The following is a 55,883-nucleotide window of genomic DNA, read 5'->3' as shown; positions in this document are numbered from 1 at the left end:
ATTGAAGACCAAGCCGACGCAGCACAGCGTCAAGGAACTGCAATCCATCGGCCTTGCCCCCGATGTTCTGGTCTGCCGCAGCGAACACCTGATCCCCGAAAAGGAACGCGCCAAGATTGCGCTGTTCTGTAACGTCCGCCCCGATCACGTCATCCCCGCCTATGATCTGAAATCGATCTACGAAGCGCCGCTGGCCTATCACCGTGCGGGTCTGGATCAGGCGGTTCTGGACGTTTTTGGCATCAGCCCTGCCCCGCGCCCCGATCTGTCCCGTTGGGAAGATGTGATGGACCGTCTGGAAAATGCCGAAGGCGAGGTGAAGGTCGCCATCGTCGGCAAATACACCCAGCTTGAAGATGCTTATAAATCCATAGCCGAGGCGCTGACCCATGGCGGCATGGCCAACCGCGTCCGCGTCAAGGCCGAATGGGTCGACAGCGAAAAGCTGGAAGGGGACGGTGCGCATACGCTGGACGGCTATCACGGCATCATCGTTCCGGGTGGCTTTGGTGAACGTGGCACCGAAGGCATGATCGCCGCCGCGAAATATGCCCGCGAAAAAGAGGTTCCCTATCTGGGCATCTGTCTGGGCATGCAGATGGCCGTGATCGAAGGCGCACGCAATCTGGCCGATCTGCCCGATGCAGGCAGCGAGGAATTCGACCACGAGGCCGGAAAATCGCGTTTCACCCCTGTCGTCTATCACCTGAAGGAATGGGTGCAGGGTAATTATACCGTCCAGCGCAAACTGTCGGATGACAAGGGCGGCACCATGCGTCTGGGCGCCTATACCGCCATCCTGAAACCCGATTCCAAGATTTCCGAAGTCTATGGCGGCGCGACCGAGATCGAGGACCGCCACCGCCACCGCTACGAAGTGGATGCCACCTATCGCGATCAGCTGGAAGCCGCAGGCATGTCATTTTCCGGCATGTCGCCGGACGGCAAACTGCCCGAGGCTGTCGAATACCCCAAACACCCGTGGTTCATCGGCGTGCAGTCGCATCCCGAACTGAAGTCAAAGCCGTTTGAGCCTGCACCCCTGTTTGCAGGCTTTGTGCGGGCCGCTATGGAAGAGGGGCGGTTGGTCTAACCCCCCCTTAAAAATCGCATGGCGCGTAAGTTTCTGCGGCCCTTCGTCAGTCGTCAAAAAAAGCGGCGAGCCGTGCAGATGAAGAAACCAGGCCTTCCTTGTGCCTCTGGCTCGTCCATTCGACGTTCGTTTTTTGAAATTTCATCGCAAGCGCTGACGATCCGCTGCAAGTATTCCAGTTGATCTTCGCGTGTCGGCGCAGCTTCGTCTTCAATGAGGTCTGCGGGCAGGCATGCCCGGATCAATTCCTTCTGACGTTCCGTTAACGGATCCGGTTCATCCCAAGCGCATTTCAACGCTGCCGGCAAAGCGGATATCCCGCTTACCGTGGAAATGATGGGCAGGTTGCGCGAAGATGAATTGGCCACATCCAAGCGCCCGCGCAAAGGCAGATCGCGCGGGCGTTACACGTTACTCGTCGCCCTGGGGTTCGCGCGGCGGGCGGCCGATGATGTCGCGCAGCGCGTCCAGTTCGATGAAGTTGTCGGCCTGGCGGCGCAGGTCGTCGGCGATCATCGGGGGTTGCGAGCGGATCGTCGAGACGACAGAGACGCGGACGCCCTGACGTTGCAACGCCTCGATCAGCGGGCGAAAGTCGCCATCGCCGGAAAACAGGACGGCATGGTCCAGGCGCGGGGCCAGCTGCATCGCGTCGATGGTCAGCTCGATATCCATGTTGCCTTTGACCTTACGCCGACCCATCGTATCGGTGTATTCCTTCGCGGGCTTGGTTACGACACAATAGCCGTTGTAGTGCAGCCAATCGACCAGCGGACGGATCGGGGAATATTCTTCGCCTTCCATCAGCGCGGTATAGTAATAGGCACGCATCAATTTGCCGCGGCGGTCGAACTCTTGTCGTAACAGCTTGTAATCTATATCAAAGCCCAGCGATTTTGCAGCGGCGTACAGGTTCGCGCCATCTATGAAAATCGCTAATCGGTCATCCTTGTAAAACATTCTTATTGCCTTCAATGGGACTTGAGCGTTCAGTTGCGGGTCGACCGAGGTGAGGGTCTCGGAATAAGTGGCCCGATAACAGCGTTTTAGGACGGGAGGAGCAGCGTGACGAACCTGTCTTTATCTTTAGGACTGATCGCCTTGGGTGCCAATTTACCGTCCACTACAGGCAGTGCGAGTGTAACACTGCATGCAGCGATCAGCACTCTGCACAATGAGAAAAATATTACAATAACTGCATTAAGCTGTTTCTGGAAAACCCCTGCCGTGCCCCATGGCTCTGGCCCCGATTTCGTTAACGCAACGGCAGCAATTGCGACGAATTTGCGCTCTGACGAAGTGCTGGAGAGACTGCACAAAATTGAGGCAGATTTCGGCAGGGATCGCAGCACAGGTCGCTGGTCGGCACGCGTGCTGGACCTGGATCTGATTGCTTTTGATGATCAGATCGCGCCGAATCACGCAACTTTAGAACACTGGATGGCGCTTTCGCAAAACGATCAACAAATTCACACACCATCCGAACTCATTCTTCCACATCCCCGAATGCAGGATCGCGGCTTTGTCCTGGCCCCTTTGGCCCAGATCGCACCGTTGTGGCGTCATCCTCTGACCGGACTGAGTGTGATTGAGATGCTTGGAAATCTGGCCCCGGAAGCGACATCGGGAATGCAGCCCTTGGCCGATGGCTTTCGGGCCAGTGTTCCTTGACATTTTCGCTTGCAACCTTCAAATACTCGGTTCGCCCCCGGAATATCCGATTCGAAACAGCACAGGTGACATATGGCCCGCGTAACGGTCGAAGATTGCGTCGACAAAGTTCCAAACCGGTTTGATCTGGTGATGCTGGCATCGCATCGTGCGCGTGAAATCGCGACCGGCAGCGCGCCGACGGTAGAACGCGACAATGACAAGAACCCTGTTGTCGCGCTGCGCGAAATCGCCGACGAAACCCAGCCTGTCGATGATCTGCGCGAACGGATGATCGAATCGACCCAGACCCAGATCGAAGTCGATGAACCGGAAGAAGACGCGATGGCGCTGCTTCTGGGCGCGGAAATTGATCGCCCCAAACCCGCCGACGAAGAATCGGAAGAGCGGATGTTGCGCATGATGCTGGAAGCAAACCAGCGGTAAACGAATTACGGATGAGGTCTTCGTCAGGATCATGATCGACGTCGAAGACCTCATTGCGCTTGTTCGCAACTACAACCCGAAAAGCAATTCTGACCTTATCCGCGAAGCCTATGAATATGGCATGCGGATGCACGAAGGTCAGTTTCGCCATTCAGGCGAACCCTATTTCACCCATCCTATCGCTGTCGCCGCCATCCTGACCGAAATGCGTCTGGACGATGCGACCATCGTGACCGCATTGCTGCATGATACGGTAGAAGACACCCGATCGACCAAGGATGAGATCGCCACGATCTTTGGCGAAGAAATCGCCGAACTGGTCGATGGCGTAACCAAGCTGACCAATCTTCAGCTCAGTTCGACCGCCTCGAAGCAGGCCGAGAACTTTCGCAAGCTGTTCATGGCCATGTCGCGCGATTTGCGGGTCATTCTGGTCAAGCTGGCCGACCGTCTGCACAACATGCGCACGATCCGGTCGATGCGGCCCGAAAAGCAGGTGCAGAAAGCACGCGAGACAATGGATATCTTTGCGCCTCTGGCCGGTCGCATGGGTATGCAATGGATGCGCGAAGAGCTTGAGGATCTGGCCTTCAAGGTCATCAATCCCGAGGCGCGCAAGTCGATCATCCGCCGCTTTGTCAGCCTGCAACGTGAATCCGGCGACATCATCGGCCAGATCACCGCAGATATCCGGGTCGAGCTGGAAAAGGCCGGGATCGAAGCCACGGTCTTCGGCCGCGCCAAGCGTCCCTTCTCGGTCTGGCGCAAAATGCAGGAAAAGCAGCTGGCCTTTTCCCGGCTGTCCGACATTTACGGCTTTCGCATCATCACCAAATCGGAAATGGACAGCTATCGGGCGCTTGGCGTGATCCATCACCGCTGGCGCGCGGTACCGGGCCGGTTCAAGGATTACATCAGCCAGCCGAAATCGAACGGCTATCGCAGTATCCACACCACGGTGTCAGGCCGCGACGGCAAGCGGGTCGAGGTGCAGATCCGCACCCGCCAGATGCACGAAGTGGCCGAGGCTGGCGTTGCCGCACACTGGGCTTACCGCGATGGCGTGCCCACCAAGAACCCCTTCGCCGTGAACCCGACCGAATGGGTTCAAAGCATGACCAACCGGTTCGAGGGCGAGGATCACGACGAGTTTTTGGAGCACGTCAAGCTTGAGATGTATCAAGATCAGGTGTTCTGTTTCACGCCCAAAGGTGATGTGATTCAGTTGCCCAAGGGCGCGACACCGATTGATTTCGCCTATGCGATCCACACGAAGCTGGGCAATTCCTGCGTGGGTGCCAAGGTCGATGGTATCCGTGTGCCGCTGTGGACGCGGCTGCGGAATGGGCAGTCGGTGGATATCATCGCCGCGTCGGGTCAGCGTCCGCAGGCAACCTGGCTGGATATCGTCGTCACAGGCCGCGCCAAGGCCGCGATTCGCCGCAGTCTTCGCGAAGAAGACCGCGACCGCTTTATCCGCCTTGGCCGCGAATTGGTCCGCGTCAGTTTTGAGCATGTCGGCCGCAAGGTGACGGATAAGGCATTGCGCACCGCGGCCAAGCAGATGGGCATGGGCAGCGCGGACGATCTGCTGGCACAGATCGGCAGCGCCGAACATTCGGCCAAGGAAGTTTTGCAGATCCTGTATCCCGATCTGGTCGATGAACATGATGAAGTCGATATCTCCCGCCCCTTTGCCGGGTTGGAAGCGGATGCCGAAATTCAGCGTGCGCCCTGCTGTAACCCGTTGCCGGGGGAACGGATCGTGGGCATCACCTATCGCGGCAAGGGCGTCGTCATTCACGCTATCGACTGTCCCGTGCTGGCAGAATACGAAAACCAGCCCGACCGCTGGATTGATGTGCAATGGCGCGAAGGCCGTCACCCCGCCGCCTATTCGACCATGCTGGAACTGACCATTCGACACGACGCAGGTGTTCTAGGTCGTATCTGCAGCCTGATCGGCGCTCAGGGGGCGAACATCTCGGATCTTGAGTTCATTGATCGCAAGCCCGATTTCTATCGGATCGACGTTGCAGTCGAATTGCGTGACCATGAGCATCTTCATAACCTGATGACTGCCCTTGAAGCCGAAAGCGACGTTGCGCAGGTCGCACGAATTAGGGACACCTCGCAGAAACCGTAAGGCGCAAACGGCGTTCTGTTGACGAAACGAAGGATTAGGGCAACCGTGTTCAAGCGCCGCAAACCCCGAAGCTATGGGCAGATCGCAACGGAGATGATTTATCCGCGCGGCGGCTGGCGGCGTGCGGGAACTTATGTCGTGTATCGCCTGCGCCGGCTGCCAGACCAGCCACACCGGATTGGCCGTGGCGTTGCGGCAGGTGTGGCGGTGTCATTCACTCCATTCTTCGGTTTCCACTTTATTGGTGCCGCAATCGTCGCATGGGTGCTGCGCGGAAACATTCTCGCCGCACTGTTGGCAACCTTTGTCGGCAATCCGGCAACGTTTCCCTTTATCGGCGTGCTGGCCGTCACCCTGGGACGGCAGATTCTGGGCATGCCGGACGATCTGCCACCGCATCTTATCTTTGTCGAGTTTGGCCGCGCCAGCGCCGAGGTTTGGCACAATATTCAGGCCATCTTTGGCCCAGGCACCGCCAAATGGGATCACCTGTCAGAGTTCTTCCATGATGTTTACCTGCCCTATCTGGTCGGCGGCCTGATCCCCGGCATCCTGTGCGGCGTCGTGGCGCATTACCTGACCGTTCCGGTCGTGCAGGCCTATCACCGCAGACGGTCCAAGAAGATGGCCGAGCGGATCGAGCGTGTGAGGAAAGCGGCAGAAGAGCGGGACCAGCAGACCGGCGCTGCGCCGCCGCGAAACCCGCGTTAGCGACTAGTAACCCTTTTCCCGGTCCACCAGGTGCAGCACTGGCTGTCCTGATAGGGCGCGGCGGATGTTTTCGACGGCAACAGGGGCTGCGGTGTCGGCGCGGGTTTCGGCCGCGATATGCGGGGTGACGGTGACGCCTGGATGCGACCAGAAGGGATGGTCGGCTGGCAATGGTTCGTTTTTGAAGACATCCAGAACGGCATGCGCCACCTGTCCGCCATCCAGCGCCGCCAACAGGGCATCGTCGTCCAGAACCGTTCCCCGGCCCGGATTGATCAGCCATGCTCCCCGGGGCAGCTTGCCCAGCGTATCTGCATTTAGCAAACCGTGCGTTTCGGGCGTATCCGGCAGCAGATTGATCAGAATTTCGCCGCGCGACAGGGCCCTGTCCAGATGCGCGGCGCCCATCACCTCGACCCCGTCAACCGGGCGGCCAGAGGCGCTGTAGCCGGTGATCTGAAACCCGATGCCGCGCAGCATCGCAGCCACCGAGCGGCCAAGTTCGCCCATCCCCAGAATGGTGACGTTCCGGTTCTTTGCCAGCGGTGGCGCAGTCTCGTTCCGCCATTCACCATCCTGACGATAGCGGTCCATCCCCAGATGCGCCCGCATCACCCAGCCGGTGCAATATTCGGCCATCCCCATGGCCAGCCCCGGATCGACCATGCGGGCCAAAGGCTGCGTCAGCGTGGGATTGGTGACGATGCGTTCGACCCCGGCCCACAGGCTTTGCACAAGGCGCGCGTTCACATAGGGCGACAGGTCGTCAATCTCGCCCCCCGGTGCGTAGATGATGGCGTCGATGCTGGCCGGTTCGGCTTGCTGAACCAATTCCATCTCGGGCGCGGCTTTTTGCAGCGCGGGTGCCCAGCGGTTCCAGTCAGGGGCGGCGAACAGGACACGCATCGGGCCTCTCTATCTGGGGCGGTGGACATGGGCGGATTGCACCAGCCCAAAGCCCAGCATCAGGATCATCAGGGACGTGCCGCCATAGCTGACCAGCGGCAGCGGTGATCCCTTGGCGGGCAGCAGTCCCATCACCGTCGCCATGTTGATGGCGAAATACAAGAAGAACGTGCCGCTGATCCCGATGGTAATCAGGCTGGCAAAGCGGTCGCGGTTGCTAAGGGCGGAATAAAGGCAAAAGCCGATGATCAGTGTGTAAAGCACCAACAAGGACATGGCGCCGATAAAGCCGAATTCCTCGGCCAGTACGGTGAAGATGAAATCTGTGTGCTTTTCGGGCAGAAAGTTCAGCCGCGACTGCGTGCCTTGCATGAAGCCCCGCCCCGACCAGCCGCCCGAACCAAGCGCGATCTGGCTTTGGATGATGTTATAGCCTGCGCCCAGGGGATCGGCCGTTGGGTCCAGAAAGGTGTCGATCCGCTTGAACTGGTAATCCTTCAGCAATTGCCACGGCGTCCCGCGGCTCTCCATGACCGTCATCACCAACCCGATAGCCATGGCGATCACTGCCCCGAAATACCACAGCGATACGCCTGCCACGAACATCACGATGCCGCCGCCCGCGATCAACATGATCGACGTGCCAAGGTCAGGCTGGACAATGACCAGCGCTGTCGGGGCAAGGATCAGCACCACCGGGATCAGCACCCATAGGGGGCGCGAGACTTTCTTTAGGGGCAGCCAGTCGTAATAGGCCGCCAACAGCAAAACCAACGCGATCTTCATCAACTCGGAAGGTTGCAGACGGATCGGGCCGATATCGATCCAGCGCTGTGCGCCCATGCCGATTTCGCCCGCGACTTCTACCCCGACCAGTAGCAGAAAGCAGCAGACATAGGCCGTGACCGAGATGCCGCGCCAGAACCACATCGGCACAAAGGCCAGCCCGATCATGATGACCATACCGACCGCGAAACGATACATCTGCGGCGCGGCCCATTCATCGACATCGCCGCCCGCGACCGAAACCAGCATCAGAAAGCCAATCCCCGCCACGGCCGAAATCAGAAAGACCAGCGGCCAGTTCAGATACAGGATCTTGCGAATGCCGACCGGGGTATGGGTGACAGTGTAGTTCAGATAGGACATGATCAGGCCCGCGTCATTCGGGGTGTTTCGGGCGTAAACAGGTGCATCGCCTCGTGTCGGGCCTTCATGTCGGCCTGTTGATCTGATGGCACGGCATCCAATGGCGGCAGGCCACCTTCCAGCGCGAACAGCAGGATGTCGCGTGCGATCGGGGCGGCCACGGCACTGCCGCCGCCGCCATGTTCAACGACGACCGAGACGGCATAGCGCGGGGCAGCGGTTGGCGCGAAACAGACGAACAGTGCATGATCGCGGCGGTTCCACGGCAGTTGATCGTTGCGGATCACGCCGCGCGCGCGCTCCGCCGCGGTAATGTTGCGCACCTGACTGGTCCCGGTTTTGCCCGCCATCCGCCAATCTTCGCGGATGATCCGTGACCGCCGCGCAGTCCCGGTCGAGGAGTTCATAACTTCGTCCATGCCCAGACGGGCAACCCGCAGGAATGCCGGATGAACGTCCAGATCGGCAAATTCCGGTTCAGGTTGTTGCACGCCATCAATCGCATGGATCAGACGCGGCACCACCATCTTTCCCGAGGCAATCCGTGCCGTCATCACGGCCAGTTGCAGCGGCGAGGCCAGAACATAGCCCTGCCCGATCGAGGCGTTCAGACTGTCTCCAATCTGCCAGGCCTGATCGTAACGGGCCTTTTTCCACGCACGGTCGGGCGCAATTCCCTCGGCCACGGCTGACATCGGCAGGTCATGCTTGACGCCAACACCCAGTTTCCGCGCCATTTCGGCGATGCGGTCAATGCCCACCCGCTGGGCCAATTCGTAATAATAAACGTCGCAGCTATGCGACAGGCTGGTGACGGCATCAACAGACCCATGGCCGCCCCTGCTCCAACAATGGAAACGGCGGCCGCCAACCTCGGTATAGCCGGGGCAATAGAAGCGGCTGCCGGCATTGATAACGCCTGCTTCCAGCCCCGCCAACAGGGTCACCATCTTGAAGGTCGAACCGGGCGGATAGACGCCCTGCACCGTTTTGTCAGCCAGTGGACGGTGATCGTGGTTCATCAATGCGCGATAATCAGGACCGGAAATCCCGCGCACGAATTTGTTCGGATCGAAACTGGGCGAGGATGAGATGGCGACGATATCACCGGTCTGAATGTCGATGACGACCGCCGCGGCACTTTCTTCGCCCAGACGCTGCGCCGTATAATTCTGCAATTGCGCGTCCAGCGTCATCTGGATCGTTGCGCCCTGTTCGCCCTCTTTCCGGGACAGTTCGCGCATCTCGCGGCCGGCACTGTTCACTTCGACCCGGCGGGCGCCGGCTTTGCCGCGCAAATGATCCTCAAGCCGGGCTTCAAAGCCAACCTTGCCCAACTGGAACTCTGGCAGCATCAACACGGGGTCCGGGTCTTCGATCTTGGACAGGTCATAGTCGGACACCGGCCCGACATAGCCCAGCACATGTGCCAGATCGCCGGCGCGTGGATACACGCGCGACAGCGCGGTTTCAGGCTGCACACCCGCCAGTGAAGGTGCATTCACAGCGATCGAGCTGAACTGTTCCCATGTCAGTCGGTCCGCCAACACAATCGGCGTAATCGCCGTGCGCTTGGCGAATTCGTCCATCAACTGAGTCATCCGCTCTTCGCTGATCGGGATCAGATGCGACAGACGGCGCAAAACGGGTTCAACATCGCCGCCCGCATCCTCGCGCGTCAGGGTGATCTGATAATTTTGTTCGTTGCCTGCAATCACGATGCCATTGCGATCCAGCAACAGCCCACGGGCAGGCGCCAGAAGCCGCACCTTGATCGAATTGCCATCGGCCAGCGTGCGATATTCCTCGGCATGTTCGACCTGCATCGACCGCAGTTTCAGGGCCAGGGTGGTGACGACGCCAAGCTGAATCCCCGCCAGCAATAGCCCGCGGCGACCGATCTTGCGGGAACTGTCAACGATCTCCTTCGGGGCCTTGCTCATCGTGCATATCTCATCATCTCAGCCTCGACCGGGCTGATGCGGCGCAGTCCGATCAATGCGCGCGCGCCAATCGCCACGACCGGATAGGCCATCGCGGTCGCAATATATTGCAGCAGCACCTGCCCCAATGACGGAACAGGTAAAAGAAACAGAAATTGCACGAATCGGAAGCCCAGAACCATCGCGCCCATCACAATCGAGACGCGCAGCCATTCAAGCACGAAAGGCTGGTCACGCCAACGCCCCTCACGAGAGCGTGCAGCCTCGGTTCCCAAGAGCATCATCGCAGCCCACAGCCCCAAGGGGCGTAAAAGCATGACGTCCTCAATCAGGAACACCAGAACGATCAGAACGGCAGGCACCTGATCGGGACGGCGCAAGACCCAGACAAAGGTCAGGCACAACGCAACATTCGGTCCGGGCAACGGGCTGAACCCCGCAATCGGCAACAACCGGATGAACAGCAAAAGCGCCATGCACAGGCAAAACAAGATGCCGCCAAAAATCATGCTGCGTTTGGGCGTCTCAATCATTCCCGGTGCCCGTCGACAGCGGGTCCGAAGCTGTCGCGGCCTCGACCGGAGAGGCTGGCAATTGCGGCCCGATAACCCCCTGATCGCCGGGCACGATGATGGCAGCTGCATCGACGACCATTTCGGCAGGATGCGTGCGCAACACCCGCAGAAACTCAAGGCGCCCATAATCTGCCGCCAGCCGCAGGCGCAAGCGACCGTCCGCCGTCTGCGCCACCTGCCCAACCAACAAACCGGGGGGGAACACGCCACCATCGCCAGATGTCACGACCCGGTCACCGGGACGGACGTTATCGGGGGCCTCGATGAAATCCAGAACCGGCAGCGGGGAATTGTCCCCCGTCAGCAAGGCGCGGTCGCCCGACGGCTGGATTGTGACCGGAATACGCGACGAAGGATCGGTCAGCAAAACCACGCGGCTGGTTCGCTGTCCCACGCCCGCGATGCGACCGACGAGTCCTAACCCATCCATCGTCGCCCAGCCTTCGATGATGCCATCGCGTGAGCCGACGTTCAACAAAATCGACTGCCGAAAAGCCGACCCGGAATCGACCATGACCACGCCGGTCACACTGGTCAGCGCGGGATCGATGCGGACATTGTTCTGCGCCAGCAGTTTGGAATTTTGCTGCTCTAGCTGAACGGCGGCTTCCTTCCATGCCTGCATCTTTTGCAGCTCACGGCGAAGCTCCTGATTTTGCTCATAGATGCGGGCATAGGATTGGAATCCCGCGACCATCTGGCTGAACCGCGTGACAGGCACCAAAGCCCAGTCGAAGCTGGGCACCACGCGGTCAATAATGGCGGTGCGCATCTGCTCTGCGCGCGGACTGTCAATGCGCCAGAACAGGAACAGCGTGATCAGCATAATCACCATCAGCGCGATCAGGACGCGCCGGATAGGTGTTGCGAAATCTGGTCCCTTGCGTTCCATTCAGGCGGCCCTTGCCTCAGCGGCCCCGATACGGACCATCTTAGCTGTCGTAATCGATGACGTGGCGCAGTTGCTTTTCGTATTCCAACGCCTTGCCGGTGCCCAAAGCGACACAGTTCATCGGCTGATCGGCAAGGCTGATCGACAGGCCGGTCTGCTCGCGCAGCGCCAGATCCAGTTCGCCCAGCATTGCGCCGCCGCCGGTCAGCATCACGCCACGGTCCACGATGTCTGCCGCCAGATCGGGGGGCGTTGCTTCCAACGCCACCATCACGGCCTCGACGATCGCCTGCATCGGTTCGGTCAGGGCTTCGGCCACCATGGCCTGACTGATCTCGATTTCCTTCGGAATGCCGTTCAGCAGATCGCGACCACGCACCATGATCGTTGCACCGCGCCCGTCATCGGGCATGCGAGCGGTCCCGATCGAGGTCTTCACACGCTCGGCCGTGGAATCGCCGATCAGCATGTTCTGGTTGCGGCGCAGATAGTTGATGATCGCTTCGTCCATCCGGTCACCACCGATCCGGACCGAGCGTGCATAGACCACATCGCCCAGCGACAGGACGGCAACCTCGGTGGTGCCGCCGCCGATATCGACGACCATGCTGCCGGTCGGCTCGGTAATCGGCATGCCCGCGCCGATCGCCGCCGCGATCGGCTCCGCGATCAGGCCGGCCTTGCGAGCCCCTGCAGACAGGACAGACTGGCGGATCGCGCGCTTTTCAACCGGGGTCGCGCCATGCGGGACGCAAACGATAACCTTGGGCTTGGAAAAGCTGGTGCGTTTGAACACTTTCTTCAGAAAATGTTTGATCATCTGTTCGGCGCTGTCGAAATCGGCGATGACACCTTCGCGCATCGGGCGGATGGCCTCGATGCTGCCGGGGGTGCGGCCCAGCATCAGCTTGGCGTCTTCTCCGACAGCCAGAACCTGACGCTTGCCGTCTTTGACGTGATAGGCAACGACCGACGGCTCGTTCAGAATAATTCCCTTACCCTTCACATAGATCAGCGTATTCGCCGTCCCAAGGTCAATTGCGATATCGGTCGAAAACAAACCGCCGAATGCCATGCCTGTATCCTTTCACGCCGGTTGGTCCGGTCTTTGTCCATCAGAATCGCGCAAGAGCCGGGAATCAGGCCCGGCTCTGGATTGAATTCATATAAAAGGCCGAAGTCCTAGGTGAAAGCCCCGTTTCGGTCTGCGCAGCCAACCGATGCGGGTTTCTGACCGCATGATCCGGCACTGACATTGGCAAAGACGCGATCAGAAAGCGGCCCGCCCGGCTGCTTGCGTCAGCATGCGGGCGCAGCGAAGGATTGCCATGCCCGCAGCGACCGTGCTGATCAGGACGCCCAGCAACAGCGGCAATCCCAAATCTCCGCCCACAGCCCGCGCTCCGAAGGCCACGACGAATACGCCCAGCGAGAATGCAAAGCCCGACAGCAACGCGGGCAGCGCCCAATCTTCACGTGGGATCAGCGCCGCGACGATCAACAGAAACACCGCAATTGCATCCGCAATCAGAAACTCTGGCGGATAGGATCCAACGACCATCAGGAAGGCCGTCCCAAGAACAATCGCCCAGGCGAATACGCGTAGCAGCGTCATGGCCGCCCCTTTCAAATGGGAAGCGCCGCCCGGTCAGACAGCGCTTCACTTTGCTTACATGCCACTCTGCTTAGTGCGAATACATGCTGATATGTTTCGCGTCGCTGTCCTTGCCCACCTGCTCACGGCGGACGATCAGGCGGTTCAACGCCCCGACATACGCCTTGACCGAAGCCAGGATCGTATCGGTATCGGCAGACTGGCCAGCGACGATTCGTCCGTCCTCTTCCATGCGCACGGTCACAGTCGCTTGCGCATCCGTGCCCTCGGTCACGGCATGAACCTGATACAGCTGCAACCGCGCCTGATGCGGAAAGATCGCCTTGACCGCGTTGAAGCAGGCATCGACCGGGCCATCGCCTGTGGCGTGAACAGTCTTTTCCTCTCCATCGACGATCATGGTCAGATCGGCCGACTGGCCGTCGCTGCCACAGACCACGCGCAGATGCTTGACCTGCAAATGGTCGCTTTCGGTATTGGCGGCAGTATCCTGCATCAGCGCGACGATATCTTCGTCATAAACCTCTTTCTTGCGGTCGGCCAAAGCCTTGAAGCGCACGAAGACGTCTTTCAACTGGTTGTCGCCAACCTCGAACCCCAGATCGGTCAGCTTCGAGCGAAGGGCCGCGCGACCGGAATGCTTGCCCAGAACGATGTTGTTTTCGTTCAGACCAATATCGGCAGGGCGCATGATCTCGAATGTCTCGACGTTCTTCAGCACACCATCCTGATGGATGCCGGATTCGTGCAGAAAGGCGTTCTTGCCAACGATGGCCTTGTTCGGCTGCACCACAAAGCCCGACACCTGCGCGACACGGCGCGACAGGTTCATGATCTTCGTGGTGTCGATGCCGGTGTTGAAGGGCATGATGTCATTGCGCACCTTCATCGCCATGACCACCTCTTCCAGCGCGGTGTTGCCGGCACGTTCGCCAAGACCGTTGATCGTGCATTCAATCTGGCGGGCGCCTGCCTCGACCGCCGCAAGGCTGTTTGCCGTCGCCATGCCAAGATCGTTGTGGCAATGGGTGGCGAAGATAATGTCATCCGCGCCCGGAACCCGTTCCAGCAACATGCGGATCAGGTCGGCGCTTTCGCGCGGCGCGGTATAGCCGACGGTATCGGGAATGTTGATCGTGGTCGCGCCCGCCTTGATCGCGATTTCGACCACGCGGCACAGATAATCATGTTCCGTCCGCGTCGCGTCCATCGGCGACCATTGCACGTTGTCGCACAGGTTGCGGGCATGGGTGACGGTCTGTTCGATCCGTTCCGCCATCTGATCCATGTCCAGATTGGGAATCGCCCGGTGCAACGGCGAGGTGCCGATAAAGGTGTGAATACGCGGGCGTTTCGCGTGTTTGATCGCTTCCCACGCGCGATCAATATCGGGGAACTGCGCACGGGCAAGGCCGCAGATCACGCTGTTCTGGGTGCGTTTCGCGATCTCGCTGACTGCGGCAAAATCGCCTTCCGAGGCGATCGGGAATCCGGCCTCGATGATATCGACGCCCATTTCATCCAGAAGCTGTGCAATCTCCAGCTTTTCGACATGGCTCATCGTCGCACCGGGCGACTGTTCGCCATCGCGCAGCGTTGTATCAAAGATCAATACGCGGTTCTTATCGGTCATCTGTCTGTCTTTCTTACGCTTTTTTGGATCTGTGTCAGCTGTATGTCAGCCGATTTGGCCGGGCTCGGACCAGACTGAGCGGCGGCCCGGAGACCCGCTCAGCGCAGCGTAAGAAGCAGTAGACCACGCAGATGCACAGCAATACGCGCACCGAAAGGCGCGGTCGAAGCTGTCGAGATTTGGTGCATCCGAGTCATGTCGTGACTATGGCGATGTAATTCCGGGTTGAAAAGGGGGAAATCACCTGTTCCGTGCCTGCATACGGTCCTGACGAAATTCAGGGCGAAGTGTCGCCACCATGCGGCCAACACAGATCGACCATGGGTCAGCTATTCCGTCCAAACTCCCATCACCGGACGCCCCGCGTGCGGTTCAAACAGCCGAGTTACTGGCCGTCATGACACCCTATGCCGGCTTTGCCCTTGTTCTGCTGGCAATCTGATCGCATTTTTTCTGACCAGAATGTCAGCCGAGCGCGAGGCCGCGACCGAGGGCCCGCGTGATACCCGTTTTCTTGCCAGTCTGGGCGGTCGTGATGATTTCGGCCACGCTGTCGCTGATGTTTCCGACCATTTACGGTGTCGCGCTGGCAGGATTGGGCGAGGATACCAAATTCGGCGCGGCCGGGCTGGTCATGGCGATCCCTGGCGGCGCTTTGATGCCGCTGGTTCATGGCACGGTCATGGACCTGCGCGGGGCTGACCAGTCCTGGGGCGCTTGTCTTTCTGCGCCGCAGCATCAATTCTATCCTGCAATTCCAACTTTACAGGGGGCAGACGATGCGTGGTTATTTTGCACTCTATAACAGTCGGTTTTCTGACCAGCTGACCCCCCCTGGAAACGAACCCACCCATTCATGGCTGGGCTGGTTGCCGCACCAGATTTCGCAGTTGAACGCCCGCTCACGCGCCTTGGACGGCGAAACGTCGGGCTGAAACCTCAGGCAGGGCAATCGCCCTGCCTTTTGCTTTGGGCGGCAATTATTCGACCCAATGCACTTTGGTCAGATCATTCGCCTGTGTCGGGGCATTTTCCCACAGCCCTTCGATCTTGGCATTTGCGACCCCGGTTTTGGCAAGCTGAAACAGGAACGCGTTGACGTAATCATCTGCGATCATTTCCTGCGCCTGTTGATACAGCGCACCACGCTGCTCCGGGCTGGTGGCCTTTTGCAATTCCCCCATCAGGGCGACAAATTCCGGCTTGGCGTAGTGAAAGTAATAGTCCGGGCGGGCATAGATATCTATGTCCAGCGGCTCGGTGTGGCTGATGATGGTCATGTCGAAGTCACCGCCCTTGAAGACGGTTTCCAGCCACTGTGCCCATTCCATATTGGTAATCTGCGTCTGAATCCCGACAGCGGCCAGTTGCGCCTGAACGATCTCGCCTCCGCGACGTGCATAGGGTGTCGGAGGCAGCGCGAGACGCAGAGCCACCGGGCCAACGCCCGCTTCCTCGAGCAGCGTTTTGGATTGTTCGGGATCAAAGCCCGATTTGCCGGTCAGATCGACATAATCCGGGCTGTGCGGGGCAAAATGGCTGCCGATCGGTGTGCCATAGCCGAACATCGCGCCGTCGATGATGTCCTGACGGTTGATCGCATGGGCAATGGCTTGCCGGACCTTGATGTTGTCCAGCGGAGCCTTGGCGTTATTCATGGCCAGAATCGTCTCGCCCTCGCTGGTGCCGACGATCACCTTGAAGCGGGGATCGGCTTCCAACTGCGCTAAAGTTTCGGGCGCTGGATAATTTGGAAAGGCATCCACATCGCCCGCCATCATCGCGGCAAAGGCTGCCGTAGGGTCAGCAATGAAGCGGAAGGTCGCGGTTTTCAGCGCCGGTTTGTCGCCCCAATAGTCGTCGAATGCCGACAGGATGATCCGGTCGCCCTGCACCCAATTGTCGAATTTGAACGGACCGGTGCCGACGGGCTTCGTTGCGATATCGGCCACGCTGGCCTGATCCAGCATGACGGCATCGCCCCATGCCATCTTGAAGGGAAAGTTCCCGTCCGGCGCGGTCAGGGTGACACGCGCGGTCAACGGGTCCACGGCCTCGACGCTTTCGATGCCTTCGAACAGAACCTTTTGCGCATTGGTCGAATCCTCCGCCCGTGCGCGATCCAGGCTGAAAACCACGTCTTCTGCGGTAAAGTCGCTTCCATCGTGGAATTTCACGCCCTTATGCAGATGAAAGACATAAACCCGCCCCTCTTCCTGCACCTCCCAACTTTCGGCTAGGGCGGGCTGAATGGTGCCGTCCGGGCCGAAACGGGTCAGCCCCTCGAATAGGTTGGCATAGACGACCTCATCGATGGCGGCGGCGGCACCGCCAGTGGGGTCCAGATTTGGCGGCTCTAACACCATGCCAAGGGTGATTGCATCTTGTGCCAGGGCGGGCGCAGCCATGAGGGCCAGCGCAGCCACCGAAATTTTCAACCTGTTGAACATATGCCCTCGCAAGGATTGCCATTTGCGGCGATCATCCGACGGATGCCGCAAAGTGGCAAGCGAAAGGCTATTTCCGTTCCGGGATCAGCTGCTGCAACGCACCGGCCGAGATCAACCAAAGCGAGGTCAGAACCAAGCCCCAATTTGCCCAGCTTGCCGGGTGGAAATCGACCAAGGCGGCCCATGCGGCAAAGAAGGTCCACAGGATCGTTGCGGGCAAGGTGATTTCCCGCCAGCGCTTGGTGCGAACCGGATGGACAAATTTGATGTTCTGAAACATCGCGACCGTCAGCAGGACGACGATGATCAGAATGATCGTCCAATGTGGCTTGGTCGCGAACAGGACAAGGATCACCATGTTCCAACAGCCAGGGAAACCCGCAAAGGAATTGTCCTTGGTTTTCATCCGGGTGTCGGCAAAATAAAGCACGCTGCCATAGACGATCACGATGATCGCGAACCAGCCGGTCCAGCCCGACAGCAAGTCGGATTTGAACAGCGCAAAGGCGGGGATGAACACATAGGTCAGGTAGTCGATGATCAAGTCCATCAACACGCCGTCATAGTTGGGCGAGTTGTCGCGCACCGAATAGCGCCGCGCCAAAGGACCGTCGATGCCGTCGACCACAAAGGCCACGACCAACCAGCCAAACATCAGGGACCATTTTTCATCGACCGCTGCAAGCATGGCCAGCATGGCCAGAACAGCGCCGGTGGCGGTCAGAAGGTGAACAGACAGGGCTTTATGTCGTAATTGCATCGGCACGTTCTGACAGTTTGGTGAACAGTGTGCAACAAGTCTGGCGATGTTAGCGCAGAATGGGCGGACCCTTGGGGCTTTTCGGCTGCACCGGCTCTTCGGGCGGTGTCAGGTCGAACAGCAAGGCACCGGGCGCAACGGCATTGTCGGTGAAACTGATATCCACGCCACCCGGTTGCGGTGGCAGAAATGCCAAAGCCTCGGCCAGCGCCTTGGCTATTTGCGGCTGACGCGCCGCCTCTGCCCCTGCGATCAGCAGCAGATGTGACGCCGTGCCGTCCTGCCCGGCAACGCCCACCAGCGCCGCGCCCGTTATCAGCCCGCGCATATCGGCCAGCCGCGCCGCCAGCGGTTGCGCCAAAGCGTCGCTGGTGTCCTTGGCTGGTGCGATCAGTTGCAGATGTGCCTCGTCGGCTTCGGGTGCCCCGGCCAACGCCCCCGTCAGCCAGTCAAGCATATCCGCATCCAGGAACATTTCGGACGGATGCCCCGGATTGACCAGCAAACCGGCCCCTTCCGCCTTCAGAAGCTCGGCCAGAACACGCCCCGGAAGTCCGATGTAATCCACCACCTGACCGAAAAAATCGGCAAGACGATCCTCGGAATCACAGGCCAGAGCCACCTGCCCCCCTTCAAAGGGGAACATCCGCAATTCCACATCATTGCCCATAGGCTCTGCCATCAGGGCGACGGCCAACTCTGTATCCGCCAGCCGCGACAGCATCCGCGCGCGCTGTGGCGCATCGGCATCGTGGAAGGGAATCGGGGCAAGCTCATCAAGCGAGGTCATGGTGGGCCTTTGGAAAAATTCTGTCCGCCCTGCCCTAATGACCCATTCTGGTCACGGCAAGTGCGGGCAAAAGGCGAATCGCCCACCTGCCGGAAATGAAAAGGGGCGCCAGTTGCGCCCCGTCCACTTGTTAGTCGATGATATCCGCGGCCTGGAAATTGCCCAAGTTGCCCAGCAACTGACCGATCAGCGAAATCTCGGTCACGCTGCCTTCGGTCACACGGCGCGACAGAACGACAACACGTCCACGCTCCAACCCGAAGCGTTCGACATTCGAGACGACGCCATTTGGCGCGAATGAGACGGCAACAACCTCGCGGCTGACCTCACGCGGTTCGGTCGCACCGTAATGCCGCCAGCGGGACCCGACGTAATACCAGCCAGCGCCAGTCAGCAGACCTTGCGCCGAAGGCCGGCCGATCAGCCCCTGCAATTCATCAATGCTTGTCTGTCCGACCACCACCTGCGCCAGATCCATTTCCGGCGGGACATAGCCGTGGTTACGATAAATCGGCGTGCAGGCAGCCAGCCCCGTGACAACCACAAATGCCAGGATCAACAGGTTCCTGATTGTTGCCATGAGGGACTTCCTTTGTTTGGTACGGTTGACGCGGCTTGCATGGCTTAGCAAACTCGGGCTCTGCGCTCAAGAATATCAATTCAGGACCGGGGCTTGCATTGCATTAATGGTCTGCAGGCCACAAATCACGAAACGATCACCTGTCTGGAAAGCAAAGCATGACCGCACAACCTTTATCGCCAACCCGCCTGCGCGTGGCCCATCTGAACCCGCGGGCACCCACGCAATTCGACCTGCGTCCAGATAGCCAAACAAGAATCGCGATTGCCCAAGAACTGGGTCTGCTCGATCTGCCAAAGCTTCAGTTCAAGGGTGCGATTCGGGCAGAGGGTGGCCATGGCTGGGAAGTCACCGGCCAGTTGACGGCACGCGTCGTGCAGCCCTGCGTGATCACCCTGAAACCGGTGAAAACCAGCTTGGATGAACAGGTCGAGCGGCACTTCTCTCCGCATGTCGCGGTGCCGGATGGCGATGAAATCGAGATGCTGGACGAAACGGTCGAACCGTTGGGTCAGTTCATCGACCTCTCGGCCGTCATGATCGAAGAACTGACCCTGGCATTGCCAGAATATCCGCGTGCGGATGGCGCGGAATTGGCCGAGGATGCCGTCGAGGATGATACCCCCGACACCCGCCGTCCATTTCAGGGGCTGGATCAGTTGTTACAGGGCAAAAAGGACGACTGATCCGGCTCGGCAGGCTGGCCGGGTGGCAATCCGAGCGCAGATTTGGGCGCGATTCGCACCTGTCCAGCCGGAATGGAGTGTCATAAACCCGTGTTAAGCTGCATTTAAGTTGGGCCCGCAGCAGCAAGGGCTTGCGAATGCAGCTTTCATGGCGTATCTGCGCGGTTCATTTTGAATTCCAATCCTGTGGTAGAGGGTGCCGTTGCGCCTCGCCCGACAAACCGAGGTTGAGACATGGCAGTCCCTCAGAATCGCGTTACCCGCTCACGCCGTAACATGCGCCGTTCGCATGATGCACTGGTCGCCGGTAACCCCAATGAATGCTCGAACTGCGGCGAATTGAAGCGTCCGCACCACGTTTGCCCGTCCTGCGGCCACTACGCTGATCGCGAAGTTGTTGCCCAGGCGAAAGAGATCGACCTGGACGACGACGCGGCATAATCGGGTTCGGTTAGCCGGCAGATGACGGAAGACACGTCGAAATCACCGACACCGCGCGTCCCGGCGAATCGGGATGGCGTGGTGATTTCGGTTGACGCGATGGGCGGGGATAATGGTCCCTCGGCCGTCGTTGCCGGTATGGCGGAAAGCGCCGACAAAAACCCCGAGATACGTTTCATCGTGCATGGCGACGAAGTCCAGCTTCGCCGCCTGATCGGGCGTCGCAAGGTGCTGGCTGATCGCTGCGACATCCGCCATGCCCCCGGCGTGGTGACGATGGAAGATAAGCCCAGTCAGATCGCGCGCAAGGGCGCCGATACCTCGATGTGGGCCGCTATCGAATCGGTGAAACAGGGGGAAGCCGAGGTTGCAGTCTCGTGCGGCAATACCGGCGCGCTGATGGCGTTATCGATGCTGCGTCTGCGCAAATTGCCGGGCGTCAACCGCCCCGCCATTGCTTGTCTATGGCCGTCGCGCAATGCCCAGGGCTTCAACATCATGCTGGATGTCGGCGCCGACATCAAAGCAGATGCCCCGGATTTGCTGCAATATGCACTGATGGGTGCTTCCTATGCCCGCAACGGGCTGGATATCGCACGCCCCCGCGTCGGCCTGCTGAATGTCGGCACGGAAGAACACAAGGGCCGCGCCGAAATGAAGCAGGCAAACGACCTGTTGATCGCTGCCGCAAGCGATTCGAATTTCGACTATGTCGGCTTCGTCGAAGGTGGCGATCTGCCGGGATCGCGCGCTGATGTGATCGTCACCGATGGATTTACTGGCAACATTGCCTTGAAGACCGGCGAAGGCACGGCCAAGCTGGTAGGCGAGTTCATGAGAGACGCCTTCAGAAATTCTATCATGTCGAAATTCGCCGCCCTTCTTGCGATGTCCTCGTTGAAACGCCTGCAAAAGCGAATCGACCCGCGCCGTGTTAACGGGGGCGTTTTCCTTGGGCTGAACGGCACCGTGGTGAAATCGCACGGCTCGGCTGATGCAACAGGCATTTCCGCAGCGATCAAACTGGCCTTTCAACTGGCCAAGTCCGGCTTTCAGGATCGCTTGGCCGCCCGTGTGGCCAAAAGCGCCGGCATTTCCGTCAGCGCAACCGATGCGGAGACAAGCTCTTGACCCGTCGTTCCGTCATCCGTGGCACCGGCCATTACCTGCCAGAACGTGTTGTCGACAACAGCTGGTTTGAAAGCCGGCTTGATACGACCGACGAATGGATTCGCAGCCGCACCGGAATCGAACAGCGTCATTTTGCCGCCGAAGGGCAGACGACCAGCGATCTTGCGATTCGTGCCAGCCGCGCTGCGCTGAACAAAGCCGGGCTGACCGCCGACGATATCGACGGCATCATTCTTGCCACGTCCACCCCGGATTTCACCTTTCCGGCCGTCGCGACGATGGTGCAGGCGGGTCTGGGGATCAAATCGGGCTTTGCCTATGACGTGCAGGCCGTTTGCGCGGGCTTTGTCTTTGCGCTGGCAAATGCGGATGCGATGATTCGCAGCGGAATGGCAAATCGGGTGCTGGTGATCGGGGCCGAAACCTTTTCTCGCATCATGGACTGGACGGATCGTGGCACCTGCGTGCTGTTCGGCGATGGCGCCGGCGCTGTCGTGCTGGAGGCACAGGACGGTGATGGGACCAAGGCGGATCGCGGCATCCTGGCCAGCGACCTGAACAGCGACGGTCAGTATCGCGACCTGCTTTATGTCGATGGCGGCGTGTCCAGCACCGGCACTGCGGGGCAGTTGCGAATGCAGGGCAATCTGGTTTTCCGACACGCCGTTGATAAACTTGCGAAAACGGCGCATGCCGCGTTGGATAAAGCAGGCCTGCAGCCTGATGACGTCGATTGGCTGGTTCCGCACCAGGCCAACCTGCGCATCATTACCGCGACGGCGCAAAAGATGAACTTGCCGATGGAAAATGTCATTCTGACCGTCGCCGAACATGGCAACACCTCGGCCGCATCCATTCCGCTGGCGCTGTCGGTCGCTGATGGCCAGGGCCGTTTCCGTCAGGGCGATATCGTCGTGACCGAAGCGATCGGCGGCGGCCTCAGCTGGGGTTCGGTCATCATTCGCTGGTAAGCGCGCTTACTTCAGCTGCGAATCCTTGCTGCCACGACGATTGATACCACCCGCCGCGCGATAGCGTTTATCGCGGCCGCCCTGACAGTCCACGCACAGTTGCACGCCCGGCAGCGCCTGCCGGCGGGCTTCGGGGATCGGTTCATCACATTCCGCACAAAACACGGCGCTTTCTGCGGCTGACCGGCCCCTGGCTGCGCCCAGCCGCGCACGGGCAATCGCCTCTGCCGTGCTCACCTCGATCTGGTCATTCACCGAATCATCTTTTGCCCAACCACCGGCCATATCGTCCTTCCTTTCGCCAGATCAAAGATGGGTATGCGGATGGAAAGTTGCAAATCCTGTATGGCTCGGGCGTCGGTTTTGGCCAAAGCGTATGGGCGATGATTTGCGCAAACACCTCACAACGCATTGAGCATGGAACGAAATCTCTCGCCGTTCGTTGACACGTGGGAAAAACAGAACCATCCTGTCCGCATTAGAGAGGGTTTAAAATATGGGCGACAAGACGCTGACCCGAATGGATCTTGCGGAAGCTGTTTTCCGTGATGTCGGACTGTCACGCCATGAATCGGCTCAATTGGTCGAAAGCGTATTGGACCACATCTCGGACGCGCTAGCACGTGGCGAACAGGTCAAGATTTCATCCTTTGGCACTTTTAGCGTGCGCGACAAGAATGAGCGTATCGGGCGAAATCCCAAAACGGGGGAGGAAGTGCCGATTACCCCACGTCGGGTGCTGTCATTCCGGCCATCGCATCTGATGAAAGACCGCGTGGCGGCCGGCAACAAGCGCTAAGACGGCTTGGGGCATGGCAAAAAGCGCAGAGGCATTTCGTTCCATCGGTGAAGTTGCCAAGCTGATTGGCGTGGCGCCGCATGTCCTGCGCTATTGGGAAACTCAGTTCCCCCTGCTGAAGCCGATGAAGCGGCCCGATGGCCGCCGCTATTACCGCCCTGACGATGTATTGCTTGCCGCCGGCCTGTGCGATGTCTTGCGCGACGAAGGTCTGACCATTCGCGGCGCAAAGAAGATGATGACCAAGGATCGCGGCCAAAGCGTTCGCGAACGCGGGGCATTGCGTCTGGGCGATGCACCGGCCGAACCGCAACCACAGGACGCGCCCGCAATCCCGACAGAAGCGGTCTTTTCCTCATCAGAACCGACGCCAGCTATTGCTGCATCACACCCATCCGATACAAAGGTAATCCTAGAGGATTTGCCGGACCCCGAGGATGGTTCGGATTGGGAGGATGAGGAAATGCCCCAGCACGGTCCCCGCTCGCGTCAACGCAAGCGTCGATCCTTGGGCGACAGCGGTGCACTGCCGCTTTTCCCTGAATTGGAACGGGAAAACCCCGATATCCAATGGCTTGCCCGATTGGTGATCTTGTCCAAGAAACTGCACGCTTTGACACCTGAAAATGCCGCCTGGCAACGCAGCCGCCATGTGGGCATCCAGCTGGGCGATGCCATCCAGCGGCTTTATTGAGCCACGATCAGCAACTTGGCGCAGAAATCAGCATCGCGACCCTTGTGCAGCCCTGCCGCTTCGCTCTATATGACGCTCGTCGGGCCGTGGCGCAGCCTGGTTAGCGCGTCCGTCTGGGGGGCGGAAGGCCGAGAGTTCGAATCTCTCCGGCCCGACCATTCCGAAAACGCCCATCCCTTCAAGGGGGTGGGCGTTTCTTTATCCGACATTCTGCCTGGGGCAATGCGATGAACGGCGTTCTGCCTGACAGCGAGATCCGCAAACTGATCGCCACGGGCGCAATCGCCGCCGATCCCGCGATCATCCCGGAACAGATCCAGCCCGCAAGTCTGGACCTGCGCCTTGGCACGACGGCCTATCGGCTGCGGGCCAGTTTTCTGGCTGGCAAGGGCCGGCGTGTCGAAGACCGTCTGCCAGATTTTCAGATGCATCAGATGGACTTGACGGACGGCGCGGTGCTGGAGCGGGGCTGCGTCTATCTGGTCCCGTTGCTGGAGCGTGTGACCCTGCCTGCGGGCCTGAGCGCGGTCGCCAATGCCAAATCCTCGACCGGGCGTCTTGATTTGCTGACGCGCCTTGTCGCCGATGATGGCACCGAATTTGATCGTCTGCCCGAAAACTACGACGGCCCGCTTTACGCCGAGATTTGTCCGCGCAGCTTCTCGGTCCTTGTGCGTCCGGGGATGCGCCTGAACCAGCTTCGCTTGCGCGATGGTCAGGCGGTGTTGTCCGATGCCGAATTGCGCGATCTGAATGCCCGAGAGCCGTTGGTCGGCGGTGATGCCCTGATTGATCAGGGTTTGGGTTTTTCGGTCGATTTGCGTCCCGAAACAGGTGATCTGGTCGGTTATCGCGCCCGTCCGCATAGCGGCGTGATCGATCTTGACCGGGTCGGCGAATATGACGCCCGCGAATTCTGGGATGAACTGCGCACCACTGAGGGTCGCCTGATTCTGGATCCCGGCGCGTTCTACATCCTTGTCAGCCGCGAAGCCGTGGCCATCCCTGCCGATTACGCGGCTGAAATGGCCCCCTATCTGGCGATGGTCGGTGAATTCCGCGTCCACTACGCCGGCTTCTTCGACCCCGGCTTCGGTATCGGTCAGGCAGGCACCGGCGCCCGTGGCGTGCTGGAAGTCCGCTGCCACGAAGCCCCGTTCGTGCTGGAAGATGGCCAGGTCGTCGGTCGCCTTGTCTATGAACGCATGTCCACCCGCCCCGACCGCCTGTATGGCACAGGCATCAAGTCGAATTATCAGGGACAGGGCCTGAAGCTGGCAAAACAGTTCCGGTGAATTGGTAGAGCCGAGGACCACCAATTCACCAAAGCACCACTTCCCGAAAATCTCATAATATTTTGCTTTAGATTAAGAGAACTTGAACCAGCAACATCTCTGACCTGGAGCGGTTCCGGACATATCCCCGGATGTCGCGACCGCAATTACAGGAACACACTTCCGCTGGAATACATGCGCCATTGCCAAAATTGACGGCGTAAACTCGGCACGCGTTTTTGCTCCATCCTTCAACGGTATCATGGAACAATTATTGACGGCCCGAACGCCATGGTGCGCCAACGCACACAGGGTTCTTTCTCCCGATATCCTATCGTGCTGCATTGCCAGCCCCATCTGGCGAGCAACACATGAAAGAGCGACCGATATCTGCTGCGAACTTATCGCAGCACGCGGCGCAGCCCTTCCTGGGTCTTTTGCAAAGGCTCCAGATAAAGGTCCACCAGATTTTCGGCGCTGGCTTGCACGGCTGCGACGCCGGTATTCAGCGCGGCGACCACCCGGCCATGCACCGAATAGACTGGCACCGCAATTGATCGAAGGCCCAGTTCAACCTCCTGGTCGATGACGCAAAAGCCATCGCGGCGGGCGGCCTCGATGCGGGCCATGATTTCGGCAGGCTGGGTCAGGCTATGGGCGGTTCGCGGGGTCAGGTCGGACGTCTCGACAAGAACGCACGCCTCCTCGGACGGGAGCGCCGCCAGCAGCACCCGCCCCATGGAGGTGCAATGCGCTGGCAGACGCGACCCCGGCATGAGACCAATCGACATCACCCGCTGTTGCGCCGCCCGCGCCAGATAGACGATCTCCGCTCCGTCAAGGATCGAAACTGATGTCGATTGCCCGATCCGGTCCGACAGTTGGTCCAGCCAGGGCTGCACGATCTGCGCCAGCGGCATCGCCGCCAGCGCGCCCATGCCCAGGCGCAAGACCCGTGCCGTCAGGGTGAAGAACTTGCCGTCATAATCCGCGTAACCCAGATGATGCAGCGTCAGCAGCGACCGCCGCGCCGTCGCCCGGTCCAGCCCCGTTACCGCCGCGACATCGGAAATCGACATGCGCGACTGTTCGGCACGAAACGCTTCGATCACCTGCAGGCCCTTGGCCAGCGACCCGACAATATCAAATTTGTTCGCCATGCGCACAGGAAACATCGCAATGCGAACAAATGTCAAGATGCGCACAGAAATCCTTGCCCCGATGCATTCGCGGGCGCTACCTACCCGCCCAGAAACAGGAGGTTCCATGGACAAGCGCATCGCGAGTCTGGCCGAAGCGGTTGCAGACATAACGGATAATGCCACCGTGATGATCGGGGGGTTTGGCGGCTCTGGCGCGCCGATCGAATTGATCCACGCCTTGATCGACCGCTATCTGTCGACGGGAAGCCCAGGGAATCTGACCGTTATCAATAACAATGCCGGCAACGGTCATGTCGGCATCGCGGCGATGATCGAACAGGGGATGGTCGCCAAGATGATCTGTTCCTTCCCGCGTTCGGCCGATCCGCGCGTCTTTACCGAAAGATACCTTGCCGGTCAGATCGAGCTGGAGCTGGTCCCTCAAGGCACGCTGGCTGAACGCATCCGGGCGGGCGGTGCTGGCATACCGGCCTTCTACACGCCGACCGGCTTTGGAACCGATCTGGCAGCGGGCAAGCCCGTCGCCCAGTTTGACGGACGCCAATACGTGCAGGAACGTTGGCTGAAGGCGGACTTCGCCCTGATCAAGGCCGAGACCGGCGATCATCTGGGCAATCTGACATATCGCATGGCGGCGCGAAATTTTGCCCCGCTGATGGCGATGGCGGCGGCGCGCACGGTCGCGCAGGTCAGCCGCATCGTCGCGCCCGGCGGCATCGACCCCGAGGCCGTCGTCACGGCCGGCATCTTCGTCGATGGTTTGGTCGCGGTGCCGACGCCCGCGCAGGAAGAAGTCCTGAACCGCGCAAATGTAACCTATCCCGAGGTGACGGCATGACCGCCAAACTTTCCAACGCTCAAATCGCCTGGCGCGCGGCGCAGGACATCGACGATGGTGCCTATGTCAATCTTGGGATCGGCTTCCCCGAGATGGTCGCGCGCTTTCAACCCGAAGGCAGGGAAGCCGTCTTTCACACCGAGAATGGCATCCTTGGCTTCGGCGAGGCACCGCAACCGGGTGACGAAGACTGGGATCTGATCAATGCCGGCAAAAAGGCGGTGACGATCAAACCGGGCACGGCGTTCTTTCATCACGCCGACAGCTTCGCCATGGTGCGCGGCGGTCATCTGGATGTGGCGATCCTTGGGGCCTATCAGGTTGCGCAGAACGGCGATCTGGCGAACTGGTCCACCGGACCCAAGGGGGTGCCGGCGGTAGGTGGCGCAATGGATCTGGTTCACGGCGCCAAGCGTGTCGCGGTTCTGACGGATCACACGACCAAGGACGGAAAGCCCAAGCTGGTCCAGCACTGCACCCTGCCCCTGACGGGCGTGGCCTGCGTGACGCGGATCTATACCTCGCTTGCCGTGGTCGATATTCAGGACGGCCATTTCGTGCTGCGCGAAAAGCTTGTCTCGATCTCCTTTGACGAACTTCAATCCCTGACCGGCGCGCCATTGCATCTTGATGGCGATGTGGCCGATCTGATCGCGCCCGAGGTGTAACATGACAGAAGCCTATATCTGCGACTATATCCGCACGCCCATCGGCCGATTTGGCGGGGCCTTGTCTTCGGTCCGCGCCGACGATCTGGGGGCGATCCCGTTGCGCGCCCTGATGGCCCGGAATCCGCTGGTCGACTGGCAGGCCGTCGACGATGTGATCATGGGCTGCGCTAATCAGGCGGGCGAGGATAACCGAAATGTCGCGCGCATGTCGTTGCTGTTGGCAGGAATGCCGATCGAGGTGCCGGGCACGACGATCAACCGGCTTTGCGGGTCCGGGATGGATGCGGTCATCGCAGCCGCCCGCGCGATCCGGGCCGGCGAGGCCGATCTGATGATCGCGGGCGGCGTCGAATCCATGTCGCGTGCGCCCTTCGTGATGCCCAAGGCCGAGGCGGCGTTCAGCCGCAGCAATGCCGTCCATGACACCACAATCGGCTGGCGCTTTGTCAATCCGGCGATGCAGGCGCAATATGGCGTCGACAGCATGCCGCAGACCGGCCAGAACGTCGCCGATGATTTTGGCATCAGCCGCGAAGCGCAGGATGCCATGGCGCTTGCCAGCCAGACGAAGGCAGCCGCAGCACGGGCCCGGCTGGCGATCGAGATCACGCCGGTCAGCGTGGCGCAGCGCAAGGGCGATCCGGTGATCGTGACGCAGGACGAACATCCCCGCGACACCACCGCCGATGCCTTGGCAAAACTGAAACCCCTGTTTCCCAACGGATCGGTGACAGCCGGGAATGCGTCGGGCGTCAATGATGGCGCTGCGGCCTTGATTGTCGCGTCCGAGGCCGCAGCAAAGCGGTATGGTCTGACGCCGATTGCCCGCGTTCTGGGCGGCGCGATGGCCGGCGTTGCGCCTCGCATCATGGGCTTTGGGCCGGCACCGGCTTCGAAGAAACTGATGGCGCGGCTCGGCCTCTCGCAGCACGACTTCGACGTGATCGAACTGAACGAGGCCTTCGCCAGTCAGGGGCTGGCAACCCTGCGAGATCTGGGCATTGCTGACGATGATCCGCGTGTGAACCCGAATGGCGGGGCAATTGCACTGGGCCATCCACTTGGCATGTCGGGCGCGCGCATCACCGGCACGGCTGCGCTGGAATTGTCCCGCACCGGCGGTCGACGCTCGCTTTCGACCATGTGCATCGGTGTGGGTCAAGGCATCGCCTTGGCATTAGAGCGGATCTGATCGCGGCCATCGCCGCACCGGGACGACGCGTCAGGGAACGGCGCGTCAGGAACGGCGCGTCCAGGAACGGCGCATTTCACGACGGCTCGGGCACCTGCCTTCCGTCTGGCGGAACTGGCAGGTTGTTATCGGTAAACCAGACCGGGTTTTCCGCATACATGTCACGGATCAGCTGTTTGCTAAGGTCAAGATAGCGCGACCTGTCGCCCGCCCGATGATACATGATGACCGGCGATGTTGCTTTGGCATCGGCGATCAGCCTGTAACGCACATCGGACCGCATCTGCCGGGCCGAGGCCGGGACGATACAAATGCCGGAATCCGCCGCGACCAGGCCAAGCGCGCTCTGGATCTCGCGCATTTCCAGCACCTCGCGGGGGCGCACGTCGTGGTCGTGCAGCAGGCTCAGAACCTGATCGGCATAGCTGGGGCGAGGCTCTTTCGGGTAGACGATCAGCCTTTCGCCGGACAACCGCGACAGCGCATCGGGCCGCCATCCTGCGCCAGCGGCGAATCCTCGGGCAAGGCGGCGACCAGCCGTTCTTCGCGCAGGACGGTGCTAACGATGCCCGGATCGCTGTGTTTCAGACGACCGAAGCCCAGGTCGATCCGCCCTTCCTTCAACGCCGCGACCTGCTGCAGCGAAAACAGTTCCAGCGGCTGGATATCCAGCTCTGGCGCGCGCTGGCGCAGCTTGCGGATCAGCGAAGGCAAGCCGCCATAAAGGGTCGAGGCCACAAAGCCGATGGACAGCACCCGGTTGCGGTTCAGCCCGACCCGGCGTGTCGCATCCGTCATCTGGTCGACCCGCCCCAGGATCTGCAGCGCCTGTTCATAGAACAACCGCCCTGCATCGGTCAGCTTGATCGGCCGGCTTTTGCGCAGGATCAGGGTGACGCCCAGCTCCTCCTCCAACAGCTGGATCTGGCGACTCAGCGGCGGCTGGGCAATATGCAGCGCCTCGGCCGCGCGGGTGAAGTTCCGCTCGCGCGCGACGGCGGTGAAATAGCGCAATTGCCGCAGGTCCATGCTGATTCGTCCTCGCTTATTCTGTCAATTTCACCTTTGGTTCCGGTATGCTGCGACGCAGAAAGTGCCTGATCGGTCGATATTTTCCATTCATAATACCCTGAGGGTATCGTTTCAAACGCAAATGGTGTTGGACGGGTGGCATCGGTCGGGCGCATTTTGGCGACATGGAACATTCATTCGCCCCCTTCGCCACAGGCGCCGCCACTGCCCCGGTCATCGCTCGGGTTGAAACGGTGATCCTCGATCTGCCGACGATCCGGCCCCACAAGCTGTCGGTCGCGACCATGAACGGTCAGGTGCTGATGCTTGTCCGCGTCCATTGCAGCGACGGGGTGATCGGCGTTGGCGAAGGCACGACCATCGGCGGGCTGGCCTATGGCGGCGAAAGCCCCGAAAGCATGAAAACCAATATCGACACCTGGTTTGCGCCGCTGATGCTGGGCCAGGACGCGACGCGGGTGCAGGCGCTGATGGCGCGGATCGGGCAGATGGTGCGCGACAACCGCTTTGCCAAATGCGCCGTGGAAACCGCGCTGCTGGATGCGCAGGGCAAGCGCCTTGGCCTGCCGGTCAGCGAGTTGCTGGGTGGCCGCCGGCGTGACCGGCTGCCGGTCGCGTGGACGCTGGCCTCGGGCGATACCGCCCGCGATATCGCCGAGGCCCAGCAGATGCTGGACCTGCGCCGTCACCGCGTCTTCAAGCTGAAGATCGGCGCGCGCCCGATCCGCGACGACATTGCCCATGTGGCGGCAATCAAGGCGGCGCTTGGCGACCGCGGGGCGGTGCGCGTCGATGTGAACATGGCCTGGTCCGAACTGGATGCCGCCTTCGGCATGGCTGCCCTTGCCGATGTCGGCTGCGAGCTGGTGGAACAGCCCGTCGCCGCGACCGCGGCGCTGGTGCGGCTGGCGCGCCGGTTCCCGGTGGCGCTGATGGCCGATGAATCGCTGACCGGCCCGGAAAGCGCGTTCGAACTTGCCCGCGTTCAGGGCGCGGATGTCTTCGCGGTCAAGCTGGAACAAAGCGGCGGCGCCTGGAACGCGTTGCGCGTCGCGGCCATCGCCGATGCGGCCGGCATCGGCCTTTACGGCGGCACCATGCTGGAAGGGCCGGTCGGGACGGTGATTTCCGCCCATGCCTTCGCGACCTTCGCCAAGCTGGATTGGGGCACCGAACTGTTCGGCCCCTTGCTGCTGACCGAGGATATCCTGGCCCAGCCGCTGGTCTACAGCGACTTCCAGTTGACCGTGCCCGACGGCCCCGGCCTTGGCGTGACGCTGGACGAAGATCGCGTGGCCTTCTTCGCCCGCGATGGCATCCGCCGGACCATCAGCCTGCCCGCCGCTCAAACAGCCGGAAAGATATGACGATGCTGTATCATGTCACCATGGACGTGAAGATCCCGCAGGATCTGCCAGCCGCTGAACGGGCCGACATCCTGGCCCGCGAGAAGGCCTATTCGCAGGATCTGCAACGCCAGGGCAAATGGCGCCACATTTGGCGCGTGGCCGGGCATTACGCGAATGTCAGCATCTTCGACGTGCGCGACAATGCCGAACTGCACGAGATCCTGTCCGCCCTGCCCTTGTTTCCGTTCATGGAGATCAAGGTAACGCCGATGCTGCGCCATCCGTCCGCCATCCGCGAGGATGACAGCTAACCACGACCCAACGGGACTCCAGACACGGTCCCGCCCAGTTTCAAAACGAATCCAGGAGGAGGAACCCATGACCGTCAAGATTTTCAACCGCCCCGATGTGCAGGAATTCCTGAACGAGCTCAGCGGGATGAACAACAGCGAGGGCAATCCCCGCATGAAGCAGATCACCCATCGGCTGATGTCCGACCTGTTTCGGGCCATCGACGACCTGAACATCACCCCAGACGAATATTGGACCGGCGTGGCCTGGCTGAACGATCTGGGCGCCAATGGGCAGGCTGGACTGGTCTCGCCCGGTCTGGGCCTCGATCATTTCATCGACGAGCGTCTCGACGCCATCGACGCCGATCTGGGGATCGAGAACCCGACCCCTCGCACCATCGAAGGCCCGCTTTATGTGGCCGGCGCGCCGGTCGAACACGGCTTTGCCCGGCTGGATGACGGCCGCGACACCAACGGCCATACGCTGATCATGCACGGCACCGTCCACGGTTCGGACGGCAAGCCCCTGCCCGGTGCCCAGGTCGAGGTCTGGCATTGCGACACCCGCGGCTTCTATTCGCATTTCGACCCGACCGGGCTGCAATCCGACTTCAACATGCGCCGCACCATCATCGCCGACGATCAGGGCCGCTATAAATTCCGCAGCATCCTGCCCAGCGGCTATGGCGTCCCGCCCGGCAGCCCGACCGAAAAACTGCTGACGGCGCTTGGCCGCCACGGCCAGCGTCCGGCGCATATCCATCTGTTCATCAGCGCACCCGATCACCGCAAGCTGACCACCCAGATCAATATCGAAGGCGACCCGCTGATCAACGACGATTTCGCCTATGCGACCCGCGAGGGGCTGGTGCCCCATGTGGTCGAACGCAGCGACGAGGCCAGCATCCGCGCCAACAACCTGGAAGGTCCCTTCGCCGAAATCACCTTCGACATGTATCTGACTGCCCTGGTCGATGGTGTCGACAACCAGATCAACGAACAGCGCCGCCGCGCCGCCGCCTGATCTGTGAACGCCGGGCGATCGCCTGAAAGCCGCCGCCCGGACCACCCACCCGATCTTTCATCACCGACACATGGCAGGGGCCCGACGCGCAAGCGCATCCCCTGGGGAAGGAGAACTCATGTCCGCGATCATCGAAAAAGCCCGCGATCTGGATCATCTGCTGGCCGTTGCCGTGCAGGATGATGCCGAAGCCGGCCTCTACCGTTGCCGCCGCGATATCTTCACCAACGAGGATCTCTATGAACTTGAGATGAAGCACATCTTCGAAGGCAACTGGGTCTATCTGGCCCATGAAAGCCAGATCCCGGAAATCAACGACTACTACACGACCTGGATCGGCCGTCAGCCCATCGTCATCACCCGCGACAAGACCGGCACACTGAACGCCGTCATCAATGCCTGCGCCCATAAGGGGGCCATGCTGTGCCGCCGCAAGCAGGGCAACAAGGGCAGCTTCACCTGCCCGTTCCATGGCTGGACCTTCTCGAACGCGGGCAAGCTCTTGAAGGTCAAAGACGCCAAGACCACGCAATATCCCGATCAGTTCAACACCGACGGCTCGCATGACCTGACCAAGGTGGCGCGCTTCGAAAGCTATCGCGGCTTTCTGTTCGGCAGCCTGAACCCCGATGTCGCACCGTTGGAAGATTATCTGGGAGAGACCACCACCATCATCGACCAGATCGTCGATCAGGCCCCTGAAGGTCTGGAGGTGTTGCGCGGCAATTCCACCTATATCTATGACGGCAACTGGAAGTTGCAGATGGAAAACGGCTGCGACGGCTATCACGTCAGTTCGGTCCACTGGAACTATGCGACCACCATGGACCGCCGCAAGGAAACCGGCACCAAGGCCGTCGATGCCAATAGCTGGAGCAAATCCGTCGCCGGCGTCTACGGCTTCGACAACGGCCATATCCTGCTGTGGACCAACACCACCAATCCCGAGGTCCGTCCCGTCTTCAACCGCCGCGACGAAATCGTCGCCCGCCTGGGCGAGGAGAAAGCCGGCTTCATCGTCAACCAGACCCGAAACCTCTGCCTCTATCCGAACGTGTTCCTGATGGACCAGTTCAGCACCCAGATCCGGGTCGTGCGGCCGCTGTCGGTCGAGAAGACCGAAGTCACCATCTTCTGCTTCGCCCCCAAGGGTGAAAGCGCCCAAGACCGCGCCAACCGCATCCGCCAATACGAGGATTTCTTCAACGTCTCGGGCATGGGCACCTCGGACGATCTGGAAGAATTCCGTGCCTGCCAGACCGCCTATGCCGCGCCGCTGTGGAACGACATGTCGCGTGGCGCGCCGCTGTGGATCCACGGCCCCGACGACAATGCCACCCGCATGGGGCTGAAGCCGCTGATCTCGGGCGAGCGCAGCGAGGATGAGGGGCTGTTCGTCGTCCAGCACGAATACTGGGCCCGCGTCATGCGCGACGCCCTCGCCGCCGAGAAAACGGGAGAAGCAGCATGAGCCTCGACAGCACCATCAACGCCGCCATCGGCTATGACGCCATCTGCGCCTTCCTGTATCGCGAGGCGCGCCTGCTGGACGACCGCGAATGGGACGATTGGCTGACCTGCTATGCGCCCGACGCCTCTTATTGGATGCCGTCCTGGGATGACAACGACCAGCCGACCGACGATCCGCAATCGCAGATCTCGCTGATCTATTATCCCGACCGCGGCGGGTTGGAGGATCGCGTCTTCCGCATCAAGACCGAACGTTCGGGCGCCTCTACGCCGGAACCGCGCACCAGCCACGCCGTCCTGAATGTCGAGGTGATCGCGGATCGCGGCGACGAGGTCGATGTCCGCTACAACTTCCACACCCTCAACCATCGCTACAAGACCACAGATCAGTTCTTCGGAACCATCTTCGTGACCCTTCGGCGCGACGGCGGCAGCCTGCTGATCGCGGCCAAGAAGATCATCCTGAAGAACGACTACATCCGCCAGGTCATCGACGTCTATCACGTCTGACCGGTTCCATTCGGCACAATCGCAAGGAGGAAGCCATGTGCTACCGGATCGCATTGAACTTCGAAGACGGCATCACCCGTTTCGTCGACTGCAAGAAAGGGGAGAAGGTCCTTGATGCAGCCTATCGCAACAAGATCAACCTGCCCATGGATTGCTCGGACGGTGTGTGCGGCACCTGCAAATGCCGCGCCGAAAGCGGCGCCTATGACATGGGTGACGACTATATCGAAGACGCCCTGACCGAGGACGAGGCCGAAGAAGGGTTGGTCCTGACCTGCCAGATGATTCCGTCATCGGATTGCGTGATCTCGGTGCCGACGACCTCGCAGGCCTGCAAGACCGGCCAGCAATCCTTCGCCACCACCGTCACCCGCGTCGCACCCCATCACGACGCGGCGGTGGTGCTGGAACTGGCGGTTGCGGACGCAACCACCGCCCCCGCCTTCCTGCCCGGACAATATGTCAACATCGAGGTGCCGGGCAGCGGGTCGCACCGCTCCTATTCCTTCAGCAGCGCACCGGGCGCTGCGCAGCTGGGCTTTCTCATCAAGAAGATCCCGGACGGGCTGATGAGCAGTTGGCTGGCCCGCGCCAAGGCCGGAGACCAACTGACGCTGACCGGCCCGATGGGCAGCTTCTATCTGCGCGACGGCGATGGCCCGCTGCTGTTTCTGGCGGGGGGCACCGGCCTTGCGCCCTTCCTGTCGATGCTGGAAGTGCTGGCCCGCGCCGGATCGCAGCGCCAGATCCACCTGATCTACGGCGTGACCCGCGATCTGGATCTGGTGCTGGTCGACGAACTGGCCGCCTATGCGGACCGTCTGCCGAACTTCACACATGCCACCGTGGTGGCGGATGCAGCGTCCGATCACCCGCGCAAGGGCTGGGTCACCCAGCACATGCCCGAAGACATGCTGGCGGCGGGCGCGGTCGATGTCTATCTGTGCGGGCCGCCCCCGATGGTCGATGCCGTGCGCCACTATCTGGACGAAAACGGCGTCAAGCCCGCCAGCTTCCATTACGAGAAATTCACCCCCAATGAACCCCTGCGGGCCTCGGCATGAGCGGGCCTGTCTTCGCCGGGCGCTTTGCCGGCAAGGTGCTGGTTGTCACCGGCGCGGCCCAGGGGATCGGGCGCGCCGTGGCCCTGCGCGCCGCCGCCGAAGGCGGCCGGGTGCTGCTGGTCGACCGCGCCGATTTCGTGGCAGAGGTGGCGGCCGAGGCCGGCGAAAACGCCGCCGGCTTCAACGCCGATCTGGAAAGCTGGGACGGCTGCGAAGCCGCGATGCGCGCCGCCGCCGACCGCTTTGGCGGCATCGACATCCTCATCAACAATGTCGGCGGCGCGATCCGCATGCGCCCCTATGCCGAATTCCAGCCCGACCAGATCGAGGCCGAGATCCGCCGATCCTTGATGCCGACGCTGTTTTGCTGCCGCGCCGTTCTGCCGCATCTGCTGGCGCGGGGAGGCGGGGCGATCGTCAATGTCTCGTCCAATGCGACGCGCGGCATCTACCGGGTGCCCTATTCGGCCGCGAAGGGTGGCATTAACGCCATCACCCAATCGCTGGCGATGGAATTGGCCGGCCAGAATATCCGCGTGGTTGCCACCGCGCCCGGCGGCACCGAGGCCCCGCCGCGCCGCATCCCCCGCAATGCCGAAGGCGACAGCGCGGCCGAAAAGGCCTGGATGGCCGAGGTCGTGGGCCAGGTGAAGCAATCGGCCTTCATGCACCGCTACGGTTCTATCGACGAACAGGCAGCGCCGATCCTGTTCCTGGCCTCGGACGAGGCCTCCTACATCACCGGCACCATCCTGCCGGTCGCCGGTGGCGACACCGGCTGAGCGTCAGTTCAATGAAAAACCAGGGAGGAAAAGAAATGCGTAATATAGACGTGACCGAGGCCATCGACCGAAGCCCATTCGGACGATTTCAATGGATGGTGGTCGCATTATGCGGTGTGCTGCTGGTGGTGGACGGCTATGACGTCTTCGTCGCCGGCACCGTGCTGCCGACGCTGATCACCGAATGGGGGCTGACCAAGCCGCAGGCCGGTGCGTTGCAGGCCTGGGCGCTGTTCGGGATGATGTTCGGGGCGTTGGGGCTGGGGTCGCTGGCCGACCGGATCGGCCGCAAGAAAGGCGTGGCCATCAGCTTCGTGCTGTTCACCTCGGCCACCGTGCTGACCGGCTTTGCCAATACGCCCGAGCAGTTCAAGATCTTCCGCTTCATTGCCGGCCTGGGCTGCGGCGGGCTGATGCCCAACGCCGTCGCGCTGATGAACGAATACGCCCCCAAGCGCCTGCGCGGCACCATGGTGGCGCTGATGTTCTCGGGCTATTCGGTGGGCGGCATGGTCGCCGCCGGGCTGGGGATCGGCATCATCCCCGAATTCGGCTGGAAACCGATGTTCTATATCGCCGCCGTTCCTTTGGTGCTGTTCCCGCTGGTGCTGTGGAAGCTACCGGAATCGCTGGGTTTCCTGATCCGTCAGGGCAAGCAGGACGAAGCCCGGCGCATCTTCGCCAAGGTCAATCCCGATATGCCGCTGGCCGCCGATGACCGGCTGGTCTTCAGCGAAAGCAAGGGCGTCTCCGCCTCGGTCACCGAGCTGTTCCGCCATGGCCGCGCCCTGCCGACGGCCATGCTGTGGGCCTCGTTCTTCTGCTGCCTGCTGCTGGTCTATCTGCTGTCCTCCTGGCTGCCCAAGGTCCTGCAGGAAGCCGGCTATGCCGAACGCGCCAGCCTGCTGAGCCTGTTTGCGCTGAATTTCGGCGGCATGGCCGGCGCGGTGGCCGGCGGCTGGCTGGGCGACCGGCTGGGGCTGCCCAAGGTCGTCGTCGGCTATTTCGCCGCCGCCGCACTGTCCATCGCGCTGATCGGCATGAACCCGGTGCCTGCAATCCTGTTCGGGCTGGTCTTCATCGCCGGGGCCACGACCATCGGCACGCAGATCCTGCTCTATGCCAGTGTCGCGCAGCTTTACAACCTGTCGGTCCGTTCGACCGGGCTGGGCTGGGCCTCGGGCGTGGGCCGGATCGGCGCCATCGTCGGGCCGACGATCGGCGGGCTCTTGCTGGCACAAGGGCTGCCGCTGGGTCAGAACTTCCTGATCTTCGCGATCCCTGCAGCCATCGCAGCCGTGGCAATGCTGGTCTATGCGCTGAGCAACGCCCGCAACAACGCGACCAGCCTGCCCGCCACGGCCATGCAAGGCCAACAGCCGGCATCATCCGCCGACACTCCGGTCGTGAAAGCCTGACATGCCCTATCTGACCCTGCCGACCCATCGCCTTCACTACCGTATCGACGGGCCGGCAGGGGACCGGCCATGGCTGACCCTCTGCAATTCCTTGGGCACCGACATGCAGATGTGGGATGCCCAGGTCGAAGGCCTGGCACGCGAATTCCGCATCCTGCGCTATGACCGCCGCGGCCACGGCCTGTCGTCGGCGCCACCGCCCCCTTACAGCCTGGCCGATCTGGGCGCCGATGTGCTGACGTTGCTGGATACGCTGGCAATCGAGCGCACGCATTTCTGCGGCCTGTCCATCGGCGGGCTGACCGCGCAATGGCTGGCAATCAACGCGGGCGCGCGGCTCGACCGGATTGTGGTCTGCGCCACCGCCGCGCGGATCGGCACGCCCGAGGGATGGGATGCCCGGATCGCAGAGGTGCAGCAAAACGGCCTTAACGCGCAGCTTGCGGCAACAGAAGAACGCTGGTTCACGCCGGATTTTCGACAGCGACGCCCCAAGGCCGTCGAGGCGATCCTGACCAGCTTTGCCGCGACATCGACGGACGGTTATTTGGGGGCCTGCGCGGCACTTGCGTGTGCCGATCTGCGCGACGGGATGGATCAGATCACACGTCCGCTTCTGGCGATCTCTGGCGCGGACGATCCCGTTTGTCCGCCGGCCAATCTTGCGGCGATCGCCCAAGGCGCGCGCGACGGGCGGCACCTGATCCTTCCGGGCCGCCATATCGTCAATGTCGAATCCGCCACGCGCTTCAATGCGGCACTGACGGATTTCCTTTGCTAACGCAAAACGGCGCTCTCAGATGATCGGCCTCACGATGACGGGCGGCCGAGCCAGCGATTCGGCCGGTGTCGTCACGTCAGCTCCGGTCCTGTTGGAAGCGCCGGAACGCTGAGGTAGTCGCCATGCCTGCATACGACCGTCAGCGATAAGCGCCTCCGTTTCCGAACGTGTCGCGGTTGAACAGTCGGGCCTCGATCCCAAACTTGATGCTCAGGTGCGTTAGATTGCACTAAGGATGGAATGCGATGGCCTCCTCGTTTCTGGTAGCGAGATCATCATTCGCACCATAAGGATGTCACGCGTATACCACCATCTTCCCGACACCCTTCCGCCCCCTTCTGCCGCTCCGCCGGTCTGAACGGCGATGTATGCCTTGCCATGCGCACGGGGCCGAACCTCATGCTCGCCCGGGATCCCGATGATCTGTTCGTTCGTGAATCTCATTCGCTTCATAATCCGTCCTCAGGTTTGCTCTGCCCCTTGAAAACTGGATCGCTTGAAACCGGAGTTTTCGGCTAGCATTTCCCGGCGGGGAGAGGAGCAGAAGACGGTGAAGGCATTGAAGTTCTCGGAAGCGCAGACGGCGGTCATTCTGAAGAGGGGCGAGGAAGGCGCATCGGTTGCCGAGCTCTGTCGCTGTCACTCAGAATGTCTCAAATTACGGCCGTGCAATAGCTAACTATGTAGCAAAAAACGAAGAAAGTCGCGCGATCGCTAGATATAAATATTCCCTAGTATCTTGATGCCGCGTAATTTTATCGCGAACTTTTGCGTATTAACTGGTGGAGCCGAGGGGAATCGAACCCCTGGCCTCGTCATTGCGAACGACGCGCTCTACCAACTGAGCTACGGCCCCATCTGCTTTTTTTGGCCCTGCTTGGAGACCTTGTCAAGAAGGGTCCAGAACGGTGGGGATGCGTTACGACCGGGCGGCGGCATCACCAAAGCGGACGATATCGGCGGCGGGCCGTGCACCTGCTTCGCGGGCGATCTCTCGGCTGTTACGAAAGACGATCAGCGCGGGGATGCCACGGATATTCCATCGTGATGATGTTTGCGGATAGGCCTGCGTGTCGATCTTGGCCAAACGCATCTTTCCTTTCAGGCTCAGGGCCGCCTTTTCAAATTCGGGGGCCATCGCGCGACATGGACCACACCACGGCGCCCAGAAATCGACCATCAACGCGACCTCGTCGGTTTTCGCAGCCTTTTCCAGCGTCCTGAAATCGATGGCCACCGGCTTGCCCGGCATCAATGCAGCACCGCAAGTGCCACATTTCGGATTTGCACTTAGCTTGTCGTCGGGAACGCGGTTTGTCTGGGCACAGCTTAGGCAGACCAGTTTCTTTGCAGACATGACACCCCCGGATTATCTGCTAGGGATATGAGGGGCGACGTTGCCGATCGCAACATTTGCCGGCGTGATATTTGCACGTTTTTCGTAAGGACCAAGATGCTTCCAGCCCGCCTGACCTCACAAAACGCCCTGTTTCTGGACTTCGATGGAACGCTGGCAGAGGTGCCCGTCACACCGGACGCGGTGAATCTTCCACCGGGGCTGCCGGCAATGCTGCATCGCCTGTATGATCGGCTGGGAGGCGCGGTGGCACTGATTACCGGACGGGACATCTCGGACTTGCGCAAATATCTGCCCGATTTTCCCGGGGCGATTTCGGGAAGCCATGGGGCTGAACTGTCGCTGGATGGCCGCACCATCAGCACAACCGATGACACCCAACTGGATATCCCGGCCCTTCACGCGGCCGCGCATCAGTTTGCCCGCGGCTATCCTCCGATCCTGGTCGAAGAAAAGCGGCACGGCGTCGTTCTGCACTATCGCGCCGATCCAAGTCTGGCAGAGGTTGTTCATGCTGCGATGCGACAGTTGCAGCGGGACTTTCCGGGCACCGGCCTGCAAGCTGCGAAAATGCAGGTCGAGTTACGGCCCGCCGGGGTCGGCAAAGACAAAGCCTTGGACCGACTGATGGAACTTTCACCCTATCGTGGTCGTATCCCGGTCTATGCGGGCGATGACTTGCCGGATGAGGTTGCCATGGCCGAAGCCCAAGCGCGCGGCGGCATCGCCATCAAGGTTGGTGACGGAGAAACCGTTGCCCATTACCGCGTGGCGAATCCGGCGGCGCTGGCCGCGTGGCTAGACCCTTGATCAGCCCCGCCCCAACAGCGATACGATGCGCCGCACGGCGGCGGCATAGCCTTCGATCCCCAATCCTGCTATCACGCCATCGGCACGAAGCGAGACATAGGAATGATGGCGGAACGCTTCGCGCTTGTGGATCTGGCTGATGTGAACCTCGATCACCGGCCCGTCAAAGGTGTTCAGCGCATCCAGCACCGCAACCGATGTATGGGTCAGAGCCGCCGGATTGATGACAATGCCTGCGGCCTTTTCACGCGCCTCGTGAATCCAGTCGACGATCTGACCTTCCCAATTCGATTGCAGCAGTTTGATTTCATGCCCCCCCGCCACGTCGCGGCACAGGTCTGCGACATCGTCAAGCGTTTCGCGGCCGTAAATTTCAGGCTGCCGTTTGCCCAGCAGGTTCAGGTTCGGACCATTCAGGATATAGATTGTGGACATGGCATCCTCGGGCTTGTGGTTTGTTCATAGCTAGCCTGCGGGCGGGGCTTATGCCATGAAAAACGCCACAGTCATCAGCACGCCGACCAGCGTAATGAACGCCTTCAGAAGGGCCGGATTGGTGATCCGCCGGGCCACCATCGCGCCGCAATAGCCGCCCAAGGCGCAGGCAATCGCCAGAGGCACCAGATAGTGCCAGTCAATCAGCCCCGCCGCGATGTAAGTGGCAACCGAAACGACCGACAACACGGCAGAAATCAGCGCCTTCAACCCGTTCATCGCGTTCAGATCGGTAAAGCCGATCAACCCGAAGACGGCCAGCAGCATGATCCCCAAACCGCCGTTGAAATAGCCGCCGTAGATGGTCACGGCCAGAACCATGGAAAAGGCCGCAATGCGCCCCGGCCCTGCCCCTCCATTGCGACGCACAGCCTTTAACAGCCAGGGTCCGGCGGCGAACAACACCGTCGCCAGCAGCAAAAGCCACGGCACGATTGCCGAAAACGCCTTGGGTGAGGTGACCAGCAGCAGTAGCGCGCCAAGGAAGCCGCCAAGGATTGAAATCAGCGTGATTTCACGCAGGCTCAGAACGCCCTGGGCGCGAACATCGCTGCGGAACGCCCATGCGCTGCTGATATATCCCGGCATGGCGGCAAAGGTTGCGGTGGCGTTGGCCATGATCGGTGGGACACCCACCCAGACCAGCGCCGGAAAGGACAAAAACGTGCCCCCGCCCGCGACCGCGTTCAAAATGCCCGCCAGAAAACCCGCAATGATAAGAACGACATAGTCCAACATGTGCGACGCCCCTTCCCTGTTCTCACAGGGCCATCGCATATGTTTTGCCGAAAGTGCAGATTGCCCTTCCCAAAACAGGAAAAACTTTCCAGACTGTCGCGAAAATGCCCCGACCTTGGGCCAAGGCCAGCCTTTAACTTAGACCTGCGCTTAACTTAGGCCCGCATCGACGATGAAATTTGCGCCCGTCGCACCCGCGCTTTCGTCCGACCCCAAAAACAACGCCATCCGCGCGATATGTTCGGGTTGCAGCCGGAATTTCAGCGCCTGTTCATTCAGGATCTGCAGTTCCGTTTCCGGGGTCAACCACAGGGCCTTTTGCCGTTCGGTTACGACTGCGCCGGGCACGATGCAGTTCACACGGATGCCCAGCGGCCCCAATTCGCGCGACAGGCTGATCGTCATTCCGTTGATTGCGGCTTTGGCGGCGGTATAGCCCGCCATGCCCGGCATTCCGCGCATCCACGACACCGACCCCATCATGATGACCGAGCCGCGACCCATCTTGGCCATATCCGGCACGACTGCCTGCGTGGCAAAGAACTGATGATCCAGATTCGATGCCAAGATGCGCCGCCAGTGATCGGGCTGCACATCGCCCATCAGATGACGGTCATCGCGGGCGGCGTTGTTGACCAGCACCTGCACCGGCCCATGCGTCTGCACCTGGGCCACCGCGACACGAAGCGCATCAATGTCGGTCAGATCAACGGTCAGAAACGCGGCCCCGGTGTCGTCGGCCAACGCCCTGCCCGCATGTGTATCGATATCCAGAAATGAGACCTGCGCACCTTGGCCACAAAAGGCACGCACCATTTCGGCCCCAATGCCCGACGCGCCGCCGGTAATCAGCACATGCCGGCCGCGCAAGGAGGCATAGCTGACCGTTGTGTAATCGCTCATCCCTTGACTCCTCCTGTGGTCAATCCCGCGACGACGCGTTCCTGAAAGATCACGATCAGGATCGCGACTGGAACGATCCCGACGATCAGCGCGGCCGAAATCACCGGCCATGGAAAGGTGAATTCGCCCTGATACATCTGGATACCAACCGGCAGGGTGCGCAGTTGCGGGCTGGAATTGAATGACAGCGCCAACAGAAATTCGTCCCAGGCATTCACAAAGGCCAGAATTCCCGCGGTGAACACGCCCGGCGCGGCCAATGGCACGACAATGCGGAACAGTGCTCCGATCCGGGTGCAGCCGTCTATCATCGCCGCGTTTTCCAGATCGCGCGGGATGGTTTCGAAAAAGGACACAAGGATCAGCGTGCAGACCGGCAGGCTAAGCACCGCATAGGGCAGGATCAGCGCGGCCCATGTGTTCAGCAGCGACAGCGCGCGCATGGTTTCAAACAGCGGCACCAGCAGCGTCACCAACGGAAAGGTGGACACCGCCACGATGGCCGACAGGATCACGCCGCGATACCGCAGGTTCAGCCGCGCGATGGCATAGGCCGCCAGCACCGACACGAACAGTGTCAAAACCGTCGATAGCAGCGCGACCATGAAGCTGTTGAACAGGAACAGATGCAGCGGCTGATCGCTGAAGGCGGTCGCATAGTTCGACAGCGTGGGCGCATGTGGCAGCCATGTGATCGGGGTCCGGGTCAGCTCAGCATCGGTCTTCAGCGAGGTAAGCAGAATCCAGAGTGCCGGAAACAGCCCGTTGATCAGCAGGATCGCCGCCACGATCAGGCGCAGCGGGCGACCGGACAACAGACCGAATATCGGGCTATCCGCCATGCTCTATCCTCTTGCCCGGATCATGCGCAGATACAGCACCGTCACCAGCATCGACAGCAGAAACATCACCACCGCAAGGGCCGAGCCATAGCCAAGATCCAGAAAGGACACCGTATTCTGATGAATATACATGGCGAGCGTTGCGGTTGATCCGCCCGGCCCGCCCGCCGTCATCGTATAGGGAATATCGAATGTCTGCAGCGCCGTGATGGTGCGAAAAATCAGCGCCACCGCAATTGCCGGGCGCAGCAGTGGCAGCGTGATTTCCCAGAACTGCCGCAGCTTGCCCGCACCATCCACATCCGCCGCTTCGTATAGGGATCGCGGAATGGTTTGCAGCCCGGCCAGCAGGATCAACGCCATGAAGGATGATGTCTTCCAGATCACCGTCAGACAGATCGCCGTCATCGACCAGCCGGGCGAGTTGAACCAGATCACCGGCTGGAATCCGAAGCGGCGCAGGATGTCGTTCACCACGCCATATTCCGAATGAAAGAACCACGCAAAGATCAGCCCGGCAAAGGCCAGTGGCAGCGCCCAGGGGATCAGCAGGGACAGCCGCACCGGCCAGTGATATTTGAACGGCATATTCGCCATCAGCGCCATCGCCAGTCCCATGATCAACGCCCCCGGCACGGTGACCAGCGTGATCAACAGGGTGTTCTTCAGCGTCGTCCAGAAGGTCGGATCGTCCAGCATCAGGCCGAAATTCTGCAACCCGACAAAGCGCGGCGGCAGGCCAGAGGTCAGCGAATGGTCAAACAGGCTGGTATAGAACAGCCGCAGCACCGGATAGACCACGATCAGCGTGACCAGCAGCGCCAGCGGGGCCAGCAGCATGATTGCCAACCCCCGGTCGCCGGGGTCGGTCAGCCATGCAAACCGGGGGTTGTGTGGCGCAGTCATCGGGCTTTTCCGCGCATCAGCGCAGCACGCGCGCCAGACGCGACTGAATCGCCGCCACACCTTCTTCCGGCGTGCTGACCCCGGCCAGAACCGCGTTGAGCGTGGTGCGGATCACTTCGCTGACTTCGGCGTAACGAGGGGTGACGGGGCGTGCGCGGGCGGTTTCCACCACTTGCTTCGCATCGGCAAACCACGGCGCTGCGGCCAAAACCTCTGCGTCCTCGTAAACCTGCGGGAATGCCGGCAGCAGCGCTCCGTTCACCGCCATGAATTCGGCCACGTCAGGGCTGGACAGATATTTCACCAGCGCGGTCGCCTCGGCCGGATGTTCGGAATAGGCCGACACGCCCCATTCCCAGCCACCCAGACAACTTGCCTGCTGCCCCCCTTCCATCGCAGGCAGGCGGGCCACGCCGACATTGCCTTTCACGGCGGATTCATCCGACTGTGCCTGCGCCCAGGCATAAGACCAGTTCACCGCGAAAACGGCATCGCCCGCCTGAAATTCCTTGCGCGTGTCATCGGTCGCCACTTCCGAGATGTTGGGCTTGGAGGTGCCATCCTCGGCAAAGCTTTTCCACAGTTGCATCGAGGCGATTGCCGCAGGTTCGTCCAGTGTCAGAGCGCCATCTTCGACCAGATTTTCCCCAAGGCTCCAATAAGGCAGCAGGAAGGTGCAGACGGTGCCCTCGATGGGCTTGCCTTGAAACGACAGCCCTTGCAGGCTGTCATCGCCTTCGGCCGCAAGAATGGTTTTGGCAGCCTCGCGCAATTCATCCCATGTCGTGGGCACCGCAACGCCGTGCTTTTCCAGCAGGTCCGTGCGATAATACAGGAACATCGCATCGGCAAAGGCGGGCAAGGCGACGACCTTGCCATTAACGGTATTCGCTTCGGCATAGGCGGGCAGATATTGTGCCATGTCCACATCCTCGATCGGCAGGGTCCAGCCCGCTGCCGCGAATTGCGCCGGACGCACGACATCAAGGATCATCACGTCCAGCGACGGATCCTGCGCCGACATCAGCGTGTTCAGATATTGAGCCTGCGCCTCGGACGTGTTGCCGCCGGTTTCGATTTCCACGCTGACGCCGGGGGTCGCCTGTTCAAATCTGTCCAGCACCTGCCGCCAGACATCGGGCTGATGCTGGCTGGAAATGAAAATCCGCAGATCGGCATCGGCCAAGGCGGGACTGGCCAAGGCCCCCATGGCGGCCAGCGCCGCCAGTGACAGGTGTTTCATCGTATCCTCCCGGTTCTTGCGTCCTGCAGGCAAGAGCAGCCCATGCAGGTTGTTTTGTCAAAGCATTGCGCGTTCGGTCACGGCGTCGAACACATGAATATGGCCGGGCGCGATGTTAAGCTGAACCCGCTGGCCCGGCTTTGGTTTCTGCGTCGGTTCCAATCGCGCGGTCACGGTCGCATCGCCGATGCCAATATGGACCAGCGTATCGGCGCCCAAAGGCTCGACCACTTGCACGATCCCGCTGAAATCAATACCCGCCCCCGACCCTGCCCGGATATGTTCGGGCCGCATCCCAAGGACCACGTCGCCCTGCGGAATCGCCCCAAGTTGCGACAGATCGAAGCTGAGGCCATCCGCGGCATGCGCGACATGCCCCGCAATCCGCGCGGGCAGAAAATTCATCGCTGGCGCGCCGATAAAGCCGCCGACAAAGATATTGGCGGGGGTGTTATAGATCTGATCGGGGGTGCCGACCTGTTCAATCGCGCCGCCACGCAGGATCACGATACGGTCGGCCAGTGTCATCGCCTCGACCTGATCATGTGTGACATAGATGATGGTGGTGCCTAGCGCCTGATGCAGCCGCTTGATTTCGGTCCGCACCTGACCGCGCAGCTTGGCATCAAGGTTCGACAATGGTTCATCGAACAGAAAGACCTGCGGGCGGCGCACGATGGCGCGGCCCATCGCGACACGCTGACGCTGACCACCCGATAGCTGACCGGGGCGACGGTCCAGAAGCTGCGCAATGCCCAGCATGTCGGCCGCATCAATGATCCGCCGCTGCGCCTCATCGCCCGGAATGCCGCGAACCTTCAGGCCAAAGCCCAGATTTTCGCGAACGGTCTTGTGCGGATAAAGGGCATAATCCTGAAACACCATGGCGATGTCGCGTTGACGTGGTTGCAGATGGTTCACCCGCTGCCCGCCAATCCGGATTTCGCCCGAGGTGACGGCCTCCAGCCCCGCCAGCATCCGCAGAACCGTGGATTTGCCACTACCGGACGGGCCAACCAGCACCAGAAATTCGCCATCGGCAATGTCCAGATCAATCCCATCCACCACCTGCGACGTGCCGTAATTTTTGGATAGCTTGTCGAAACTGACTGACGCCATGCTTATCCCAGTCTTTCGCTGCCGTTCATTTCCAGCCGCCACCATAGCGACCGCCGCGGACCGGGAAAAGCCTAGCCCTTCGACAGCGCCACGACCGGGTCCAGCCGCGCGGCACTGCGCGCAGGCAGAAAGCCGAAGGCCACACCGATCAGCGTCGAGCTGAGGAATGCCGCGACGATAGAGCCGGTCGAATAGACCAGCGTGAAATTGCTGCTGATGGATGAAAACACCACGCCAAAGGCCAGTGCTGCGCCGACCCCCAATGCCCCGCCGATCAGGCAGACCAGAACGGCCTCGATCAGGAATTGCTGCATGATATCGGATCGTCTGGCCCCAACGGCCATGCGCACCCCGATCTCTGACACGCGTTCGGATACCGACACCAGCATGATGTTCATCACCCCGATCCCGCCGACGATCAGCGAAATCACCGCAATCGCCGCGATCAGCAGGGTCAGCGTCTGCGTGGTTGCGGTGATGGTCTGACGGATTTCGTCGGTGTTGACGATGAAGAAATCCTTGACCCCATGGCGTTGTGTCAACAGTTGCGTCACCGCCTGCTGGGCCAGATCGGTGTCCACGTCATCGGCGACCTGCACGGTAATGCTGTTCAGCGTCATTGACCCCAACAGCCGCGATTGCACCGTGGTATAGGGCGCAAAGAGCGCCAGACTATTGCCGCCCCCCGGTCCGCGTTGGCTGGCCTGCACCACGCCGACGATCCGCAAGGGCACGTTCCCTGCCGTGATGACCTTTCCCAAGGGCGATTCACCGTTCGGGAACATGGCATCGCGCGTATTCGTGTCGATCAGCACCACCTGAGCCATCGACGCCACGCTGCCTGCGTCAAAGACATTCCCGTCCAGCAAGGTGCTGCCCGCCGCCTTGAAATACTGCTCGCCCACGCCATTGATCTGGCCGGTCGCCTCTTGCGCGCCTTGACGGATCGTCACCGAACTTTGCACGCTGGGCGTCACGGCCGCGACATAGGCTTGTTTCGACAGCGCCGTGGCATCGTCAACGACCAGCGTCGTGATCCGGCCGGAACGCATGTCGCCAAAATTCTCACCCGCATAAATTTGCAGCGTGTTCGTCCCAAGGTCCGAAATATTGGCCAGAACCTTTTCCCGCGACCCTGCCCCCAGTGCCACCACCGACACGACCGAGGCAATGCCGATGATGATTCCCAGCATGGTCAGAAAGGTCCGCAGCTTATGCGCCCCAAGCGCCAGCAGCGCCATCCGCAGAATTTCCGCAGATCGTTTCGGCAATGAGGTCAGAAACCCGCCCATCTTGTGCATGGCCGATGCCATTCCCCTGTCCGCGCCGCCCACAACGCGGTCGGTCTGGCGATCCGCGACGATTTCGCCATCGCTGATCTGGATGATCCGCTGCGCCCGTTCGGCAATCGACAGATCATGCGTCACGATGATGACAGTGCGCCCTTCGGCGTGCAGTTCATCCAGAATGCGCAGCACCTCCTGCCCGGACTGACTGTCCAGCGCGCCCGTCGGCTCATCCGCCAGAATGATGTCCGGATTGTTCATCAACGCACGCGCAATCGACACGCGCTGCTGCTGGCCACCCGAAAGCTGTGACGGGCGGTGATCCGTGCGTTCGCCCATCCCCAACCGGCCCAACAGCGCCGCGGCCCTGTCCCGACGGGCCGATGGCGCTTCGCCCGCATAGATCGCCGGAACCTCGACATTCCCAAGCGCCGTGAATTCCGACAGCAGATGATAGCGCTGAAAGATAAAGCCAAAACGTTCGCGCCGCAGCGCCGCCAGTTCATCCGCGTTCAGTTGCGCGGTTTCGCGGCCTGCGATCTGATAGCTGCCCTTGGTCGGGCGATCCAGACAGCCAAGAATATTCATCAACGTGGATTTGCCCGAACCCGACGCCCCGACAATCGCCACCATCTCGCCTGCACGGATGGTCAGGTCGATATTTTTCAGAACGGCGATCTGGTTGTCGCCGGACGGGTATTCCTTGCGAAGCCCCGACAGCCGGATCAATGCATCATCCGCCATGTCACAGCCCCATCGGCACACGAGCGCGACCGCGACCAGTGGTGGATGCTGCCGCGGTCGCTGCCGACACCTCGCCCGTCACGACCTGATCACCTTCTGCCAGACCAGAAAGCACCTGCGCCTGCACGCGGTCATTCAACCCGATCCGAACCTTGCGCGTTTCGATCTGCCCATCTCGCCCTTTGATGCGCAGCGTATAGTCGCCCGCCGCATCGCGTTCGGCCAAGGCGCTTGAAGGGACCGTCAGCGCATTCTCGGCACGGCCCAACACGACATAGACCTGCGCCGTCATATAGGTGCGCAGATGCCTGTCGGCATTCGGGACCGTAAAGACCCCGTTGTAATAGATCGCCTCATCACTGCTGGTCGTGGCGTCGGTGGTGATCAGACTGTCGCTGCGGATCGTTTCCGGCGCAGGCTCGACATATTCCAGCGTCGATTCATAACGTGTGTCAGGCTCTCCCAGAATGTTGAAATAGACCGACTGCCCGGCCTTGATATTCACCACATCCGCTTCCGAGATTTCGGCCCGCACGGTCATCTGATCCAACTGGCCCAGAATGACGATTGTGGGGGTGGATTGGTTTGCGTTGACCGTCTGACCTTCCTGACTGACGATGGCCAGAACCGTGCCGTCAATGGGTGCCGTGATACGGGTATAATCCACATTGGCCTGTGCATTTTCGATGGCGACTCTGGCCTGTTCGATCTGGGCATTCAGCGCCTCTATCTGCGCTTCCAGAACCGATACATCCGCATCCGCCGTATCCAATTCGCTTTGGGCCGAAGCACGGCGCTGCACCATTTCCCGCTGCCGTTCCAGGGTGGTGTTCGCCAGCGTCAGGTTGGCCTGACGTTCCTTCAACTGCGCTTGCATATTTGCCAGCGCCGCTTGCGCCGTGCGCAATTCATTCGTCTGGGTCACGGAATCGATTTCCGCGATCAGATCGCCTGCCTGCACATCTTGCCCCAACTGCACATCGACGGCCGTGATCCGCCCCGACACCTGCGCACCAACCGCAACCAATCGCGAGGGCTTCAATATCCCATTGGCCAGCACGGTCTGCTCAATCGTTGCACGTGTCACTGGCGCGGTCATGACCGTAGGCGTCTGCGCGCTGGAATCGGCCCGCCACAGGTAAAGCCCGCTGATGACCAGTGCCGCAAGGATCAGCAGGCTGACAATCCGTCCGAACCGTTTCATACCGCTTATTCCGTTCTTTCTGGCGGGACAGACGGCTGTGCTGTCGCGAATCGAATCCGCCCGCGCGAATACTTGTTCATGCGCTGTTGCCAGCTTCTTCGGAAACCAAAGGTAAACGGCGATCATCTTTACTTGTATGGAAGTATGCCATATCATATCGGCATTGCAGGGGGACCATGTGGATCAAGCCATCATTACGACGCCGCCAACAACCGCCAGTCAGATTTATGACTGGCTGCGGCGGCGTGTGCAAACCACGGATCTGCCACCGGGCGCACGCATCAGCGAAACAGAAATCGCCGCCGAAATCGGCATCAGTCGGCAACCCGTGCGCGAAGCCTTTATCCGACTTGCCGCCGACGGACTGGCCGAGGTAAAGCCGCAACGCGGCACCTATATCGGCAAGATATCCGTGGGTGCGGTTCTGTCCGCCCGCCTGATCCGCGAGGCGGTGGAAAGCGATCTGACAAAAATGGTTGCCCAGCTGCGTCCGAAGGATGGGCTGGCCGCGATGCAGGCCCAGATTGACTTGCAGAAGCAATATCTTGGTCCCGATGACGTTGAATGCTTCGTTGAATCCGATGACCGTTTCCACCGTCAGCTGGCCATCGCTGCGGGACATGAGGCCGTCTGGAACGATCTTGAGCGGCTGAAGGCGCAAATCAACCGCCTGCGCCATCTGTCAATGCGCGTCTTTGACCGCCAGCACACCATCGATCAACATCAGCTTATCCTGAATGCACTGACCGCTGGCGACAGTTATGCCGCCGAAGCCGCTATGCGCGCGCATTTGCGCCAGATCCTGGACGACATGCCGCAGATCCGACAGGCACAGCCCGAATTTTTCACCGATTGACACCAACGGAAGGATTTTCCAGATGCGACAGACATGGCGTTGGTTTGGGCCGAATGATCCCGTTTCCATCGACGACATGCTGCAGGCTGGCGTGCAGGGCGTCGTCACCGCATTGCATCATGTCCCGACCGGCACAGTCTGGACCGCACAGGAAATCACCAAGCGCCAGAACGACCTGGCCTGCATGAAGGACGGCACCCCCTCTGGCCTGACCTGGGAGGTTGTGGAAAGCCTGCCAGTCAGCGAAGCGATCAAGACCCAGACCGGCGATTGGCGCAGCCATATTGAAAACTGGATCACCTCGATGCGGAACCTGCATGCGGCGGGCATTCGGGTGATCTGCTACAACTTCATGCCGGTGCTGGATTGGACCCGCACCGATCTGGCGTGGCGGCGTCCCACAGGTGCACGCTGCATGCGCTTTGACCTGATCGACTTCGCGGCCTTCGATATCCATATCCTGCAACGCAAAGGTGCCGCTGACAGCTTTCCCGACGACATTCGTGACGCCGCCAACCGGCGCTTTGCGGGCATGGATGATGCGCGGCGCGAACAGCTTGCCGGCAATGTCGTCTTTGGCCTGCCCGGCGCCGCCGAACGGCTGTCCATGGCCAATGTCCGCGATCTGCTGGACAGCTATGCCCCTGTGACCGACGCTGTGTTGCGCCAGAACTTCCATGATTTTCTGGAACAGGTCACCCCGGTCGCGCAGGAACTGGGCATGCGCCTGTGCTGCCACCCCGACGATCCGCCCTTTCCGCTGTTGGGCCTGCCCCGCGTCATGTCGACCGAGGCGGATTATGCCGAACGCCTCGCCGCCGTGGACCTGCCCGCGAACGGGATCACGCTCTGCTCTGGATCGCTGGGCGCGCGGCATGACAATGATCTGCCGGGCATGATGCGACGTCTGGGCCATCGCGTCCACTTCCTGCATCTGCGCAATGTGCGCCGCGATAATGACACCATTCCCGCCAGCTTTTTCGAGGATGAGCATCTGGGCGGGCAGACCGATATGGTCGCCCTGATCGACGCCGTCCTGGCCGAGGAAACCCGCCGCCGCGCCGAGGGGCGCGAAGATGCCATCATCCCGATGCGCCCCGATCACGGGCAGGATATCCTTGACGATATCGGGCGCGGCGGCCAACCGGGCTATCCCGCCATCGGTCGCCTGAAGGGGCTGGCCGAATTGCGCGGAGTCGAGGCCGCATTGCACCATCGCGGGGCTGCGAAATGACCGCGCCCCATTTCCTTTCCATCGGCGAAGCGATGCTGGAACTGTCCGCCGCCGGGCAGGCCGATTTGTGGCGGCTGGGCATTGCGGGCGATACGCTGAACACCGCATGGTATCTGCGCCGCCTGATCGGGCCGGAGTGGCGCATCGGGTATTTCACCCGTGTCGGCCAGGGCGAATTTTCGCAAAAAATGCTGGATTTTCTGACGGCCGAGGGGATCGACACCAGCCATATCGCCCGCGATCCTTTCCGAGAAATCGGACTTTACGCCATATCTCTGAAGGATGGTGAGCGCAGTTTTTCCTATTGGCGCGACAGCTCGGCCGCCAGATTGCTGGCCGATGATCCCGGCCCGCTGGACCGGGCCTTGGACGGCAGCACCATCGCCTATTATTCCGGGATAAGCCTGGCAATTCTCTCGCAACAGGGCCGTACCAATCTGGCGCAGGCTTTGGCCAAGGCCCGGACCAACGGCACCAAGATCGTTTTCGACCCCAACCTTCGCCCACGCCTGTGGAAAGATGCCGCCGCCATGCGGGCCGGTATCGAAGCGGCTGCCGCAGGGGCCGACCTGATCCTGCCCAGCTTTGACGATGAGGCGACCCATTTCGGCGATCCCGACCCCGCTGCCACCATCCGCCGTTACCTGTCACTGGGCGCGAAACATGTCGTGGTGAAAAACGGCGGCGGCCCGATGCGTTTTGGCGGCTCCGAAGGCGATGGCCACCTGCCCGACCTGACCCCCGACACGCCCGTGGACACCACCGCAGCGGGCGACAGCTTCAATGCAGGCTATCTGGCCGCAATGATCCAAGGCGCGGATTGCGCCACCGCGATCCGCGCGGGCCACGCGCTCAGCCGTCAGGTGATCCGGTATCGCGGGGCATTGGTGCCAGAGGCGGTTAAGGCTGTTGTGCAGTATTGAGCAAAGGCTGCTGACAGCAGTGCCCGCTATGAGGCCAATTTGACAAGTGCGGCAAGTTGCAGGAATGTCCGCTTCTTGAGTTTCAAGTTTGCTACTCGAGAATTTGTATAGTTATCGAGGATTCGCGTGTAGTTGGCTTCCAGCCTAGCAATTGACCAAAATGTCGGCTAACGCGGCTTTTGGCCCAACAGTGCCCTTCAAGAACGTCAAAGGCGAACAGCAAGTCCTCTGTAATCCTGAGGTAGTCATCGAGTGAGCCGGAAATGCTTTCCCCGCGATGTGCAAGCTTGTTGCGATCTTCTACGAAGCGATCAATCAATTTCAGTTCGGGTCTAATTTTGGCCCAGTTTTCGACGGCCTGCTTACCTTTGTGAATCTCTGGCAAGTAATCCCTAAGTATCTTAAATAGTGGTGGAGTGGGCGCGTACATTGCAAGCCAGCCAGCATCAGGTGCGCACCTAGAGATATGCTGTTTAATTCCGACCTCAAGCGCTGAATAGCAGATCAGTAATGCACTTCGATGATTTTGCTCTACGATTTCTTTAGCCTCGCGCAAGAGCTGATGCCCTAGTGGCTCATGCTGGTTCTCATTAATCCACAGTTCTGAAAACGTCTGCTGGTCTTCGCTCGACCATGTGAGTCCACCAAAGCCGTCATTAGTTAAAGTAATGGACTCCTGCCTCGGCCAAGGAACGCTATAATATTGTCCTTGATTAGTTCTCCAATATAATCTGAAACGCGGGTCGCTACAGTCGCAGATCTTTTCTGGTCCCTGTGCCTTTTCGAGCCATCTAAGCAATCGGACAAAGCGAACAGCATGTTTCTTAAGTTCTTCACCTTTCGAGGTACAAAGCGCCTGCAAGTCTATCGGCAAAAAATCCGATGTCGGACTATAGCCATTGGCAATCTTCCCATCAGAGGAGACCACCTCTTCTTGACGAATGACGTATGGCAGCGGAACCTGCGTTTCACGGGGATCCACGATGCGTTCACTAAGAAATTTATCAACAAAACCAATTTGGCGCTCAGTTGCATGACAAGAAATCTTGGCTCGAAGTTCCAAGTTTCCATGGCCAAACTCGAAATCACCCTCTTTTCCGCCCGCCCTAATTTCAATTTCCACGCCCGTCGCTGCGTTACTGAAACTCAATCCCTGAGGTCGAAGAGGATTGAAAACGTATCCTTCCAAGCGATAGGTTAAAAGAAACTGAATTTGCGTTGTCATGAATGACCCTCTCAGTCCGGGACTAGCCTATAATAAAGACTCGACGTTTCACAGTCAAAAGCAGCATTTCTCGCAGCGCCCATGCACCGCAGCGGACACTGGCGCGTGCGCAGCTAATTTACCCTTCGTCGCGCAAAGCAGCCATTTTCACCCGCAACCTGATCCCTAAACCGTCGCCCCGATCTGCCACGGCACGAATTCATGATCGCCCAGTCCCAACCCCTCGCTTTTGGTGACCTGACCCGAAGCTGTCGCCAAAATCAGATCGACGATCTGCCGGGCCTTGTCCTCCAACGGAACGCGCTGGCTGAGAATATCGCCGCAATTCAGGTCCATGTCGTCGGGCATGGCGGCGGCCAGCCGGTCGTTCGTGGACAGCTTGATCGTCGGGGCGGGTTTTGATCCGAACGCGGATCCGCGCCCGGTCGTGAAGACGATCAGTTGCGCCCCGCCCGCGATCTGGCCGGTGGCGGATACGGGATCATAGCCGGGCGTATCCATGAAATTCAGCCCCGGCACGGTGATCGGTTGCCCGTATTCCAGCACGGCTTCCAATGGCGCGCTGCCGCCCTTGGCCACGGCACCAAGTGACTTCTCAAGGATCGTTGTCAGCCCGCCCGCCTTGTTGCCGGGGCTTGGATTGTTATCCAATGAGGCTCCGTTCCGGCGGGTGTAATCTTCCCACCACCTGATCCGCTCCAACAGCTTTTCGGCAATGGCGGGTGACGCTGCGCGGTCCAGCAACAACCGCTCGGCTCCATAGATTTCGGGCGTTTCGGACAGCACCATCGATGCCCCCTGTGCGGCCAGAATATCGCTGGCGACCCCAAGTGCCGGATTGGCCGTGATCCCCGAAAATCCGTCAGATCCGCCACATTGCAGCCCGATTTTCAGGGCTGACGCAGGTGCGATTTCGCGGCGAACATCGTTCAGCACGGGCAGCATTTCGCGGATGTGGACTTTGATGGCGTCGATGGTTTTACGCGTCCCGCCGGTGTCCTGAATCGTCAGCCCGTGAAAACGTGCCGCCGCGCCCAGATCCTGTTTCATCCGGGCGATCTGCATCACCTCGCAG

General features: G+C 60.6%; 58 protein-coding genes, 2 tRNA genes and 1 pseudogene (2 of these 61 cut by a window edge). 31 read left to right on the top strand and 30 right to left on the bottom strand.

Annotated elements, in window-relative coordinates; genetic code table 11:
- Window positions 1-1,093 carry the 3' portion of a CTP synthase gene (gene pyrG, locus H4P12_RS13635; RefSeq protein WP_187794220.1) on the top strand. Its footprint begins 551 nt before the window's first position, so 1,093 of the gene's 1,644 nt are visible here — the last part of the coding sequence; the start codon falls outside the window, past its left edge; its stop codon occupies window positions 1,091-1,093.
- A 53-nt stretch (window positions 1,094-1,146) separates the two neighbouring features.
- Here the strand turns inward: pyrG and H4P12_RS13630 are convergent, their stop codons facing one another.
- On the bottom strand, window positions 1,147-1,467 hold the full coding sequence (locus tag H4P12_RS13630) for a hypothetical protein (RefSeq protein WP_187794219.1): 321 nt from the start codon (window positions 1,465-1,467) through the stop codon (window positions 1,147-1,149).
- Window positions 1,468-1,504: 37 nt separating this feature from the next.
- Window positions 1,505-2,053, bottom strand: a complete 549-nt coding sequence (locus H4P12_RS13625) for a LabA-like NYN domain-containing protein (protein ID WP_187794218.1) — start codon at window positions 2,051-2,053, stop codon at window positions 1,505-1,507.
- A gap of 105 nt (window positions 2,054-2,158) precedes the next feature.
- Here H4P12_RS13625 and folK point away from each other — a divergent pair, with 105 nt between their 5' ends.
- The 4 genes from folK (at window position 2,159) to H4P12_RS13605 (ending at window position 6,047) form a co-directional block, all read left to right on the top strand.
- On the top strand, window positions 2,159-2,764 hold the full coding sequence (gene folK, locus H4P12_RS13620) for a 2-amino-4-hydroxy-6-hydroxymethyldihydropteridine diphosphokinase (RefSeq protein ID WP_343069831.1): 606 nt from the start codon (window positions 2,159-2,161) through the stop codon (window positions 2,762-2,764).
- A 72-nt stretch (window positions 2,765-2,836) separates the two neighbouring features.
- On the top strand, window positions 2,837-3,190 hold the full coding sequence (rpoZ, locus tag H4P12_RS13615; protein ID WP_187794217.1) for a DNA-directed RNA polymerase subunit omega: 354 nt from the start codon (window positions 2,837-2,839) through the stop codon (window positions 3,188-3,190).
- 31 nt (window positions 3,191-3,221) lie between these two features.
- A complete protein-coding gene (locus H4P12_RS13610; RefSeq protein WP_187794216.1) occupies window positions 3,222-5,336 on the top strand; it encodes a RelA/SpoT family protein in 2,115 nt (704 codons plus the stop codon).
- Between the two features lie 93 nt (window positions 5,337-5,429).
- A complete protein-coding gene (locus H4P12_RS13605) occupies window positions 5,430-6,047 on the top strand; it encodes a DUF2062 domain-containing protein (RefSeq protein ID WP_223115814.1) in 618 nt (205 codons plus the stop codon).
- A gap of 3 nt (window positions 6,048-6,050) precedes the next feature.
- Here H4P12_RS13605 and H4P12_RS13600 read toward each other — a convergent pair whose 3' ends face one another.
- From H4P12_RS13600 to H4P12_RS13565, 8 genes are all read right to left on the bottom strand, one after another.
- Entirely contained in the window at window positions 6,051-6,953 is a 903-nt protein-coding gene (locus H4P12_RS13600; RefSeq protein ID WP_187794214.1) for a 2-hydroxyacid dehydrogenase, read from the bottom strand.
- A gap of 9 nt (window positions 6,954-6,962) precedes the next feature.
- Window positions 6,963-8,102 carry a rod shape-determining protein RodA gene (gene rodA / locus H4P12_RS13595; RefSeq protein ID WP_187794213.1) on the bottom strand — a complete coding sequence of 380 codons (1,140 nt, stop codon included), beginning with the start codon at window positions 8,100-8,102 and terminating at the stop codon, window positions 6,963-6,965.
- Between the two features lie 2 nt (window positions 8,103-8,104).
- The gene (gene mrdA / locus H4P12_RS13590; RefSeq protein ID WP_187794212.1) at window positions 8,105-10,045 is read right to left on the bottom strand and encodes a penicillin-binding protein 2; all 1,941 of its coding nucleotides are present in this window, start codon (window positions 10,043-10,045) and stop codon (window positions 8,105-8,107) included.
- Entirely contained in the window at window positions 10,042-10,578 is a 537-nt protein-coding gene (locus tag H4P12_RS13585) for a rod shape-determining protein MreD (protein ID WP_187794211.1), read from the bottom strand. The genes mrdA and H4P12_RS13585 overlap by 4 nt, the downstream gene beginning before the upstream one ends.
- Window positions 10,571-11,512 (bottom strand): rod shape-determining protein MreC, encoded by a 942-nt coding sequence (gene mreC, locus H4P12_RS13580; protein WP_187794210.1) that lies wholly within the window; start codon window positions 11,510-11,512, stop codon window positions 10,571-10,573. The genes H4P12_RS13585 and mreC overlap by 8 nt, the downstream gene beginning before the upstream one ends.
- A gap of 40 nt (window positions 11,513-11,552) precedes the next feature.
- Window positions 11,553-12,587: a rod shape-determining protein gene (locus tag H4P12_RS13575; protein WP_187794209.1), complete on the bottom strand. Its 1,035-nt coding sequence runs from the start codon at window positions 12,585-12,587 to the stop codon at window positions 11,553-11,555.
- A gap of 195 nt (window positions 12,588-12,782) precedes the next feature.
- The gene (locus H4P12_RS13570) at window positions 12,783-13,127 is read right to left on the bottom strand and encodes a hypothetical protein (RefSeq protein WP_187794208.1); all 345 of its coding nucleotides are present in this window, start codon (window positions 13,125-13,127) and stop codon (window positions 12,783-12,785) included.
- A 70-nt stretch (window positions 13,128-13,197) separates the two neighbouring features.
- A complete protein-coding gene (locus tag H4P12_RS13565) occupies window positions 13,198-14,760 on the bottom strand; it encodes a 2-isopropylmalate synthase (protein WP_187794207.1) in 1,563 nt (520 codons plus the stop codon).
- A 298-nt stretch (window positions 14,761-15,058) separates the two neighbouring features.
- Between H4P12_RS13565 and H4P12_RS13560 the strand changes: the two genes are divergently transcribed.
- Both H4P12_RS13560 and H4P12_RS18605 read left to right on the top strand, forming a co-directional pair.
- Entirely contained in the window at window positions 15,059-15,202 is a 144-nt protein-coding gene (locus tag H4P12_RS13560; protein ID WP_187794206.1) for a hypothetical protein, read from the top strand.
- Between the two features lie 57 nt (window positions 15,203-15,259).
- The gene (locus tag H4P12_RS18605) at window positions 15,260-15,565 is read left to right on the top strand and encodes a hypothetical protein (RefSeq protein WP_223115813.1); all 306 of its coding nucleotides are present in this window, start codon (window positions 15,260-15,262) and stop codon (window positions 15,563-15,565) included.
- Window positions 15,566-15,740: 175 nt separating this feature from the next.
- On the opposite strand, the gene H4P12_RS13550 is transcribed toward H4P12_RS18605, so the two are convergent.
- The 4 genes from H4P12_RS13550 to H4P12_RS13535 form a co-directional block, all read right to left on the bottom strand.
- Complete coding sequence (locus tag H4P12_RS13550; protein WP_246449293.1) at window positions 15,741-17,168, bottom strand: ABC transporter substrate-binding protein; 1,428 nt, start codon at window positions 17,166-17,168, stop codon at window positions 15,741-15,743.
- A 109-nt stretch (window positions 17,169-17,277) separates the two neighbouring features.
- Window positions 17,278-17,970: a CDP-alcohol phosphatidyltransferase family protein gene (locus tag H4P12_RS13545; protein ID WP_187794204.1), complete on the bottom strand. Its 693-nt coding sequence runs from the start codon at window positions 17,968-17,970 to the stop codon at window positions 17,278-17,280.
- A 49-nt stretch (window positions 17,971-18,019) separates the two neighbouring features.
- Entirely contained in the window at window positions 18,020-18,760 is a 741-nt protein-coding gene (locus H4P12_RS13540) for an SseB family protein (RefSeq protein ID WP_187794203.1), read from the bottom strand.
- Between the two features lie 130 nt (window positions 18,761-18,890).
- Complete coding sequence (locus H4P12_RS13535) at window positions 18,891-19,340, bottom strand: outer membrane protein assembly factor BamE (RefSeq protein ID WP_187794202.1); 450 nt, start codon at window positions 19,338-19,340, stop codon at window positions 18,891-18,893.
- Between the two features lie 158 nt (window positions 19,341-19,498).
- Between H4P12_RS13535 and H4P12_RS13530 the strand changes: the two genes are divergently transcribed.
- From H4P12_RS13530 to H4P12_RS13515, 4 genes are all read left to right on the top strand, one after another.
- Window positions 19,499-20,026, top strand: coding sequence for a YceD family protein (locus tag H4P12_RS13530; RefSeq protein ID WP_187794201.1), 528 nt, complete (start codon window positions 19,499-19,501; stop codon window positions 20,024-20,026).
- A 234-nt stretch (window positions 20,027-20,260) separates the two neighbouring features.
- Window positions 20,261-20,467, top strand: coding sequence for a 50S ribosomal protein L32 (gene rpmF, locus H4P12_RS13525; RefSeq protein WP_187794200.1), 207 nt, complete (start codon window positions 20,261-20,263; stop codon window positions 20,465-20,467).
- A gap of 21 nt (window positions 20,468-20,488) precedes the next feature.
- Window positions 20,489-21,598 (top strand): phosphate acyltransferase PlsX, encoded by a 1,110-nt coding sequence (gene plsX, locus H4P12_RS13520; protein WP_187794199.1) that lies wholly within the window; start codon window positions 20,489-20,491, stop codon window positions 21,596-21,598.
- Window positions 21,595-22,569 (top strand): beta-ketoacyl-ACP synthase III, encoded by a 975-nt coding sequence (locus tag H4P12_RS13515; protein ID WP_187794198.1) that lies wholly within the window; start codon window positions 21,595-21,597, stop codon window positions 22,567-22,569. Before plsX ends, H4P12_RS13515 begins: the two co-directional genes overlap by 4 nt.
- 6 nt (window positions 22,570-22,575) lie before the next feature.
- Here H4P12_RS13515 and H4P12_RS13510 read toward each other — a convergent pair whose 3' ends face one another.
- The gene (locus tag H4P12_RS13510; RefSeq protein WP_187794197.1) at window positions 22,576-22,854 is read right to left on the bottom strand and encodes a DksA/TraR family C4-type zinc finger protein; all 279 of its coding nucleotides are present in this window, start codon (window positions 22,852-22,854) and stop codon (window positions 22,576-22,578) included.
- A gap of 211 nt (window positions 22,855-23,065) precedes the next feature.
- On the opposite strand from H4P12_RS13510, the gene ihfA reads away from it, so the two are divergent.
- From ihfA to H4P12_RS13490, 4 genes are all read left to right on the top strand, one after another.
- The gene (ihfA, locus tag H4P12_RS13505) at window positions 23,066-23,368 is read left to right on the top strand and encodes an integration host factor subunit alpha (protein WP_187794196.1); all 303 of its coding nucleotides are present in this window, start codon (window positions 23,066-23,068) and stop codon (window positions 23,366-23,368) included.
- 13 nt (window positions 23,369-23,381) lie between these two features.
- Window positions 23,382-24,062 carry a MerR family transcriptional regulator gene (locus tag H4P12_RS13500; protein WP_187794195.1) on the top strand — a complete coding sequence of 227 codons (681 nt, stop codon included), beginning with the start codon at window positions 23,382-23,384 and terminating at the stop codon, window positions 24,060-24,062.
- Window positions 24,063-24,142: 80 nt separating this feature from the next.
- Window positions 24,143-24,220 (top strand) — tRNA-Pro (locus H4P12_RS13495).
- Between the two features lie 69 nt (window positions 24,221-24,289).
- Window positions 24,290-25,357, top strand: a complete 1,068-nt coding sequence (locus H4P12_RS13490; RefSeq protein WP_187794194.1) for a 2'-deoxycytidine 5'-triphosphate deaminase — start codon at window positions 24,290-24,292, stop codon at window positions 25,355-25,357.
- Window positions 25,358-25,737: 380 nt separating this feature from the next.
- On the opposite strand, the gene H4P12_RS13485 is transcribed toward H4P12_RS13490, so the two are convergent.
- Complete coding sequence (locus H4P12_RS13485; RefSeq protein WP_187794193.1) at window positions 25,738-26,496, bottom strand: IclR family transcriptional regulator domain-containing protein; 759 nt, start codon at window positions 26,494-26,496, stop codon at window positions 25,738-25,740.
- Window positions 26,497-26,602: 106 nt separating this feature from the next.
- On the opposite strand from H4P12_RS13485, the gene H4P12_RS13480 reads away from it, so the two are divergent.
- From H4P12_RS13480 to pcaF, 3 genes are read left to right on the top strand one after another with little or no spacing between them, the layout of a single operon-like run.
- On the top strand, window positions 26,603-27,337 hold the full coding sequence (locus tag H4P12_RS13480; protein ID WP_187794192.1) for a 3-oxoacid CoA-transferase subunit A: 735 nt from the start codon (window positions 26,603-26,605) through the stop codon (window positions 27,335-27,337).
- Window positions 27,334-28,005, top strand: coding sequence for a 3-oxoacid CoA-transferase subunit B (locus H4P12_RS13475; RefSeq protein ID WP_187794191.1), 672 nt, complete (start codon window positions 27,334-27,336; stop codon window positions 28,003-28,005). Before H4P12_RS13480 ends, H4P12_RS13475 begins: the two co-directional genes overlap by 4 nt.
- Window position 28,006: 1 nt before the next feature.
- On the top strand, window positions 28,007-29,200 hold the full coding sequence (pcaF, locus tag H4P12_RS13470; RefSeq protein ID WP_187794190.1) for a 3-oxoadipyl-CoA thiolase: 1,194 nt from the start codon (window positions 28,007-28,009) through the stop codon (window positions 29,198-29,200).
- 76 nt (window positions 29,201-29,276) lie between these two features.
- Here pcaF and H4P12_RS13465 read toward each other — a convergent pair.
- Window positions 29,277-30,229: pseudogene (locus tag H4P12_RS13465) on the bottom strand (LysR substrate-binding domain-containing protein).
- Window positions 30,230-30,396: 167 nt separating this feature from the next.
- Here H4P12_RS13465 and H4P12_RS13460 point away from each other — a divergent pair.
- The 9 genes from H4P12_RS13460 to pcaD all read left to right on the top strand — a co-directional run bounded on the left by H4P12_RS13460 (window position 30,397) and on the right by pcaD (window position 38,923).
- The gene (locus tag H4P12_RS13460; RefSeq protein WP_187794189.1) at window positions 30,397-31,599 is read left to right on the top strand and encodes a muconate/chloromuconate family cycloisomerase; all 1,203 of its coding nucleotides are present in this window, start codon (window positions 30,397-30,399) and stop codon (window positions 31,597-31,599) included.
- Window positions 31,596-31,892, top strand: a complete 297-nt coding sequence (gene catC / locus H4P12_RS13455) for a muconolactone Delta-isomerase (RefSeq protein ID WP_425498220.1) — start codon at window positions 31,596-31,598, stop codon at window positions 31,890-31,892. Before H4P12_RS13460 ends, catC begins: the two co-directional genes overlap by 4 nt.
- 67 nt (window positions 31,893-31,959) lie before the next feature.
- Window positions 31,960-32,898, top strand: a complete 939-nt coding sequence (gene catA / locus H4P12_RS13450) for a catechol 1,2-dioxygenase (RefSeq protein ID WP_187794188.1) — start codon at window positions 31,960-31,962, stop codon at window positions 32,896-32,898.
- Between the two features lie 118 nt (window positions 32,899-33,016).
- Window positions 33,017-34,369 (top strand): SRPBCC family protein, encoded by a 1,353-nt coding sequence (locus tag H4P12_RS13445; RefSeq protein ID WP_187794187.1) that lies wholly within the window; start codon window positions 33,017-33,019, stop codon window positions 34,367-34,369.
- Window positions 34,366-34,878, top strand: coding sequence for a benzoate 1,2-dioxygenase small subunit (gene benB, locus H4P12_RS13440; RefSeq protein ID WP_187794186.1), 513 nt, complete (start codon window positions 34,366-34,368; stop codon window positions 34,876-34,878). Before H4P12_RS13445 ends, benB begins: the two co-directional genes overlap by 4 nt.
- Window positions 34,879-34,913: 35 nt before the next feature.
- Window positions 34,914-35,942 carry a benzoate 1,2-dioxygenase electron transfer component BenC gene (benC, locus tag H4P12_RS13435; RefSeq protein ID WP_187794185.1) on the top strand — a complete coding sequence of 343 codons (1,029 nt, stop codon included), beginning with the start codon at window positions 34,914-34,916 and terminating at the stop codon, window positions 35,940-35,942.
- Window positions 35,939-36,724, top strand: a complete 786-nt coding sequence (gene benD, locus H4P12_RS13430) for a benzoate diol dehydrogenase BenD (protein WP_187794184.1) — start codon at window positions 35,939-35,941, stop codon at window positions 36,722-36,724. The genes benC and benD overlap by 4 nt, the downstream gene beginning before the upstream one ends.
- A gap of 35 nt (window positions 36,725-36,759) precedes the next feature.
- Window positions 36,760-38,142 (top strand): MFS transporter, encoded by a 1,383-nt coding sequence (locus H4P12_RS13425; RefSeq protein ID WP_187794183.1) that lies wholly within the window; start codon window positions 36,760-36,762, stop codon window positions 38,140-38,142.
- Between the two features lies 1 nt (window position 38,143).
- The gene (pcaD, locus tag H4P12_RS13420) at window positions 38,144-38,923 is read left to right on the top strand and encodes a 3-oxoadipate enol-lactonase (RefSeq protein WP_187794182.1); all 780 of its coding nucleotides are present in this window, start codon (window positions 38,144-38,146) and stop codon (window positions 38,921-38,923) included.
- Window positions 38,924-39,703: 780 nt separating this feature from the next.
- Here pcaD and H4P12_RS13415 read toward each other — a convergent pair.
- Window positions 39,704-39,779, bottom strand: a tRNA-Ala gene (locus tag H4P12_RS13415).
- A 63-nt stretch (window positions 39,780-39,842) separates the two neighbouring features.
- On the bottom strand, window positions 39,843-40,280 hold the full coding sequence (gene trxC, locus H4P12_RS13410; protein WP_187794181.1) for a thioredoxin TrxC: 438 nt from the start codon (window positions 40,278-40,280) through the stop codon (window positions 39,843-39,845).
- 96 nt (window positions 40,281-40,376) lie between these two features.
- Here trxC and otsB point away from each other — a divergent pair, with 96 nt between their 5' ends.
- Entirely contained in the window at window positions 40,377-41,090 is a 714-nt protein-coding gene (gene otsB / locus H4P12_RS13405) for a trehalose-phosphatase (protein ID WP_187794180.1), read from the top strand.
- Here the strand turns inward: otsB and aroQ are convergent, their stop codons facing one another.
- The 9 genes from aroQ to H4P12_RS13360 all read right to left on the bottom strand — a co-directional run bounded on the left by aroQ (window position 41,091) and on the right by H4P12_RS13360 (window position 50,570).
- Window positions 41,091-41,525, bottom strand: a complete 435-nt coding sequence (aroQ, locus tag H4P12_RS13400) for a type II 3-dehydroquinate dehydratase (RefSeq protein ID WP_187794179.1) — start codon at window positions 41,523-41,525, stop codon at window positions 41,091-41,093.
- Window positions 41,526-41,573: 48 nt separating this feature from the next.
- A complete protein-coding gene (locus H4P12_RS13395) occupies window positions 41,574-42,323 on the bottom strand; it encodes a sulfite exporter TauE/SafE family protein (RefSeq protein ID WP_187794178.1) in 750 nt (249 codons plus the stop codon).
- A 150-nt stretch (window positions 42,324-42,473) separates the two neighbouring features.
- Window positions 42,474-43,226, bottom strand: a complete 753-nt coding sequence (locus H4P12_RS13390) for an SDR family NAD(P)-dependent oxidoreductase (RefSeq protein WP_187794177.1) — start codon at window positions 43,224-43,226, stop codon at window positions 42,474-42,476.
- Window positions 43,223-44,068 (bottom strand): carbohydrate ABC transporter permease, encoded by an 846-nt coding sequence (locus H4P12_RS13385; RefSeq protein ID WP_187794176.1) that lies wholly within the window; start codon window positions 44,066-44,068, stop codon window positions 43,223-43,225. Before H4P12_RS13385 ends, H4P12_RS13390 begins: the two co-directional genes overlap by 4 nt.
- A gap of 3 nt (window positions 44,069-44,071) precedes the next feature.
- Window positions 44,072-44,974, bottom strand: coding sequence for a carbohydrate ABC transporter permease (locus H4P12_RS13380; RefSeq protein WP_187794175.1), 903 nt, complete (start codon window positions 44,972-44,974; stop codon window positions 44,072-44,074).
- Window positions 44,975-44,990: 16 nt separating this feature from the next.
- Window positions 44,991-46,217, bottom strand: coding sequence for an ABC transporter substrate-binding protein (locus H4P12_RS13375; protein ID WP_187794174.1), 1,227 nt, complete (start codon window positions 46,215-46,217; stop codon window positions 44,991-44,993).
- Window positions 46,218-46,274: 57 nt separating this feature from the next.
- Window positions 46,275-47,336, bottom strand: coding sequence for an ABC transporter ATP-binding protein (locus H4P12_RS13370; RefSeq protein WP_187794173.1), 1,062 nt, complete (start codon window positions 47,334-47,336; stop codon window positions 46,275-46,277).
- A gap of 71 nt (window positions 47,337-47,407) precedes the next feature.
- Window positions 47,408-49,366, bottom strand: a complete 1,959-nt coding sequence (locus H4P12_RS13365; RefSeq protein ID WP_187794172.1) for a MacB family efflux pump subunit — start codon at window positions 49,364-49,366, stop codon at window positions 47,408-47,410.
- A 1-nt stretch (window position 49,367) separates the two neighbouring features.
- Window positions 49,368-50,570 carry an efflux RND transporter periplasmic adaptor subunit gene (locus tag H4P12_RS13360; protein WP_187794171.1) on the bottom strand — a complete coding sequence of 401 codons (1,203 nt, stop codon included), beginning with the start codon at window positions 50,568-50,570 and terminating at the stop codon, window positions 49,368-49,370.
- Between the two features lie 178 nt (window positions 50,571-50,748).
- Between H4P12_RS13360 and H4P12_RS13355 the strand changes: the two genes are divergently transcribed.
- Genes H4P12_RS13355 through H4P12_RS13345 form a run of 3 tightly spaced genes read left to right on the top strand, consistent with a single transcriptional unit; the run spans window position 50,749 to window position 53,583 of the window.
- A complete protein-coding gene (locus tag H4P12_RS13355) occupies window positions 50,749-51,426 on the top strand; it encodes a GntR family transcriptional regulator (protein WP_343069829.1) in 678 nt (225 codons plus the stop codon).
- Between the two features lie 22 nt (window positions 51,427-51,448).
- A complete protein-coding gene (gene uxuA / locus H4P12_RS13350) occupies window positions 51,449-52,660 on the top strand; it encodes a mannonate dehydratase (protein WP_187794169.1) in 1,212 nt (403 codons plus the stop codon).
- Complete coding sequence (locus H4P12_RS13345) at window positions 52,657-53,583, top strand: sugar kinase (RefSeq protein WP_187794168.1); 927 nt, start codon at window positions 52,657-52,659, stop codon at window positions 53,581-53,583. Before uxuA ends, H4P12_RS13345 begins: the two co-directional genes overlap by 4 nt.
- A gap of 91 nt (window positions 53,584-53,674) precedes the next feature.
- On the opposite strand, the gene H4P12_RS13340 is transcribed toward H4P12_RS13345, so the two are convergent.
- Window positions 53,675-54,808: a hypothetical protein gene (locus H4P12_RS13340; protein ID WP_187794167.1), complete on the bottom strand. Its 1,134-nt coding sequence runs from the start codon at window positions 54,806-54,808 to the stop codon at window positions 53,675-53,677.
- Between the two features lie 165 nt (window positions 54,809-54,973).
- Window positions 54,974-55,883, bottom strand: the 3' portion of a protein-coding gene (locus H4P12_RS13335; protein WP_187794166.1) for a UxaA family hydrolase. 569 nt of this gene lie beyond the right edge of the window; only the last 910 of its 1,479 coding nucleotides appear in the window; the start codon falls outside the window, past its right edge — the gene reads right to left on this strand; it ends in the stop codon at window positions 54,974-54,976.

This window comes from Paracoccus amoyensis (assembly GCF_014490725.1).
Taxonomy (GTDB): Bacteria; Pseudomonadota; Alphaproteobacteria; order Rhodobacterales; family Rhodobacteraceae; genus Paracoccus; species Paracoccus amoyensis.
The sequence above is the reverse complement of the archived record's forward strand: the minus strand, read 5'-3'. Positions and strand labels throughout refer to the sequence as shown.

Coding starts and splice junctions, on each gene's coding strand:
- H4P12_RS13385 (WP_187794176.1), bottom strand. CDS start 44,068: ATGGCGGATAGCCCGATATTCGGTCTGTTGTCCGGTCGCCCGCTGCGC.
- H4P12_RS13475 (WP_187794191.1), top strand. CDS start 27,334: ATGACCGCCAAACTTTCCAACGCTCAAATCGCCTGGCGCGCGGCGCAG.
- H4P12_RS13340 (WP_187794167.1), bottom strand. CDS start 54,808: ATGACAACGCAAATTCAGTTTCTTTTAACCTATCGCTTGGAAGGATAC.
- H4P12_RS13445 (WP_187794187.1), top strand. CDS start 33,017: ATGTCCGCGATCATCGAAAAAGCCCGCGATCTGGATCATCTGCTGGCC.
- benD (WP_187794184.1), top strand. CDS start 35,939: ATGAGCGGGCCTGTCTTCGCCGGGCGCTTTGCCGGCAAGGTGCTGGTT.
- H4P12_RS13545 (WP_187794204.1), bottom strand. CDS start 17,970: ATGCAATTACGACATAAAGCCCTGTCTGTTCACCTTCTGACCGCCACC.
- H4P12_RS13510 (WP_187794197.1), bottom strand. CDS start 22,854: ATGGCCGGTGGTTGGGCAAAAGATGATTCGGTGAATGACCAGATCGAG.
- H4P12_RS13345 (WP_187794168.1), top strand. CDS start 52,657: ATGACCGCGCCCCATTTCCTTTCCATCGGCGAAGCGATGCTGGAACTG.
- H4P12_RS13380 (WP_187794175.1), bottom strand. CDS start 44,974: ATGACTGCGCCACACAACCCCCGGTTTGCATGGCTGACCGACCCCGGC.
- H4P12_RS13530 (WP_187794201.1), top strand. CDS start 19,499: ATGACCGCACAACCTTTATCGCCAACCCGCCTGCGCGTGGCCCATCTG.
- H4P12_RS13600 (WP_187794214.1), bottom strand. CDS start 6,953: ATGCGTGTCCTGTTCGCCGCCCCTGACTGGAACCGCTGGGCACCCGCG.
- H4P12_RS13575 (WP_187794209.1), bottom strand. CDS start 12,587: ATGGCATTCGGCGGTTTGTTTTCGACCGATATCGCAATTGACCTTGGG.
- H4P12_RS13540 (WP_187794203.1), bottom strand. CDS start 18,760: ATGACCTCGCTTGATGAGCTTGCCCCGATTCCCTTCCACGATGCCGAT.
- mrdA (WP_187794212.1), bottom strand. CDS start 10,045: ATGAGCAAGGCCCCGAAGGAGATCGTTGACAGTTCCCGCAAGATCGGT.
- H4P12_RS13365 (WP_187794172.1), bottom strand. CDS start 49,366: ATGGCGGATGATGCATTGATCCGGCTGTCGGGGCTTCGCAAGGAATAC.
- H4P12_RS13570 (WP_187794208.1), bottom strand. CDS start 13,127: ATGACGCTGCTACGCGTATTCGCCTGGGCGATTGTTCTTGGGACGGCC.
- uxuA (WP_187794169.1), top strand. CDS start 51,449: ATGCGACAGACATGGCGTTGGTTTGGGCCGAATGATCCCGTTTCCATC.
- rpoZ (WP_187794217.1), top strand. CDS start 2,837: ATGGCCCGCGTAACGGTCGAAGATTGCGTCGACAAAGTTCCAAACCGG.
- mreC (WP_187794210.1), bottom strand. CDS start 11,512: ATGGAACGCAAGGGACCAGATTTCGCAACACCTATCCGGCGCGTCCTG.
- H4P12_RS13490 (WP_187794194.1), top strand. CDS start 24,290: ATGAACGGCGTTCTGCCTGACAGCGAGATCCGCAAACTGATCGCCACG.
- H4P12_RS13460 (WP_187794189.1), top strand. CDS start 30,397: ATGGAACATTCATTCGCCCCCTTCGCCACAGGCGCCGCCACTGCCCCG.
- H4P12_RS13625 (WP_187794218.1), bottom strand. CDS start 2,053: ATGTTTTACAAGGATGACCGATTAGCGATTTTCATAGATGGCGCGAAC.
- H4P12_RS13500 (WP_187794195.1), top strand. CDS start 23,382: ATGGCAAAAAGCGCAGAGGCATTTCGTTCCATCGGTGAAGTTGCCAAG.
- aroQ (WP_187794179.1), bottom strand. CDS start 41,525: ATGTCCACAATCTATATCCTGAATGGTCCGAACCTGAACCTGCTGGGC.
- otsB (WP_187794180.1), top strand. CDS start 40,377: ATGCTTCCAGCCCGCCTGACCTCACAAAACGCCCTGTTTCTGGACTTC.
- H4P12_RS13360 (WP_187794171.1), bottom strand. CDS start 50,570: ATGAAACGGTTCGGACGGATTGTCAGCCTGCTGATCCTTGCGGCACTG.
- ihfA (WP_187794196.1), top strand. CDS start 23,066: ATGGGCGACAAGACGCTGACCCGAATGGATCTTGCGGAAGCTGTTTTC.
- H4P12_RS13485 (WP_187794193.1), bottom strand. CDS start 26,496: ATGGCGAACAAATTTGATATTGTCGGGTCGCTGGCCAAGGGCCTGCAG.
- H4P12_RS13395 (WP_187794178.1), bottom strand. CDS start 42,323: ATGTTGGACTATGTCGTTCTTATCATTGCGGGTTTTCTGGCGGGCATT.
- benC (WP_187794185.1), top strand. CDS start 34,914: ATGTGCTACCGGATCGCATTGAACTTCGAAGACGGCATCACCCGTTTC.
- H4P12_RS13610 (WP_187794216.1), top strand. CDS start 3,222: ATGATCGACGTCGAAGACCTCATTGCGCTTGTTCGCAACTACAACCCG.
- H4P12_RS13535 (WP_187794202.1), bottom strand. CDS start 19,340: ATGGCAACAATCAGGAACCTGTTGATCCTGGCATTTGTGGTTGTCACG.
- H4P12_RS13375 (WP_187794174.1), bottom strand. CDS start 46,217: ATGAAACACCTGTCACTGGCGGCGCTGGCCGCCATGGGGGCCTTGGCC.
- plsX (WP_187794199.1), top strand. CDS start 20,489: ATGACGGAAGACACGTCGAAATCACCGACACCGCGCGTCCCGGCGAAT.
- H4P12_RS13560 (WP_187794206.1), top strand. CDS start 15,059: ATGCGGCCAACACAGATCGACCATGGGTCAGCTATTCCGTCCAAACTC.
- rpmF (WP_187794200.1), top strand. CDS start 20,261: ATGGCAGTCCCTCAGAATCGCGTTACCCGCTCACGCCGTAACATGCGC.
- benB (WP_187794186.1), top strand. CDS start 34,366: ATGAGCCTCGACAGCACCATCAACGCCGCCATCGGCTATGACGCCATC.
- pcaD (WP_187794182.1), top strand. CDS start 38,144: ATGCCCTATCTGACCCTGCCGACCCATCGCCTTCACTACCGTATCGAC.
- H4P12_RS13370 (WP_187794173.1), bottom strand. CDS start 47,336: ATGGCGTCAGTCAGTTTCGACAAGCTATCCAAAAATTACGGCACGTCG.
- H4P12_RS13390 (WP_187794177.1), bottom strand. CDS start 43,226: ATGAGCGATTACACAACGGTCAGCTATGCCTCCTTGCGCGGCCGGCAT.
- H4P12_RS13585 (WP_187794211.1), bottom strand. CDS start 10,578: ATGATTGAGACGCCCAAACGCAGCATGATTTTTGGCGGCATCTTGTTT.
- H4P12_RS13550 (WP_246449293.1), bottom strand. CDS start 17,168: ATGGCTGCGCCCGCCCTGGCACAAGATGCAATCACCCTTGGCATGGTG.
- catC (WP_425498220.1), top strand. CDS start 31,596: ATGACGATGCTGTATCATGTCACCATGGACGTGAAGATCCCGCAGGAT.
- rodA (WP_187794213.1), bottom strand. CDS start 8,102: ATGTCCTATCTGAACTACACTGTCACCCATACCCCGGTCGGCATTCGC.
- H4P12_RS13425 (WP_187794183.1), top strand. CDS start 36,760: ATGCGTAATATAGACGTGACCGAGGCCATCGACCGAAGCCCATTCGGA.
- H4P12_RS13565 (WP_187794207.1), bottom strand. CDS start 14,760: ATGACCGATAAGAACCGCGTATTGATCTTTGATACAACGCTGCGCGAT.
- catA (WP_187794188.1), top strand. CDS start 31,960: ATGACCGTCAAGATTTTCAACCGCCCCGATGTGCAGGAATTCCTGAAC.
- pcaF (WP_187794190.1), top strand. CDS start 28,007: ATGACAGAAGCCTATATCTGCGACTATATCCGCACGCCCATCGGCCGA.
- trxC (WP_187794181.1), bottom strand. CDS start 40,280: ATGTCTGCAAAGAAACTGGTCTGCCTAAGCTGTGCCCAGACAAACCGC.
- H4P12_RS13480 (WP_187794192.1), top strand. CDS start 26,603: ATGGACAAGCGCATCGCGAGTCTGGCCGAAGCGGTTGCAGACATAACG.
- H4P12_RS13605 (WP_223115814.1), top strand. CDS start 5,430: ATGATTTATCCGCGCGGCGGCTGGCGGCGTGCGGGAACTTATGTCGTG.